This is a genomic window from Acinetobacter sp. Ac8 (assembly GCF_055392545.1).
Genome location: NZ_AP043689.1, coordinates 2475383 through 2531067, shown reverse-complemented (window position 1 = coordinate 2531067; position 55685 = coordinate 2475383). Strand labels below are relative to the sequence as shown.

Here is a 55685-nt window from a genome sequence, read left to right as displayed (position 1 = left end):
ACCACTTATTCGTATCAATCGTCTTATTACAGGTGGCGCAACAGTCTTAGCAAAAATTGAAAGTCGTAATCCTGCGTTTTCTGTTAAAGATCGAATTGGCGCTGCACTTATTGCAGATGCAGAAGCGAAGGGGCTTTTGAAAAAAGGCATGCATATTGTAGAACCAACCAGCGGAAATACTGGTATTGCATTGGCATTTGTAGCAGCGGCAAAAGGTTATGCCATCACTTTAACCATGCCAGCAAGTATGAGTATAGAGCGCCGTAAAGTATTAAAAGCGTTGGGTGCAAATTTAATTTTAACTGAGCCCGCAAAAGGTATGAAAGGCGCAGTTGATGAGGCAGTACGTTTAGCAACAGAACAACCTGAAACATATTATTTACCGCAACAATTTGAAAACCCAGCCAATCCTAAAATACATGAGACAACAACTGGTCCTGAAATTTGGGCTGCAACAGGCGGTAAAGTCGATATTCTTGTTGCTGGTGTCGGAACTGGCGGTACTATTTCAGGTATTTCAAGTTATTTTGAAAAGGTCAAGCAGCAAGCGATTTACTCCGTTGCTGTAGAACCCGCAGATTCACCAATTATTGGACAAACCAAACGTGGTGAAACTTTAACGCCTGGGCCACATAAGATCCAAGGGATTGGTGCAAACTTTATTCCGAAAAACTTGGATTTAGACTTAGTTGATGAAGTTATTGCTATCGACAACCAAGAAGCGATTGATTTTGCCCGTCAAAGTGCCACTCAAGAAGGTATTTTTGTCGGTATCTCTAGTGGTGCGGCGTTAGCTGCTGCTGCACAATTAGCTGCTCGTCCTGAAAATGCAGGCAAAACCATTGTGGTGATTCTTCCAGATGCGGGTGAACGTTATTTGTCTTCCGTTTTGTTTGAAGATATTTCAGCAGATTAAGCTTGAATTAAATCGTTTATGTCTATGTTGTGTATTGTTGTTATAGACTAGAAAATAAACCCGCTCAAGTATCAGCAAGAGTGGGTTTATTTTATTGATATTCAATTTCTATTCTTAAATTTTATAATGAAGACTTTAACTGCTTTTCATGTTGTTTGACTTGTTTCGCGTATCGTTTACCTTGGCGTTTCATTTTTCGATTTGTTTGGTAATTTGTGGGTCCAACATTGTAGTAGGCTAAGGCCTTTTTCCAGCTTCCTGCACTTTGATTATATTTTGCCAAGATCATGGTGCCACAGCGTACATTGGTATATTCATCAAACAAATCACCAGGGCAGGCTTGTTGCCAATAACGCGGCATGATTTGGGTAAGCCCAACAGCACCAGATGGAGAGGTGACATAACTACGGTAGCTCGATTCTTGACGGATGGTCGCTGCGATCAGTAAAGGATCTACATCATATTGATCTGCGCTTTGTACAATCATTGGGGATACACGATTGGCAACATCGGGAGAGACAGAATAGGCTTTTTGGATTCCAGTAGATAGTTTAGCAGCACGTTTTTGCACAGAGCCGCCACCCAAAGACGAACATGCTGTGATCGCAAGTGTTAAGCCCACTGTAGAAATTATTTTTAACTGATACTGAAAATTCAAAATAAAACCAATGTTATGTATCCAAGATTGCCCTGATGTTAAGTAGCTGATTTAAACCTGTCAATCTATGAAAATTGGTAGATTTATTCGTGATTTGTATCTTAAGCTTCTGGTTGCTTGCTATTTAGGCGTTATTTCGTCATTTTTGCTTGTTTTTTCTGTAACATTATTGCCAACATTAAATGCAATGGATTCTGAGCAGTATATTGAACTTCAAATTGTTGATTTCCATTGTGTTGGTACAGAGCATAAATTACTGGAATATTTAATTTATTTCCTTCAATCACATTTGAGTCTTTATCTAAAAGTTCTTTGGTCATATCTGCAAGTACATTGGAGCTAATCTCTTGTTGAATTACACCTTGGCAAATATATTGTGCACCTTCAAAGCGATCAGTAATCAAATCGATTAGATTTTGTGAATCCTGATTGTCTTTATCAGCCTGTAATTTTTCCAGATTTAATCGCTTTATTTTATTTAAAGTGATTCCTTCTATAGAAGGGATGATTTTTGTTGTTGTGTTTGCATTTGGATTAAATTGTTGAGTAAGTTGATTTAATTTTGATCCAAAACTGATATTTACCTGACTTGAGTAGAGTTTTTTTACATGATCAGTCACTTGTTGATTATTACATTCAGACTGATTAAATAAACTACAGGCTTGTAGACCAAAACCTACACAGAGCATTGTAAATATTATTTTGTAATTCATCTCTATTTCTCACAATCATGTTTATTCACTAACTCCACCAATATCTTAAAATATGAAAGAAGATGGGTGCAGAAAAGCAGATAGAATCAATCCGATCTAACATTCCACCATGACCATGAATCAACTGCCCCCAATCTTTGACACCACGGTCACGTTTGATGGCTGACATCACCAAACCACCGAAAAAGCCAAAGATACACACAACCAGTCCTATCAATGCAGCTTGTAGATAGCTAAATGGAGTAAGCCATGCCATAGCAACACCTAAAGCTGTGGCTAAAACAATCCCACCCACTAAGCCTTCAACTGTTTTTGATGGTGATAAGACCGGCGCAACCTTGTGCTTTCCAAAAAGCTTACCACAGACATATTGCAAAACATCGGATGCTTGAACGACCATAATCAGCCAGATTGCTAACCAAATCGGTTCACCTTTAAAACCATTTAGTTTTAAATTGAGTAATGCAGGGACATGGGAAATACAGAAAACACAGACCATGAGTCCCCATTGAATTTTAGAACTACGTTCAAGGAAGTGTTTGGTATCTTCTTGTTTTAGACTGGCTATTGGAATCAGTAAAAATACATAAAGTGGAATAAAAATTGAATATAAGCCGTACCAGTCGATATAGATCAAATAATATTGATAGGGAATAACAAAATAAAAGGCGATAAGTAAAGGGAAATAATCACCACGCCGTGTTGGCAATAGACTGGTAAATTCTCGTAGAGCAAACAGGGAAATAATCCCAAATAAGATAATAAATGCAGTTTGACCCAATAGGATGGCTGCACCAATGACGATCAACATCACCCACCAAGCATTGATCCGTGCGTTTAAATTATCAATCACTGATGAGGGTTTTTGCCCAGCTTTTTGTTTGAGAATAAAGCCCACGCTAGATGCAAAAACTAAAATTCCCGCAAAAATACCAAATAAAAGATAGGTTTTATTCAGATTATCTAAAATCATTGATTCTCAACCTCTTTTAATTGTAATAGCTGCTTCTGTGCATAATTTATAAATGTGGCTTTATCCATTTCTAAATGTTGTTCTAAAGGAAAGCCAAAGCATACGGTAGACAGTAAAGGTAAAGGAACAAAAGAACCTTTTGGCATGACACGTCTTAGATTTGAAATCCAAACAGGGACAATCTCAATCTCAGGAAATTGTTTATGTAAGTTATAGAGGCCACTTTTAAAAGGTAATAGCTCAAGATCATCATCGAGATTTCGAGTACCTTCAGGAAAGAAAATAATGGAATAACCCTGAGCAAGAGCGTCTTTCACAGGTTGTAAAGGGTCTGCATTATCTTCGCGATTACGTTGAATCGTGACACCATTAAAGGTGTCTTTAATTAAAAATTGTCTAAAACCATCTTTCAGCCAATAATCTGAAGCAGCAACAGGTTTAGTTTTACGACGCATCAGTTTGGGAAGTGAAGACCACAATAAGATAAAGTCGATATGACTATTGTGATTGGCATAGTAAATACGTTGTTTCATCTCAGGCTGACAACCAACCCACAAGCTACGAGCACCAGTTAAGAGTCGTGCGCCACGGCGTGTCAAAAATGCGATAAAGCGAGCAATAGAGTGTGATGCTAAATTTCCATTAGATGAATCTAAGTGTTGAGTCTTTTGCTCTAAAGACGGTTTATTGTATGACTCTTTATCTTGTTCGGAACGTTGTTCAGGTAGTTGATTCATTCTCTAAGCCGACTGATATTGAAGCATTTTATTGTGGGGCAAGCTGTATAATAAGATGATTAAAGTATAAAATTCTACTTTTTAAGTGATTAAAATAAAAATATAACCAAACTTAGTTTTGAATAAAAAGTAAAAAGCTTGGTCTCCTTTTACAAATTTATCATTTCTATTTTTTGAATCATAGAAGAATTTTATAGCATTTCAAGATCTTCACTGCTGAGAAGCTGAGAATTTTCTTGATTTAAGATGATTAAAACCATCATACGATAACAATTGATATATCAGCTAAAACTGTATCAGTTGAGGTTAAAATCGCTTTAAATAATTCTAGAAATCAAAATCATTAAAACCAGATATTGTATCAATAATAAAGCAATTTGAAGTTTTAAAAGTTTAAAACATCCTGCAAAACGCTGTGACCAATCACGACCTGCTTTGGATGCGGGCATCAATTTCATACTCATTAGGGTTTGATCAAATTGCAGGGTTAAGTTTTCAATAGATTCAGTTTGGGATTCTCGTGCAATCATTTTAATGAGTTGAGCATCAAACTTAACTCTAAATGAGAGGTAGTGATGAAGCCCAGATAATAACAATGTAATGACAATGAACGTCCAAAACTCAAAGGATTGCCAGCCTTTGAACAGGATGGCAAAAATAGATAAGGCAAAAGCCAAATAACCTGAAAGTAATATAGCTGTGGTTGCAGACAACAGTTGCGCAACCACATAAAAATTCATTTTCATGGCGCTAAACCTTTCAGTTTTAGATGGTAAATTTCTAATTCTTCAAGTTGAGCTTGTTTTAATACCACCCAAGGGCGAGCTTTACGAATAATGTTTACCATTTCATCAATATTGGCATCTTGGTTTTGTTGAATCAGCCAAGCGGTGAGTAGAGCGCTACTTCTTGAATAACCTAAGGCACAAAAAATCAGAATATTTTGGGTAGAGCTTGCTTCAAGCTTTGACATCAAATCATTTAATCGTGCTACGGCTAACTCAAGCTGATTGGCTTGTAATGGAATCAGATCTAGACTGAGATATTGCTGATATGCAGTTGCTTGATTTAAGGGTAACTCAGCAACACAATCAAATATTGCATTGTATTGGTGGTGATCTTGTTGTGTTGGAATTCTTCCAATATAGATTTTTTTAAGTTCATGTTGAATGATGAAAGAATCTTCGGGATGCTTTTTGGTCCAAACACGACTATTAAGCCAAGCAAAGATTAAATAAGGTGCAAGCAGTATTTGTGCTGCAACCGTCATTTTGCCATTTTCTTGTTTTTGAAAAAAATGTGGACGTACAAAACTATAGCTATGTGCAACGATAAACAGGCTCACAGCAGGGTAAATTAACCACAGTCCCCATGATCTAAACTCATAAGCTAAGATAAAGAAAATTACTGAACCACATAGGTAATAACTGCCAAGCTTTAAATGTTTTGCTGTTAACAGTTGCAGTCCATCTTTTCTGAATGGGGATTTTACTGAAATTGGAAATAACCATAAGCATAAAGCACCAACCAGTATTCCTGTAGGAAGGTCAATAAAATGATGCTGCCATGTGGTGAGTACAGAGATTCCAATCAGCACACACCAAAAATCGACCAAATATTTCCACGTACCTTGTACATGGCGACGATAGAAATCCCAAAGGATAATCAGCAGAACAATATGTAATGAGGGCGCTTGGTTAAAGGGTTTATCGAAGCCCATGAGGACATCAAACCATAGACCGAAAAAACCATCTAAAGGTGGGCGTTCAAAACTAAACTTTAAAGGAAACAGTAAGAAGCAACTAATCGAAATAACTTGCGCTAAAAATAGCCTAAGCGCTTGTTGTTTAAGCTCAAACTTATTCCAACAAAGCAATAAGGAGAGACCATAAAACAAGTCAATTGACCAATATGGCACAATCGTCCAAGCCCAAAGTGGAATATGCTTTTCCCAAGCAAAGACAATACTTGGAACATTACTCAGACCTGATGCATGTTGATTTGCAAAGCCATAAGTGAGGAAAAAGAAAGGTGCAAGAAAAACTAAGCAAAGTACGCCCCATTTCCATGTCCCAGTTTCTTTGATGAGTGTTTGCATAAAACATCCGTAGATTTTTATTCTATTTAAATTAAAAAATTGGTGACTTAGATTGATTTATATCAAGTCACCAACTGTGATAGCAGAAATTTTATAGCTTTTGTGCGACTGAGACGGTAAATATTCCAAACTCATCAATACATTGGTCAACCTTTTTAAAGCCAGCAGCTTCAACAAGTGCATCCATTTCCGCTTGAGAGCGTAAACGCATTACCCATGCATCACCTTCACGATGTGAGGTTAGTGCACGCGCAATAAATTCTTGTTGTGGGTGCCAAATTTGACCGGTATAAATCAAATAACCATCTTTAAGGATTGCTTTACTTAAGCCTTCAAGTGATTGACGGAGCAAATCATTGTCTGCAAATAATTCATATAAACCCGAAACCACAGCAAGTGATGGTTTTGGTTTAACAGAGGCCAAAGACTGCGTATCAAATGCATCTGCTTGAACAAATTCAGCAATGTCATTGAGTCCACGTGCTGCAATCATTTGCTGACCAGCTTGTACATTGATATCACTATAATCACGCAATAAAATCGAATCTGGTCGTTTTGGTAGTTGAACCACAGCATCTAAAATATAACGCCCATGACCAGATGCAATATCCATAATTCTCAATGGCTTGCGTTTTTTAATCAGAATATCCGCATATTTCTGAACCAAATGTTCAATGTTCTGTTTGCGGACACGGATCCCACGCCAACCAATCGCATTTAAATACTGGCGGTCAATGATTTTGCCAATAGGATTGGAACTTTCAGATTGATTACGATAGACAAAATCTAAAGTACTTCCAGAGTCATAGCCTGTGTCTTCACCAATTTTTAAGCCTTTAGATAAATGGCTACCAATTTTTAGATTCTTTTTGGTGATTTCCCAAAATGCATTCTTCATTGATTTAGCGGGTAATGGTGAACTGAGATCTTCAGCAATAGCACAGCTTGGACCAATTTTGTCCGCATTTAAAACGTCTGGTGCTTGATATTCAACCGCAAAACATTGCTGGATAAATCGGCGTATTTTCTCTGTTGCTATATGGCGATCTTTTTCACCTAAAGTATCGTGAAAGAAGCCATCTAAAATATGTAATTCTTTTTTAGGATGCGGAAGCTTTTGGTAAAACTCACGTTGCGGTTTTTGAAAAACCACAAAATCTGAACCTGAGCATAACACTTGAGTCGGTACAAAGATGTTTTGTGAATCTGCAACAATACGCTTAGAGGCATCATAAAGTCCAAGCAACATTCTCACCGAAATGGCTTTAGCAATTTTAGGATCGGTATCATAGCTTTGAGCACGTTCTTCATCATGGGTCAGCATTTTGGCTTTAACATAACTTTGGATGAAAAAATTACCGCGAATTTTTTCCATGACTCTTAAGCTAGGTTCAGCAAATGGCACATAAAGTTTAATGTCAAAAGCAGGGGACGCAAGGCACAAGGCGCGAATTTTAGGCGCATAATCATGTACCCATGTAGCGGCCAATACCGCACCTACACTTTGTGCAACCACAGCAATATTTTTGGCATCGATAGCATAGTTTTCTTCAATATGTTGGACAAAATATTGAATATCTTTTACACATGCTGAGAAGCTAGGTGCATCACCACGTTCACCAGGGGAATCGCCGTGACCGCGGGCATCCCATGCAAAGAAATCAAAATCACTTAAATTGAGTTCCTTGACCAAATGCGCCATACGTCCTGAATGTTCATGTCCACGATGAAACAGAAGAATGGCTTTTTTTGTTTCGCTCGGTGAGTTGGTTGCCCAATGTTGATAAAACAATTCTGTTCCATCATGACTCTTAAAGGTGTGATGACTGTTGTTATACATACGAATTTACCCTAAATATGAAACTGTTTTATAAAGCTGTTTTTAAGCTATTTTTAATTCGGTTATAGACGGTTAAACTAAGCAGCAGACCAATTAAAATGAGTATGCCATTACAGATTAAGCCGAGAAGTTGTAAATTTGTAGTGAAGAATGGCAAGGCGACAATCACGACTGTAATTAGACTAAACCAAAATGCACGGTCACTTTTTCCCATTGGACCATCATAACGACGTTCTTGCCCAATCAGTGGCGCCATTACACCAGTGTATTCACTTAGAATTGCAAGGAAAGCAATCAATAACAGTAATTTTGCATTGATAAAGCCAAAAGCAATCAAGCATAGATAGAGTGCTGTGTCCGAAATAACATCACACAACTCATTGTAAAACGCACCTAAGTTGGATTGTTGTTTAAATTCACGGGCAAGCATTCCATCGATGGCGTTGAAAGCCATTCTTAGCAACATCCACAAGGGGAAGAGCAATAACCACCCATTTACAGCATGATTCAGATAATACTGGTATAGAAAAAAGCTTAAACCAAGCGATATAAACATCGCTAATAATGTGACTTGATTTGCCGTGATTCCGATATTAAAAAGCTTTTGAACAAAAGGGCGCAGTAAGTTTTGAAATGCTGGTTTTAATTGATAGATTGATGGCATTGTTCTAGTAATATAAGGTATATGACAGGATTTTAATCAAGTTTTCCATGATTTTACAAGTATTAATTTTCATCATTTAAATTTGTATTGTTATTTTAAAGTTTACATAAATAGTCCTATAATTCAAATGTCTTCTTAATTTTGATCTTGTTTATTCTATGACTCCTGCTTGCAAAGTTTTAAAATCAAATAAAATTGAATTTTCAATTCATGAATATGAACATGATGTAAATGCAAAAAGTTTTGGCTTAGAGGCTGCTGAAAAATTAGGTTTAAATGTTGAAGAAGTGTTTAAAACTTTGATGGTGACAGATGATAAAAACTATTTTGTTGCCATCCTTCCAGTGAACCATCAATTAAATTTAAAGAAAGTGGCGAGTACTTTTGCTTGTAAAAAACTACATATGGCTGATCCTAAAGATGCAGAGCGTTTAACTGGATATTTAGTCGGTGGAATTAGTCCTGTAGGTCAAAAAAAGCGTTTAAAAACGGTGATTTGTGAAAGTGCGAAGCAGTTAAGTAAAATGTATGTCAGTGGTGGGAAAAGGGGCTTAGATATTGGGGTTAATCCACTAGATTTAGCTAAGGTTTTGGGTGCGAATTTTGCTGATATTGTTGATGTTTAATCCATCCTTTTATTGATGAATTTTAATTAAAAATAATAATGTTACTCACTATGTTACTCACAAAAATATTTGCTCAAAAATAAAGCCACTTAAGTGGCTTTATTTTTTGAATCTATATCTAATATTACAGACTGGACATATGAACTGAACCAATAACTCTTCCGACCATCCTTAAATGGCTTCGTGTAGCGTCCTTCTCTAATTCTGGCGTCTAGAGTTTCGGGTTCTATATTCAGCAAGTGAGCAAATTCGGCTCGCCCAATTCTTCGTTCCTCTTTTTGGTTAACAAGCTTCTCAACAAGGCTTGTTAAATGTTTAAGAGATTCAGATTCAATTTTTAATGCACCCATTACTAGTTGTCCTTTATTGTAATTAAGCCCTTAAGCCTGATTTTGCCAATTGTTCAATTTCTGCTTTAACTGCATTTAATTGGTTTGTTTCAATTTGAGTAAGTGCATCAATTCCCAAATGTTCGCAAATCGATTTAACATCAAAGCCTCGTTCATCAATAAAGTTTTGAAGAGCATCACGTTGTTCATCATTAATGCCCTTAAACTCTGGTGGGTTGAACCAGCGCTTCTTCTCCTTATCAAACGAGCATTTTAAGGCGTCAGCTCTAAGCAGCATTGTCTGGCGCATGTTTTGGTAATACATGTGTTCTTTATCAAGCGATTCAGTCAATTGATTTAGATCGCCAGCGTGTTCAGCTTCAGCACAACTTTGCTTCCAGTTTTCAAAATCTTGTTGAGCTTTAATTGTTGCTATTTGCGCTGGTGTTAACGTATTAATATGGCTTTTAGCTTGGCTAATTATGTCAGCCAAAAAAGTTGGATTGGTTTTAAGATCTGGTACCCATACTTCTCCGGTTTCACCTCCAAGTGCTCCAGCATTTTTGGCATGATGTGTATCAGATGGACTAAAACTTATAACTCTTGCAGATTTACCTTCTTGCGTTCTAACTGTTGTTAAATACCCCATAACGTCAGCTATACGGTAAAGTTCGTTTCGATTCTTACCACCTAGATCTGGTCGATTAATTCTCTGATCGCCATTTTCACTCTCTACAGCATGGGCAATAAAAACTACATCCTTACCCATAGCTATAAGCATATGGATATAGCTTTTAAACATATTGTTCGCAGATCCTTGTGCCTTTAATTTCAAGGTTCCATCTTTTTGTCTATTTTCAGGAATATTTAACAAATGAGATTTGATGCATTCAAGCATTGCCCCAACTGTATCGATCACGACAGTATTAAAGGGTGATAGGTCTTGAACAGTTAGATTTGTGATATCAGTCCATTTTTCCACTGGTACAACAGCACCACGACGTAATTCACCAGTACGATGAGAACCTTTATCAAAGTCAAAAGAAATAGCTTTATCAGCTGTAAAGCCCATAGATGTTTTACCTAAACCCGGATCAGCATAGATATAGGTAATAATTGCGCTAACACTCAATGGTTGATCAGCAGTAATAATATTTAAAGCCATTGGTTAACTCCTTAATTATATTTCGTATTGTTATAAGCAATGCGTTGATTCGATGAGTAGGGCGTGCGCTTAAAGCAAGGTTGGTTGAATAATTCAGCTTTAGCTTTACGCTTTTGGAATTTGCGCTCACGTTCAAAATTTATAAGAATCCAAGGCTTCTCTAAATGTTCTGCGAAATCGATAAGGTACAAATAGCCTGATTTACTAACCCGGTAAATTTCGCCATTTTTCTGTAAATATTCAGATGAATAAATACGCATGCGAAATTCGCCGTTTTCATCGCTTATAAATTCTGATTTCTTGGGTGTAGATGTATTCATTAAACAGCCTCCACCAAACGGTTACGCTCGATATAACCGATAATTATCTGATTGATATTTCGGTGATCGTTGTAATCTGTGAAGTCGTTATATTCCTTGCCGTTGATGTCTTGGATTTCATCAATTGCTAAGTTGGTGATATCAACTGAAGTAAATTCAGAACCAGGAACACCGTAGTTATCAAGATGAGATTCAAAATCAAAGCTAACTTTAAGTAAGAAGCTATCAAGTTTAACAACGGCCATACCAGATGAATTAGAAGTGACTTTTAGTGCTTGTATGCTATATGAAGAAGGGGCAGTGTTAGGAACAGCTACTGCAGGTTTGTATTCAGTGGCTTTTTGATCATATGTAAGACCGATAACGCCTACTGTGAATAAACCACTAATTGCAGCTACTTTAATAAAGCTGGATGGCTGTACACGATGTGTAACAATGGGATTGATTGAATTTGGTTTTGTGTTCATAATTCACCTGTTGTAAGGAAAAGCACATTTGATTTCGAGGTCGGATGTGCTTTTTTGTTATTTGATGAAATTAAGTTTAGTAAACTAAACAAAATTGGTCAATAGTTTTGTTTATAAAAATAAACTTTTATTATTTATGTTTATACTTCTGTACTTTATAGACAAAAGAAAACCCACACAGGGTGGGTTTTCTTTTTTTAGAATTTTGTATTAGCAATCAATATTGTATCTAGCTTTATATGAATCTATTGTTTTTTGAAGATCCGTACTTGTATTGAGATCTTTTGGATCAGCCAGCTTTAAATAAATTGGAAGGTATTCTTGTTCGTAGGTAACAGGGAAATCCTCGCAAATAACTTTTTTGCGTTCTTCTAATGGGGTAGAGGGACCTGCTAGCGTTGCAAGATACATAGTCATTTTTAAATCAACTTCTTGAAATTTTTCAATAAGGTGTTCGCGTTCAGGTGATATTTGTTCTGAATTATCGCAACCAAATATAGAAAGAGTTAACAAACATATAAATGATACAGTTTCCATAATGTTGATTCTTCTTAGGTTTTTGAGCAAAAGAAATCTCATGCTGAGTGGGAGGTGAAGTTTACTAAAGTGGTTGAATCTTATTTTTTGATCATGCGTTTATTTTCATACATTTTTTCATCAGCTTCTTGAACCGCTTCTAATAAACTAAAAGAAGGATTTCGAATTGCGAAGCCAACAGCGATGCTGATATTAGCATTTGCAAAAATTTCTTGAATTCTATCAAATAAAAGTTCTGCTCCCTCTTTTGTATTTTCAATGCTGAGGATTGCAAATTCATCACCACCTATCCGAGCCACAATATCATTATTACGGACGCAAATTTTTAATAGATTTGCTGTCTTTTTTATTAATTCATCTCCAATAAAATGTCCAAATTGATCATTTACAATTTTTAAATTATTTAGATCAATCATAAAAATAGCAGCAGGATGACCGTAACTTTTACATCTGGCTTCTTCTTGTGCGAGAAGTTGATCCCATCCTCTACGATTAAATAATCCCGTTAAAGAATCACTTAAAGCTACGGCTTCAAAAAACTCTTTTTGACGTTTCTGTTCATTTTCCCGTAATTCAACTTGCAAAATATAACTTAGAATTTTACCAAAAAGATTAATTAATTCTTCTTCCTGTAGTAGTGATTCGGATTGAGGATTGGGATCAATAGCACAAAGAGTACCAAATAAAGTTCCATCTTCTTTTATAAGTGGTTGACCTATATAAGCTTTAATATCAATTTTTTTAGCTATTGGTGCATTTAAGTATAAGGGGATTTTTTCTGAATGAGGAGCTATTTTAGGAGCTTTTCCTAAAACCATATGAGAGCAAAATGAATCCGCCCATGAGAAAACTTGTCCTGGTGTAACATTATAGCCTTTATCTTCACATTGAAGGACGATCCAATTATCTCCTTCTGTACGAGTGATCATCCATAAATTGAATCCAAATTTTTGAGATAAAAATTTTAAAACAGTTTGTCCAGCCTCTTCAAAGTTTTTAAATATTATATCTTTCATATTGTGGGCCTATTTCATTGTTTAAATTAAAAATTATTATAGTACTTAATCGTTTGAATATTTTTCCAAAAACTCATCTATCCATCCTTGTGCTAATTCAAGATTGGTTATATCGGTTAATTTTAAATTAGTTTCTTCAGCCTCGTTAAACCCTTGAATAATGGCTTCAAAGATATTTGCTTCACTAATGATCTCATTTGCAATTTCAGAAGAATCGTAGCTTTGTTTGGCTTTTTTAAAAGAAGCTATTTGTTTATCAATTCCAGTACCAACTTTAGCTAAAGCTAATTTAAATTCTTGACGATTTATTGTTAGCGCAGTTTTAGACTTATTAAGTGTTGCTATCATAATACTTTCTCTCTTAACTATTTTAGTTGTATTTATGGTTTTACCAGAGCTAGCTCTAGACGCCCAACAAAGTTGATCTCATTCAACTGTTCATTTGTAATAAACTCATCGGGATATCTATTTTTATCAGGATTATCACTTGTCAGCTTAACTGTTTTTGAACCTGCATAACTTACAAAAATTCGTTTCATGCGTAATTCATGATTATGAGTGAAAACGTAAACACTTCCATTTTTTAATGCATCATGATCTTTATCAGAAATATCAACAAATAAAGGGCTATCAGGTGCAATGGTTGGATACATACTATATTCAGCTGAATAAATAATACGCAAATTAACAGGGTTGGTCTGAATACCCATTAGTTTTAATATCTGCGGATCTATTTCAAGGTACTCACTAGCATCCTCTAAAAAGTTTTGAATTCCTGTGCCGCACGAAGCTTTAACATCTTTGTATATTGGAATACGTACGTTCGTTAGGCGACCTTTTGTATTTGCACTTATAAATTCAACTGGTGCGAAATGAATACTTTCTGAGTCTCTAATCTCAGTGGAAGTGCCATTTAACAACCACTCAGATGTAGTCCCTAAAACTTGAGCTAACTGAACTAATCGGTTTCCGGTTGGATTATTCACCCCACTAATCCAATTGGTAACAGTTCCCTTGCTTGCTCCAGTCGCAGCAACTAAATCTTTATGCTGTAGACCAAGTTGGCGCATTCGTAACGAAATTCTATCAGACGTGGTTTGCATAATTGATAAACCTAATATTTGTTTAAAATACTAAACAATAAAATTGACATGTTCCTAAACTTATAGTTCAATTAAATGAACAAATTGTTCTGGAAACTAAACATGACTGTTGATGATCTTAAAAATCACTTTCAGGCTAAAAACGATGCTGAACTTGCTCGAATCCTTAATAAAGATAGATCCGTAATAAGTTATTGGCGAAAAAAAATCCCTCTTAAAACTCAAGCTGTATTTGAAATTCAAACCAATGGAGAGTTGATTGCTGATCGCAAAGGATTAAATAGCATTAGCTCTTAATAAGCCTAATTTCTTACTAAAGTACGAAAAGGTAAACGTGAATAAAAACAGGGATTCACATATGGAAATTAATTTAAGCCGAGAAGCCCAAAACGCAATTTGGCAGATGATAAGTAATACACCGGGATTTACGCCTAAAGATATTGCGCAGGTACTTGGAGATTCACATAACACTATTTGCAATTACGCAAATATCAATATGCCGAACCATTTACCCAGTATTAAAAAGTTAGAAGCAATTCTCTATTACACCCAAAACCCAGCGCTGTTAAAAATTTGGGCGCATGAACTTGGTTTTGCTTTAGTTCCAGTGACATGTGACCGCAGTAAGCATCATGAATTGTCGATTTTTGAGGCAATGATGCAGCACAACATTAAGTCAGGAAAGACTAACAAAGCTGTCTATGAAGCGTATGAGGATGGTGTAGTAACACCACAAGAATATGAAGAGATCCATCAATTGACATTGCATCTAATTGAATTGGCGACAGCTGTAGATCAAGCAGCATTAAAACAAATGAAAAGATATACATCAGGCCCTGAAAAAGAAAAAGCCTGAGGCTCATATCCCAGGCTTTCCTATATCCATAACGAGGTGGAATGAATATGAGTTCAAATTTAGCACAAATTTCACTCATTTTAAAGAAGAAGCCTGACGTATCAGATCAGGCTTCCCGTAATTCACCGCGTACCCAATACACCCTAAACGACTTTTCGGAGTATCGAATGGACATCAATCTAGCACAAGAAAAAGAGCTAGGCAAATACATGAATGGCGATGTGGTTGTGTATATGAATCACATCAAAATAAAAGACTTACAAACGGTAGAAGCGTATCAACCGAACAATCATTACTGGTTAGAAAGCGGTAAGTTGGTAAAGGAAGCTGATATACGTGCAGCCACTTTGCCAGAGCTATTTCATAAACGCCGTTTAGATGAAATCGAGCAATCGATTGCGGAGGTTCCATGAATAGCCATTTTCAAATTAAACCTGAGCATAAGCAGACTCAGGAAATCCAATCATTTTATGAACCAACTTTGCTTTTGCTGAACCATATTCATGACATCAAAAAAGGCAATCTAAGTATGCGTGGTTACAACGAAGAGAATGCAGCTGTAACCAAAGAAGAATTGGCCCAAAAGATGGCTTATCGATTCAAGATCACAATTTGGTTATCACATCAGGTTATTACGAGCTTGATCAAAGCTGAACAGGTCATTTCATTTGGTGGGTACGTAAAGCCTAAGGTCGGTGAATTATGAGCCTTGACGCAACCGTATGGGCTTGGAAAACAACTGTAGATGGTGCTAGTCAAAAGCTAGTACTTCTATCACTTGCTGATCGAGCTGGTGACGACCATAAGTGCTTTCCAAGTTTAAAACGGTTAGAGAAAGACACCACTTTAAATCGAAAAACGATTATCAAAGTTTTAGACGAACTTGAGATTAAAAAGTTGATTAAATTCACAGGTGAAATTAAAGGGAATGGCGTAAAAGTCTATCAATTAATTGGTGTATTTGGACGTGAAGATAGTTCAGATACCAATACCAAAAAGGGGACTAGTACCAAAAATGACACTGGTGTTGATTTAGGCACTGGTTCCAAAAACGGTACTAGTACCAATAATGGAACTGGAACCAGTACCGATTTTGGTACCGAGACCAGTACCAATTTTGGGACACAGAACCTCCCAAGGAATCTCCCATTAGAATCTAAAAATAAAAAAGACTGGCTTTGCTTGAAAAAACTTCGTTCTGAATTAGATCAAGCCGAACCCACGGTAGTACCAAAATCGATTATCGAAGCAGGTTGGTTTGAACGCGAGAAAAAAGCATTCGAGCTTTTTAATGCTGGAAATAATCTTTGTGATGATCTCTTGATTTACCACTTCGCTGACACACTTTTGAAAAACCGTCACAAATACGACAAAGCGCAAAATGGCAAATCAAGCAGTGAATCTGATTTAGTATTTTTCTCATCACCTCAACAGATTTACGTGTTTGCCAACAAACTCGCTCAACTTCCTGATGTCATCGATGAATTCAGTATGCCTGGTGAATCCTTTGAAAAACTAGCAAGCCGCATTGCCGCAAAACTCTCAGATCCGAATGAACTCCAAAACTGGAAATCACATCTGCAGGCAGTTGGATTTAAACCTAAGAGTAGAGGTGCTGCGTAAGTGGAAAGCATCTCAATTGCTGAATATCAAAAACTTTATGGTACGAGAACCAGGAAGAAATCAAAGCTAAATAGCAGTACTCGAGTTAAAACTCAAAGAATTGAAAGTATCGGTGAATCAACGTTGGCCAACCAGCTACGAGTTTTAAAAATTAGCTTTGAACAGGAATATAAATTCCATCCTAAACGTAAGTGGCGTGCTGATTTTCACATTATGGGCAAGAAGATATTGGTTGAGGTTGAGGGCGGTATTTGGAGTAATGGACGTCACACTCGAGGTAAGGGATATATCGGTGACATGGAGAAATACAACGCTGCAGTGGTGATGGGATTTCAGGTTTTACAGTTCAGCACTGAGCAAGTGAAGTCAGGTTTAGCGGTACAACAGATAGAGACAATGGTGGGGGAGTAAAATGACAGCCACAGCAAACTTTGAAAAACATAGAGATATGACAATCGTTCATGATTTACGTCGTTTGCTATTTAAGCCTAGTACATCACGAGTTGATTTTACTCTTCTTGATTTAGCACAAAAAACGATGGATGGCTTTAAAGATGGAGTGGGGGGACCATCAGTTTATGGAAGTAAAGTAAACAGCGCTGCTTTAATGATGCAAAATATGGCTACAGAAGAATATGCACTAATATGGGCTTTAGTGCGATCGATCAGTCCAACAGATCGCCACTTTGCTTTATTGCAAAACCTACTAACTAGTGAGATCCGTTTAAAGTTTCAAGCTGATGGTTTTCAAACAAAAAAAATAACTACAAAAGAGGCGGCAAAAGGAGTAGCACGTACTGCATTAGTTCAATTTTTATTTAAACGTGGAGTGTGCACTAAATGTAATGGTAAAGGTTTTATATTTTCTAAAGTTGAAAAGAAACACATCGAATGCAGCAAATGTGAAGGTAGAAAGGAGAACTCATACAATCAGTCTGAGCGTTATAGAATTTCAGGTATGAATATAGATCGTAAAGCGTACATTAGAACCTATGATAAATATGAGAAATATGCATTAGAGATATTAGGAGAGTGGCGAATTAATCTAGATAGCCATTTAAGAGGGTACTTTTTCAAAGTTGCAGAAGAATTTGATTTGTGAGAGAACAGATGTAAAAATAGGAATTCATTTATTAGAATCTGGTCGTATTAGGATTATCCAAGACCAATTTGTTCATTAAAAGAGTTTATTCATGATTTATATTAGTACTTTAAAAGAAGAAGATGGAAGTTTCAGTTTTTATCATATGCCAATACCAGCTGATATTCTTAAATTTGAGTCTATGAGTGGCATGGTTTCATTGCAATTAAATAAAGGTGAGGAAATTTTTACAGTTTATCACTATGATTATTTAAGTCCTGACGATGTAAAACAATTGGTAAATGATTGGGGGAATTGTGATGTACAAAGCCTTTCTATGGTTTTAATTGATGGATTAGATTAAATTAATTAATATTGTCTATTTTATTAGCTCATCGAAAGGTGAGCTTTTTTTATTTAAAACAATTCTGTAAGGTTTAGGTGCTAAGATACCATTGAAGAATAGGAAAACACATGAACATTTGTATTGGTGGTCCTTGGCATGGAAGTAAGTTGCTGGGGAATGTTAGTCATGAGAAGTTTTTCAAAATTAAAGGTTCTACATCAAATTCAATTACAACATATTTAAAAAAAATAGTTAAGTTTAAGAACGAAAAGTATGTATTTTGGGTGTCTGATGAATTATTAGATATGCAAGCTGATGAAATAATTAGAGGTTATTTAGTTAAAAAATTTCATACAAGCATCTGAAATTCTAGAAGATATAAAACGGGCTAATTTATTTTAATAACAATTTTATAGTGGAACATGATCACAAAATATTCTAATTTTGTACTTTAAAAGGAGTTGATTATGAAAAATATCTTAATCGTAGTTATGATGTTTAGTGGCTTAAGTCTTACGGCTTGCGCTGTACATACTCCTGAAGGAAGCATCGTTGTAGATCCTGATGGGCGTTACAATGGTGGACATGGAAATGGTAAATTCTGTCCTCCTGGTCAAGCGAAGAAAAACAATTGCTAGAACATTTAAATATATTATAAAAATAAAAGATGCTTTAGGGCGTCTTTTATAAGTTTTAATACATGCATAAGTTAAAATGTATTAATTTGCTCAAATTAATACTTAAATGTGTTTAGTGTCACAATTTAAGGATGCTAAGTATGCAATATAAAAATAAACTGTTTATTGTTGATAACGATGGCAATGAACATGATATTTCTAAATTTGAAATAGGGAGCAATGGCGAAATATTAGTGAAAGATCCAGGTGTAATTATTGAAAAAGGCTTTAAGATAATTACAAAAAAGAAGGGAGTTTGTTCTCAAATATTTTTAGTCAATCAAGTGACTAAAATTTATAATGAATTAATCTTAATTAATGTTAAAGAGTTTTAGGTAAAAATATTAAATCAATAAATTTATATTGCATTACAAAAATAATGAGCGTATATTTTTTTGCATACACATAGTAAAACCAATTCAATTTCCAAACCCATATTTCTAATCATATGGGTTTTTTTTATTTAGTAAAATATATTAATTCAATAACTTGTGGAAAAACATCTAAATTCTAAAATAAGCTCTATTGCATTTTAAAAATAATTTTACATAAGAAAAAAAACTAATAAATTTCATATGTTGTACAAATTTTAAGAACTTTAATTTTGTTACACCCACTTACAGCATATACAAAAAGTAGCTAAAGTGCTTTAGAAGACAACAAAATTGAATGGTATCTTAAAAATTATCATATATACATATTAGAGGTGAGTTATGAAAATATTAACCTTATTAAGTATAGGGATAATTAGTAGTTGTTTTTACAAAACCTTTAAAGCTAAAAGCTTAAAATCCACAGAGTTGGATTTTGATAAATACGTTGAAAATATTATTCTTAAAGGTTTTTAGATTATTAAATTTGTACGAGTGTGGGTAAAAATAAAGTTTTATATTTTATTTTTCTCATTAATTTTATGATCTTACAATGCTGTTACATCTTTTAGGAATATTCCATCTGGAGTATGGATTTATAAAAAATCATGGATATCTATAAGCTTATCAAAAGATATGCTTTTTAGTGAGTATATGGATGTGATTCAATACATTAAATGTTTCATTGGCTTACACAGAGTATTTGATACTCACTATTGTAAAGATGGTGAATTAACAGTTTGTCGTCATTGCCTTAAAGTTGTTAGTAACTAGTCTGACAAGTTCTAAAATAAAGCTAATTTTTTAAAATACTTAAAATTATTAGCCTTATTTTAGACTACTTAAAATTACTCAAATGAGAACATGTAATGTTAAATACAGCTATAGAAGAATCGAAAAATATTTCTAAAGAAACCCGATATAGCTCAATAGAGCAACTTAAAATTTTCTTGAAATCACAAGTTGTCAAAAAAGCGGATTTGGGTGAAATTTCAGTGAGTGAAAATATTTCTAAAGAGATCAATCAACATCAAATCAAAGTATTAAGTGAAGAATTTAAGCAATCAGGATACAAAGTTAAAATTTCATCAACTAGTGATGAGACGATATTTTCTATTTTTTGGGATTAATATTGATAGTTCAGCTCCCTTGATATAATTAAGGTTGCATAGTCCCAAAATTAAATGTATATTTTTCATAGTGGTCATATTACATTTATCTGACACCTAACAAATTTACCTTTTAATATACCCATTGAGTCTAATCATTGGGTATTTTTTTATCTTAAATTTATGTATTGTAATGAAACTCATTATCATTTATTGTATTTAATCTCAATCTAAGCTATGTAGATTGTGAATTTGTTGACAGCCCGGAAAGACGGGCACTTATTAAAATTTAACCCAGACCCCTTAATCATTTTTAATTTTTCTTCAATAACTTAAGTAAGTGTAATTAGGATAAATGTTGCTTCTCGTGTATAATGTGTAAACAATTATTAGATAAGGTAGTAAAGTTATGTACTACTCTATGAATGCAATGTTTTTCTTCGCTATATTTCTTATTCTTACATTATTGATGTATCTATTTGGTGGTTTAAACTCAGGTTTAGTATTCTATAGATAGCGTTTGTAACCTAAATTAAAGCTCACTTTTCGGTGAGCTTTTTGCATTATAGAACTACCAATAAAAACATGTATCATAAGGCTGTGAAAAAAACGAAAATGCATGAGTGAAACATGAATTCACTAACTTAAAGCTGATATTTTATAAGCAATTTAAAACAATATACTTAACTTTTATTTTTTAAAAAACATCGTAATTTCAATTGTATAGAATCATATTTTCTCATTTATATTTACTTAAATACAAATGGGTATTGAAATTTTTCTATGTTGCTTATACTTTTAAAACTAGAAAAGTAAATAATTATTTGATTTATATGCAATTAAAATATTTTTAAAATTGAAGTATTTACATATATTCTTGTTAATTATTTATTCAAGACGAGACAAGATCAAAATTATTAAAAGGTAAAAAGATGAAAAGTATATTAAGTGGCTTACTGTTAGCATTTATGTCTAATCAGATTTATGCGGCTGTAACATGTGGTACGTCAACATCAACACTTCCCAATTTAAATAGTATTTATAAATCAGGCGAGTTTAGAATTTTCTACTCATCAAATTCAAGTAATGCTGATTACATACCAAATCAAACTGATCTTAATAATAATGATATTCCTGACTATGTTGAAAATGTAGCAATACAAGCTAATGCGACAACGGAAGCTTTAACGAGTCTTGGATTTGTTCATCCTTTAAATAGTGATCGATACGCTGGTGCTGCAGAATACATTGATATTCATTTAACAGCTCTATCAGGCAATGGAATAGCTTATGAAAATCCTTCTATATTCGTAAATAAGCAAACCAAGGAAGGTAAATGTGCTTTAAATATATACATTCGAAATAATATCGAGAGTTTCCCAGGAAATTATTGGACTACAGTAACACATGAAATTTTTCATCTTTACCAGTATGGATATAATCAATTTAAAGGTAGTTGGTATCTTGAGGGAATGACAAATTGGGCTGAAAGAGTTTTACGTTTGGGTACACAAGGGGGAGATGGTTTGACCCAATTGCCTGATGATCAAGATTCTCTAACAGCAAATGTTTATAATTTGGCTTATAATCAAATGTGGCACAGATTAGCTGTGCTTTCAGATAAAACTAATGGTCAACTAAATCTCTCACCGAATCTGGTAAATAGAACTTACATAGATGGAACTAAGGTGTTTAAGGATGACAAGTTAAAAGGTTATTTGTTTATTAAGAAAACATTGGAAAATTTAAAAATTAAATCGGATCAGATTTCTATTCAAAATGGTTGGAATCCTCATAATTGGAATGAGAATGATCAGTCTAATCTTTCTAATCGACCATACATGCTAAAAGCGATTCAAGATTCAATGTTGCAATTTGGGATGAATCAAACAACAGAAGAACAAAAATTTTTACTTTTGCAGTAAAAATAGGATTTTCAAAATTTTTCACATTTAAAACTCACTTTTTTGTGAGTTTTTTTTATGTTTTAGATCAGTCAATAAAAAATGGTGTTTGACTCCTGATGCTCTTGCCCAAGCTGAGAAGCTGGCAAGGCAGGTTTGAAATAAAGGGCGCGTAGGCGTCTTTTTAACTTCTAAATTTTAAAAGTGGTTGTGACGTGGACAAGTCGCTTGCAGATTCTGTATTGAAAGGGAATGAGGGAAAGTGATTAGTGACACATAAATTTAACAAATAGTAAATTTTAGCTAAATTGTTCTACAAAGTATTAAACAAAAATTTGAATAAATGTTAAAAAATAATATAGGTTGATTGTTGTGTTCCTGATTCCCTCTGAACAAGAATATGTTGATTAATCTTAAAGCCCCTTCCTAGGGGCTTTTTAATGATCACTGAAAACTGTAGATGCAAAACCAAAATAAAATTCAAACACTTCCGTGAACTTTGTAAAAAGAAAACATTTTTTTAGTTGAGAATATTCAGACTAAAATATAAAGTAAAAAAGAATTTTTTTAATAATACGTGACAAAACTATGAAATTTATAATTTTATTAACGAGTATTGCTTTTTTCGTCTCAGCTTGTGTTGGCACCCCATCAGGAACTTTACCTGGTAGTAGTAATAGAGTAGCCACGATTAGCGATAAAATGAGTAAAAGAGTAGGGCAATCGGAAATCACTTTAGTGAGTGAATTAGGTCCACCTGATTACAACTATACTGCTTCTAATGGTTCAAAAATTATTTCTTATGAGGTGGATTGGGGAATTGGGGCAAATTCACCACTTTGTGTAATGAAGTATCTAATTGAAAATGGTGTTGTAACTAAATGGGGCCATAAAGGATGCCCTAATCGTTTTACCCGTAAAAACCAGGAGCTTATTCCTAACTCTATACCCGTTCCAAAACCAACACTAAATTAAATTTATTGACCTCCTCCGGGAGGTTTTTTATTGGAGATTCCTTTATGGAAATTAACCAATACACCACTCTTACCCCAAAGAAGCCTATTAAAACAAAACCAAGAACAAGACCATTGCCAAAGGCAAAAGAAGCATACTTAGAGGTATTTATAGACTTTGAGCAATCACTGAATGTATTCCAAATTAAGTATGAGAAATTATTCCAATTTGAATCAACAAAACATTGGCGTTTCGATTTCCATCTTATTGAGCACAGAATTTTAGTTGAGATCTCAGGTGGGCCATGGTCAGGTGGACGAAAAGGTAAACTTTAAAACACGGGGTGGGGTATGGATCGATATGATCATGCAAAGGAGATGGGGCATAACGTAATAAGAATAGAATCAGCCAATAGATATAAGATTGATGAACTTGGTCCATTGCAAATTGAAACTACTCTTACTTCTCAGTGGCTTACGAATCTAAAGAGACACAGATTAAATTGAGAAAAGCATGATTTTTTAAAAGATATATGTCAATTTTTAAAAAATTATATAATGTTACGTATTTCATTAAGATAGAATTTATTGAGCATTGTATATTTAGATATTTAAAGGATAATTATGTTTTCTTCCATGGTTTTTACATGCCAATCGTTAATGTTAAAAAGCTTGATAATATTCTTAGTAAATTGATTGAAACTAAAAGAATTCCAAAAATAATTTTAATTGGTTATAAATCATATAGTGAGCTTATGAAAGACCGTAAATTTTTTGAAGATGTAGTCGGTTCATCAATGAAACCCAGCAAAAGAACTTATAAAAATATCAAAATAAAAGTCACCCAAGATGACAATCAACTTGAAGTTAGATGTTTTTCTTGAATTTTTGAAAACTCTATTAACATAAAATTAAAATGGGTTTGCTTATTTTCAAATTGAGAGCAATAATAGATCAAAATATTGTATTAGTATCGTACTCTAATGAATAAGAATAAATTGTTAGTGGTTCTGATTGCTGTATTAATCGTTAGTATCTTTTTACTAGGTTTTACTGTTTTTAAGATTTCTCAAGAAAAAAATAAAAATAACCTTTTAAAACTTGTTAGTGATGCTAAAAATTCTTTAGTCGATATAGTTAAATAGAGTTACTATGTTTATATGTATTTAAATAATGAAAAAACCATATAAATGGTTTTTTCAAAATTATTAAGCTATTTAGTGATTAAATCTTTTTTTTCTTGATTTGGTTTTTGTTCCTGTGGCTCTTTATTAGGAGCCTTTTCATCATCTTTAGCTGGATTTTGAGGCTGATCACTTGAGTTTGAATTAAATTTGCTTCCATTAGCAAAGGTAGAGTACTGATTGAAAGAAGATTTTTTAGCAGAGTTTCTATTTACTAACATGATTTTCTCGATTTCTCATGCCGAATATTCGACTTAACTAGATTGACATATAATAGATAGTTACATTGATGCTATATCAGAGTGTCTATGTAGATAAGTGTGAAGTTTAGATTTATTTATCTCATTTATGTTTCACGAATTTTTTTAGATATTTTTATAGTTTGATGAAATATAAGATTAATTTAAGTATCTTTTTAAAAATTTAAAATATATGTTGTATTTTTATGTTATTTTTTATTGATGGTTTTAATTTTGTATTACATTTAAGAATAATTATTTGGTTAAAATAATAGTACTGAATTTTCAGTAGATGAATAAAGAGTACGAAATGAAAAATGGCATTTATTCGTTAATTTTTAAGAGTGAAGGGAAAGATTTTGGAAACGGAATTTTAGTTGTTGAGGATGAGCGTGCTTTAGGAGGGGATTTAATATATGTATATAAAGGTGAAGTTGAAGGAAATACATTAGTTTTAGAATTAACTCAACACAATCAACATGCTCATTCAATTTTTGGAAACTTAAACGCATTAAAAGTAAACTTAAATTTATATTCAGAATCAAATGGTTATATTCTTAAAGGAAATGTTGAAAATTTACAGACTGTACCATTGATTGTTGATGCTAAGTTTATTGGGGATTTAAGTTAATTATTATTATGTTACTGATATAACTAAAATTATTGTTTCTTTATGTTAGGTGCGGAATGCTGAAACAAAATACACAGAATGAAGGAATTTCGTTCTGTGTATTAAATAGCTCAATAGTAATTAAGGATAATTTCAAAAATATCATGGTTTTATCTTCGAGTTTGTGAGGTCGGTTTTCCATTGTTTATCGTACTATGTCTTGGAAAGGGTGTGTTTAGATTAGGTTGATCAAAATGATCTCTATCATCAACAGAAGATTCTACTATTGGCGAATCTTTATTGTGAGGAGTGGGATCAAAATTTGTTCTATTAATCTCCTGATCAGTTGGTTTTTTTGGACCTCTGAAATTGTTACTTGATTTTAACATTTTATTCACGCTAATTTTAATAGTGAATAATAATTGTATTCTTGTTTTATCGTTACATTGATATATTTTTAAGACTATTTAGTTGGTTTGTGTTTTCTTTATTTTGGTTAGTTTTATAGTTTATTTTATTAAAATAATTTTAGTTTTTAATTTCTTCAATAATACATTTTAAATAACATTATTTTTATTTAGGAAATTCAATGGAGCAGATCAGACCATTTCCACCAACTGAGCTAATTGATCAAGCAGATGAAGAAGAAGCAATACGATTATCACCTGCAGCAGATCTTAAAGAATGGGTGGTAAACAACTTTCTAACGCTTGGTGGTGCATTATATAACCCTGACCATGATCACATAGCAGAGCTATTACACGACGATGAAACCTTTTTAGCTTTAGCTTGGGCGTCATCTGCCGCCGTTGCTAAAAAGAGAATGGTATTAGGTCAATGTGAAAAAGTTATGTTTAACCAAGGTGGATGGCGCAAAGCTCGGCAAGAGCAGCAAATGCGCGACTGGTTTGGATTTGTTCCTGTTTATCTCATCACTATTGATGCAAGCTTTTGTGAACGTGCGAACGATCGTGAATTCTGTGCTTTGATTGAGCATGAGCTTTACCATATCGGTGTAGAACGTGATGAGGATGGAGAAATACTCTATAGCGATCATACAGGCTTACCTAAGCACTATTTAGCTGGCCATGATGTAGAGGAATTTATCGGGGTGGTCAAACGCTGGGGAGCAAGCGAGAACGTCAAGCGATTGGTTGAGGTAGCTCAAAACCCGCCGTTTGTATCAGATTTTAATGTATCTGCGTGTTGTGGAACTTGTGTGATCAATTGAGCCTCTTGGCTCTTTTTTTTGCCTATTTACCCTTACGTAGTCTTACGAAGGGGTGGTTATGGCAACACTTAAAGAGCCTGTGAAAATATTTATAGTTCAGTCTCTTGCTTGCTTTGAAACCCCTCAACAAGTTGTAGATGCTGTAAGAGAAGAATTTGGTATTGAAATTGAACGGCAGCAAGTTGCCTCATATGATCCAACAAAAGCAACATGTAGAGGAATGAGTAAAAAGCTTAAGACACTTTTTGAACATACCCGCGAACATTTCAAGAAAAATATATATGACATTCCATTAGCCAATAAAGCGGTAAGTCTTTACTTATGTACTTTTTACGATTCTCGAAGTAAAACGGACCTACTGTAATCTTTGATTCACAACTGATGATTACGCAGCTGATGCAGAAAGATTGGGGGGAGCATGGCCCTCTGAGTGAGGGTCATAATTTTTAACAACACTAAATTAAACAGAAATTTTTAAAAATCTATTTTAAAAAAAACAACATCCATATTCATGAAGTTAGATTTAAATGTTTTACTAAATCCTAGTTTTTTGAGCAAATTGTGAGCTGGTGTATTATCTTCTTCAGAAAATGCGATAACATGCTTAAAATTTCTATTTTTCATATCTTCGATTAAGACAGATGCTGCTTCAATTACATAGCCTTTACCACGTTCACTTTTTATTAATCTAAATCCTAATTCTGCTTCATCTTTCCCATCAAAATTACATATCTCAAAACCACAATATCCAACAATTTTATTTGTGGCTTTTGAAATTATTGCAAACTTACCAAATCCATTTTTTTCGTAATGCTCTAGGATCTCAAAAAATCTTTTAGAAGCATCTTCAGTATTTAAAGTTCCATTGGGCGAAAAAGCCATGAAATCTTTATCTTGAAATAGTGAAATAGCATCGTTTAAATTCTCTTTAATAAAGGGCTTTACTATTAAATTTTTAGTTTCAATCTCTGTCACTCTTTAAATTTCCTCAAATAAAAATCAAATAAATTTCACGAACTACATGAAATTTATCATGTATTATTTAAAATCTTAGAATATATTACTAATTCTCAACGAGAATAGACTAAATACTGAAAAGCATCTATGCAGAGCGAATTGATAAAGAAAAATTAAATGAAGCATGGCCCTCTGAGTGAGGACTACTTAGTTTTAGAAAGAAGAGCTAAGCACAACGAAATAAAAATCATGCCAATCCAACCAATTGTTGCCAATTTTTCTCCAACTAGAGCAATAGCTAATACTGCTGCAACTAATGGCTCGAATAACGTTAAGGTAATGGCTTTACTTGCTGGCACAGTTTTTAATCCATATCCAAATAATACATAACCTAAAAACATTGGAATGAGCATCATATAACCTACAACATAAATATTTATATTTTCATCAAACAAATTTCCACCGGTAAAAAATAAAGTAGGCAATAAAAATAGAGATCCAATACCAAATATTAGGCCCATTGATGCTTTTGAATCTATACCTCTGTCAATCAGTTTTTTTGCAATCCAAGAATATAAAGCATAGGTAAGTCCTGCCAGTGCTCCTAAAAATATTCCTAGAATTTGACCCTCATTTTTGATCTGTCCTGACGAAATTGATGAATGACTCTCTCCAAGTGATAATAAAATTACACCACTAATACCCAATACAAAACAAATAAACCATTTAATCGAAAGCTTTTTATGATCAAAGAATCTTTCTAAAAGGGTTGTAAATAGGGGTGCTGTGCCAATCGAGACTACTGTCCCGATTGTAATTCCCGCCAAATGCATTGAAGAATAAAATGCTAATGGATAAATGAAAACAGAAATGACACCTATAGCAAGGATGACTAAATTGGAATTTATCTGAGCTATGTTATTTTTAATGCTTTTTCGAGCTAAAATTGCCTGTAAAAGACCACCACCGCCCATTGCTGCTGCGCCAATCGCAAGAGGACTGAGATTTGGGGCAAATGTAGCTATTGTACCTGTAGTTCCCCAAAGAAATGCCGCTAAAAGAACAGCAATAAAACCATAACTAGAAGGATTGGAAATTGAATGACTCATGGAGAGAGCTCTTGTTCTAGAATGCTAATTACAATGTTTTTGGCTGCTATTATTTTTTGACTAGATCCTTCTAAACCAGCTCTAGCAATAGAACCCTCTAAAATAAAAGAAAACATTAATGCTATTTCATGAGCTTTTTCATGGTCTGAAATAAGCAGTGAGAGTTGATTTAAAATAATATTTTCAATTTCATCTTTATGTAATTTTATGGCCCATCTCTCATCACTATTAGCAGGAAATTCAGCAGCTGCATTTAATAATCCACATCCTCTAAAACCTTTTTCATAAGCAAACTCAGCATGATCTTGATATGCATCAAAAACAGCTAAAATGCTTTCAAGAGGTGATTTAGCTTGAGCATTCCTTTTTTCATATAGATCAAGCCATTCCTGATGTCTAGTTTGAATGTATGACGAGATTAGAGCGGATTTAGTTGGGAAGTTGTTGTACAGTGACATTTTCGCAACACCAGCCCTATCAGTAATTGTATTTATTCCTGTATTAGCAATCCCATCGTTATAAAACAATGTAGATGCTGCATCTAAGATTTTTTGTTTAGCAGATTTAGTTTTCATAGGATAGAAATTAGATAGACCGATATACCTAATATAAACTTATCACAATTAATTTCAACTTTTTTATTTTGGGGTATGACTTGTAGAGCAGAGCGAAGAATTTTTTAATGCAGACTTGTAATGAATTATTAAAACTTGATTCCGAACAATTTAAAGATATTACATTCTTGATACTGTTGCTAAATACAATGAGTGTAGAGTTTCTAGTGATACGAAGAATAAGGTTCTCAATTGAGGGCTTTACAATGATTCTTTAAATTTTATAGGTTGTACAATGTAAAGAGTAATTACAACTAAAATACTATTGAAACAAGAAATCAATAATAAATATGAGTTTATCCTATAAGATTAAATATTAAATAAATTTTTTGATAGGATAGAAGTATGAGCCATAGTAAGCAACTCACCATATTTGATGTCTTAAAATTTAGTCATGAAAAGCAAAGAAAATTATCTGATAAATTAATTGAAACCACTGGCAACTCAGAAGAAAGAAAGCATTATTTCTCATTATTGAAAAATGAATTATTTGCACATGCAGTGGCTGAAGACAGATATTTTTACATACCTCTTATGATGACAGATGCAGGTTTGAATATTACAAGGCATGCTCTGTCTGAGCATCACGAAATAGATGAGCTACTTGAACAACTCACTGACAAAGAATTCAACAATCCAAGTTGGTTACGTATAGCAAATCAGCTACGAAAGCTTGTACATCATCATTTAGATGAAGAAGAGCATAAATTTTTCCAGCAATCTGGCAAAATTTTAAAAGATGATGAAAAACTAAGCTTAGCTAAAAAGTATCAACATGAATATGATAAATATATTGATAAAGACAAAACGAGTTTAGTTAATTAATGATTTAAAATTTTTTAAATTTAGTTAGATAAGGCAGATTTGAAAACTGATGATTTGAGGACAAGAATGCCAATCAAATTAATTGGCATTCTTGAAATATCAAATTACTTTAGGTAAAAGCTATAATGTTTGCCACTCATTTCTTGCTTCTTCTGAATTTTTATTCAAAATTACGTTTCCATCTTTAATTTCACTCACCCAATTTAATGGAATCAGATGATGTTCATTATGTTCATCATCACTTCGAGTCAGTTTAATTGAATCTTGTCCCTCAAGATGATCGACCTTACCGATCTGTGTACCACATGAAGCAATTACTGAAGCATGTTCTTTAATATCGTTTACATTAACGTTACTCATAATGTTTGCTCATCTATTGTTCAAGTTGAAATATCAGTCTAAGACATTTAAAAATTAGTGATGTAAGTATTTTTAAGCTTTAAGTTTTGTTGAGTTAATAATGTAAGATTTATAGATTTATTTAATTTATAAATGTCTTTTTTGAATGAATACATAAAATTGATAATAATGTGACTTTGTTCTCAATTGATTAATTTTTTCATGTTTGATTCATTTGTTTTTTGTGAATTAATTATAATTTTAAAACTTTATTGAGATTCTGTTTGTTATTTGATTTATTCTTTGTTTTAATCTGTTTTTTTAAATTTATTTATATAAGTTAATGTTTTTTAGTAATTTATTCTTAAATGTTAATCGTGATTTTTTAATGTGTTCTATTGTAATCTAATGTTTTTATTTATAAATTTCTAAAACGATAATACTCAATAGGGCTGGGGTTTTGAGCTGAGTTTATTTTAATTTAGTTGATTTTATTTTGTACAAACTCTTCTTGAAACTATAACAAATAGTAATATTAAATAAAAATATTTAATTTAGGATTATTATCGTTGATTGATTAATTGAATTAATAACTTTTATCAAAATAGAGGATTAAATATGTCAAATTCTAATATAGATAACGAAGTAGTTAAGAATCTCAGTAAAGAACAACGTGACCAATTGAATGCGGATCCAATTTCCGGTGAGCCAGGAGCACACCCAATCGGGACAGGTGTTGGAGCCGCAGGCGGTGCAGTAAGTGGTGCAGCTATTGGAGCTGTTGGCGGGCCTGTAGGTGCTGCAGTCGGTGGAGTAGTAGGTGCAGTTGTTGGGGGATTAGCTGGAAAAAGCATTTCTGAAGCTGTAAATCCAACTGATGAAGATGTTTATTGGCGTGAAACCTACAACACTCGTCCTTATTATAAAGACACGATTAACTTATATGATAATGTAGATTACGATCGTGATTATCGTGATGCATATCAGCTAGGGTACACTTCTAGAAGCAATTACCCTTATGAAACAAAGTTTGAAGAAGTTGAAGCAGATCTTAAGCTTCAATGGGAAAAAACCAAAAGAGAGTCTCGTTTAAAATGGGAAGAAGCAAAGCATGCAGTAAAAGATGCTTGGGATCGAGTAACTCGTTAACAGATACTCAAAAAAATAGCCCTTCAATGTAAGGGCTTTTTTGTTGCTGTATAAATTATATCTTTAAATTTATTTAACTTTAATTAATCCATTTCTAGTGAAATAATTTTTGGAAAGCATATCTCGACTCATTGACCACTTACGATCTTTGAAATAGCAGGGACCTACAGAAATCTTAGCTTTGCCAAATTTATTTTGAATATCTTCATAGGCCTGCATCAAATTTTCATTCTGTATTCGTTGTTCATAATCTGAAAGCAAGTCGGGGATATGATTTGATTTTTGAATTAGCTCTGAATAAAACACACCGCATTTCTTATATTTGATGTCTGGTTTATAAATTCTTTCCAATAGTAAGTAAGCAACTTCAACTAAATCTAAAACGCAATCAGTTGGCTCAGCGAACTTATAAGTCTGTGCTTTGCTATAGTATGGAACAGATGCATCAAAAGGCTTAGATTGAACAAAAGCAGTAATAACACCACATAGAAGTTTTTCTTTTCTCAAACGCCCAACTGCATCTTGTACATACTTCGACATTGCTTCTTTTAAATCTTGTAGCTCTGTAATTTTCACACCAAAAGAACGACTGGCCACAATTTGTTGTTTAGGCTTTGGCTGATCATCGATTGGCATACATGAGATGCCTTGAAGCTCAAGTACAGTTCTTTGCATGCAGACAGTGAACATTTTCCCCATTATGGGTGGATTAGCTTTCGATAGATCTAAAACAGTTTTAATCCCCATTTCATTAAGTTTCTTGTTCTGCTTTCTGCCCACGCCCCAAACTTCGCCCACCTCAACCAGTGACCAAAAATAGTCACGGTGCCTTGGGTTCATAGTTGCCAGATCACACACTCCATTAAAGCGTTTACCTTTCTTAGCCATATGGTTGCCGATTTTAGCCTCGGTTTTACTGCGGCCAATTCCAATTGAGACTGGTAAGCCAATCCATTCCTGAATGCGAGAGCGCATTCCCTGGCAATACTCCACAAGATCATAGTTATTCTTAAAGCTTGTGAGATCGAGAAAACATTCATCAATTGAATAGATTTCTTGTTCGTGTGGTGCGACGTACCCGGCTAAGATTGAGTGAAATCGACGCGACATTTCAGCATATATTGCGTAATTGCTTGAAAGTACTTGAACATGATTTTTTTGAACGACATCTTTAATCTGGAATAATGGAACACCCATTTTAATTCCCATTGCTTTTGCTTCATTACTTCGAGCAACTGCACACCCATCGTTATTTGATAAAACTATGACAGGAACATTGTTTAGCTTGGGGTTAAAGAAACGTTCACACGATACATAGCAATTATTGATATCAATAAGAGCAAATATCTTTTCTTCATGTTTCATTTGAAGTTCTTAATAACTTTTGTGACAACACCCCAGATTACAAGCTCTTGCTCATTTCGTGGGAGTATAGGTTGGTATTCTATATTTTCAGGCTTAAGCCAAACTGCTGGAAGATTTCTAAGATCATTTTCATTATGAAAAATATCGAACAATTCATCATGAGACATTCGCTGTGTAATCATCATTCTTTTCACAGTGAAATCATTGTCAATGAATGCGATAACAATATCTTGATGCTGTGAGCGGATACTTCTATCAACGATTAAGTAGTCGTTAACTTCAATCCCTACATCTTTCATTGATAAAGACTCAACTTGGACAATGAAAGTTGCTTCTTTATTTGAGATCAGAAGATCATTCATATCGACAGTTTTGTCTATATAGTCCTCTGCAGGAGATGGAAAACCTGCAGCAATTTTATTGAGAACAAGTGGAATAGAATACTTTGTGATTGATTGGAATGACGATATTCTTGATATATCAGATAGACATCGCGATTTAGAAGGATGTGCTCTGATATTGATAACTTTAGAGTCTTTCAAGTGGGCTAGACTTGCATCATTTAGCTTTAACAACTTAGCTTTTGATGAGCTGTCATCTAATTTAATATCCATAAAAACACCACTTGATTACGTTACATATTCAAGAGTTTAGTTTGTATGTTTTAAAATTTCAAATTTAAAAGCTGTGGATAATCATACTTGATCTAAAATAGATCACTTTGTTTTGTCTCATCCGATGAATGGTCTCGCGGGAAAGTGACAAATTCATCACGCATTTCAAAGAAATATTCATGGGCGTTTTCACGGTCCACATTTAACCAGTCGTTCCTATATTCTTGTGGTATGACTATGATCGATCTTTTTTCATCATTTGGTGCGTGAAATTGCTTCATGAAAGGATGGTTGTCAGAATTGATTGTAAGCATTGAAAATGATCTTATTCTTTTTCCATCGATTACTGCATCATCATAGATTGCAGCAACGGTGAATGGTTGGCCATCCTCACGTTTAATTCCGTACCAATGGCTTTTACCGTCGATGTACTTGGGTTCATAGAATTCTTGCACTGGCACAAGGCAAAACTTACTATAAATCCATGCATGTCGAAAGCTAGGCTTTTCAGCTACAGTTTCAGTTCTTGCATTGTAGGTATGTGTCCCAAACTTTGTATCTTTAGCCCATTTGGGAATTAATCCAAATTTCCCAAAATCCAGATCAAACTCTTTCACAATAATTGGAGCCGGGTATAGTGGATAAACGTGTGACTTTAAATCATGATCCGATGCATTAAATTCTATTCCTAATTGAACAAATGCTGTTTTTTTTGGAATTTTATAGTTTGAGCACATGGATAAAATCCTTAATGAATTGATATAACTAAATTACCGAAAGCTTGAACAGTCAACAGTACTAAATATTTAACTAATCATAATTAAATGCAATATATTCAATACTACATGCTTGCCTATTTTTTAAATAGGCTAAATTTTCGGTCTGTGTTTAATAGAAGTAAGTTTAAACTTAAGCTATTCAATAGCACTTTTCGATGAACTTGAAAATAACGTTTATGTGTATAATACTTTATTGTTATGAAATAATAGTTTAATAAATTTTTCATTTTAAAATTAATAGTTTATTGATGTTTTTGTATAAGGGGTTTTTATTTGGCTAAAGATTTAAATATTACAAGGTTGTTGGTATATTTTTCTTGTAGCTACTTATCTTATATTAATATAAGTGAATATTAATATATTAATTTCATATAAAACAATATTTTTGGGGTTTTTAAAAATTTAAATATATGCCGATACATATAAGTTGTATCTATTATTTAAATAAGGGTACATGCTGATCTTGTCATTAATGTTAATGATAAAAAAAGGATAATTATTATGTCTAATTCTACAAATCAACCAGGTTCAGATCAAAATAACCAATCATCTAAGCAACCTGATAGCGATAAAGGTAATCAATCTCAAAAACAGCAACAAGGTAATCAAGATCAGCAAAATGCTGGTGTTAAACCTAAACAAGATAATAATGCAAAAGAGCATCAGCAAGCTCCCAACTCAAAATGATATTTTTAAAAGCATGATCTTGTAATCAAAGGGGTTTATACCCCTTTGATTCATAAGGAGTTATAAAATGAGCATGAAAAAAGTTACAGTACATAAAATGTTTGAAGAGTTTCATCAATATCCTATCGTCCAATACATAGGGGAATATGATGAGCGATCTAACTTGATTAATGTATATAATTCATTCAATCAAAAGTTGAGCCGAATCTTTGGTACTTATCAATGGGCTCAAATTGGAACAGATGACATTTTCTTCATTGAAGAAGATCCAATGTATAGAAGTTTTTTGGACTGAAGCTAAATTTTTTAAAGGAGATAATTATGAGAATTAGTGTATTCCCAAGATTAAGAAATCAATCGTTCAATGACTTTTTGTTGGCTGACATTAAACAAAATAAGAATGATTATTTACACCGAATTAGATATGAAAAGTTTGATTATCAATTTATGAATACTGATGAAATTAGAAAAGAGTATTGTAGAAATTATATAACCTTAAAGAATTAAGGATTACATATTTCAAAATTTTTTTTTAAGACTTGAATTGATAACACATGTAAGATTTTTATAATTATAAAACAGTTTATTACCGTTAATAAAGTATCAGAAAAATCATTATGAATTACATTGGTTGTCAGAATTGATATAAATAAGACCAAAACTAAAACATAGAAATTTCTATTAATATATTGATTTGTCATAAAGAACTCATTTTGTAATTGTTATATTATAACATTTTTCTGCGTAAATTTATATCTAGGAATGTTATTAAATGAAATGAATTATTTCTCGAAATCAAAAAATAGATGTAAGATCAAGTTTATTAATGAGTTTTTAGATTAATTTTTCTTGTAAATTAGAATTTATAATTGATTTTTATAAATAAAATAAATATATATATAAGAAAACTTGATTAATTTAATTTTAGGTATACAATGAACATAACTAGAAAAAATCATGTTTGGTAAATCTTCTCTAAGTACCGCAGTATTAGTCATAATCCTTCGTTTTTTTCAGATTTAAGCTCCATTCTTTATTATTTCGATGTTACACATAGTCTATAAACTGACTAAAATTTTTAAAAAATAGGATTTATTATGTCTAATTCAAATATCATTAAAGGGACTGTTAAGTGGTTTAACGAAGCTAAAGGTTTCGGTTTTATTCAACCAGAATCAGGTCCAGATGTCTTTGCTCATTTTAGTGAAATCGCTAGCTCAGGTTTCAAAACGCTTGCTGAAGGGCAACCTGTTGAATTCAGTATTGCACAAGGTCAAAAAGGCCCAAATGCTATAAATATTGTTGCTGTATAAGTAATTATAGATAGTAATAAATAAGAGCACTAAATAGTGCTTTTTATTTTCTCTTAAAATTAATTTTAAGATTGTCGATAAGTTTAAAATTAGGATGTAAATTGTTAAAAATAAGTGATTTAATTGCAAAATCTAAAAATGGTACAGAAATTATTGTGTCTTTAATTCCTCTAAATAAAATACAAAGTACACGTGAAGGTTTCAAAACAGTTGAAGTTGGTAAAAGGGTTCTGCTTTCTACTGGAATCGAAGTTGATTTAAATTTAGATGGACGTACCTTCTATACATCTATAAATCAACTATTTAAATTAAATGATAGAGTTATTTAAATAAAACTCAATTAGCTATTGGATACTTAGGTAGATCCATTATTTCTACCATAATTTTATTAGGATATCGTAATGCTTAAACAAAATATCAGTGTTAAAGACCAGTTTGGAATAAAATATCTCATCCAAGCAACAGTAGATAACTATTTCGCCAATACCCAATGTTTTTCAAATTTAAAATACATTACAGTTGAAGGTGAAGACATACGACCTAGCTTCGAAATGTTTTTCCAAAGTACATTAAGTGGTAAAATTTATAAGATTGACAAAATCTCTTAGTTCTCTTTAGCCATATCCCTGATAAATCCTGTTAATGTATTACAGACTTGCGCTTAATAAATATTCTAAATTTAGGCAAGTAACTAACAGGATTTATTTAAAGATTTTGTATTTTTCGCAAGAATCAAATGAGTTTATTGTTTTGAAAAATGCGAAAATGATATAGCTAATAATTTTAATACAATATTCTAAAAAATTATAAGAATCATTCAACTTTTGTGTAAGGCTCTTCCGCTGGATAATCACGATGTGAAGGAGCTGAATAACATACCTCTGCATCTGGGTATTCTTCACATGAAACTGCTTCAATACATCTATCTTTGTCTTCACACTGCAGTGGGGATGCTGAACTGATAGTATTCTCTATACCATCTTCTGGTTCACTAACTATAGTTCCTACAACTACTTTAGGTTGAAAAGACTTTTGACTACAAGCAGTCAGAAATAAAAAAGAAAGTGTACTTAAAATCAAAAATTTACCCATCATTCAACCTTTTTTTTTAAATATTTATATATTATTATAATATATAAAGTACTAAGATTTAGCTCAATAAAAATATTTAGTCTATCATCTTGGAAATTTGTGTATCACTATGTAGATAGTTAATTTGAGTTTCTTTCATTTCATTTTTTAACCAATCTAAAAAAATGATCTTTCTTGGATCTTCTGTAATATTTGTATGAGACAGCAAATAATAAGAGGAATTATCTTTAATTATTGGAGTTATTTTTTGAAGTGCTCCTCTGTCTAACTCTTTTTCAATCATATATATAGAAATAATAGTAGCTCCTAATCCTGCTAAACATCCTTCTAGACACAAATAAAAATGTTCCAATTCAATTTGGGGCGATTGATGTAGGAACTCTTTAAATTCAGTAATTCTAATTAAATTTTTCGAAAAATTTGGACGTGATAAAGAAACTAATAATTCATTTGTATGTACTTGATGAGAAGCTTGAACCATCACCATGTACTCATCGGAAATCTTTTCACTAAAAATGTGTTCTCCCCAATTGAAATCATTTCTCCGGATAGCTAAATCAATATTGTTTTTTTCAAAATCAACTGTACCTCCACCAGTAAGTAAGACAACATTAAAGTCATGTCCAAGATCTTTAAACTTAGATAATCGGGGAATTAACCATTTCATAGAAATTGTGGGTTCACAAGAAAGAACTAATTGTTTTTTATCAAATTTATCATTTTTTAATTCTGTTAGACATTCATCCAATTGGATGAAAATTCTTTGGCAGCATTTAAAGAGTAATTCTCCTTCTTGAGTTATAACTAAAGATTTATTGCGTCGCACGAACAATTGAATATTTAAAGATTCTTCAATATTATAAATTTGTTTACTTACAGCACTTTGAGTAACAAATAATTTTTTTGAAGCTTTAGTAATACTATTATATTTGGCAACAAAATAAAAAAATTTTAGCGAATTCAAAGATATTCTTTCAATCATTTCAAAAACTCATATAGAACTAATACTTTAAATCTCAAAACAACTCTAACCGTCATTAGCATTCATACTTTGATTAGGAATATTACAACACTTATCATAAAATTTAAGGGTTATTAATGTCTTTCCAACTATCTACAATATCAGCCCATTGTTGCATCATATTACTACGCTGCTCCATATACTTTGCATGATTATATGATGCCCTTGTTTTGTTTTGATCTGCATGAGCTAACTGTTTTTCAATCCAATTTTCATCAAAATCTTTTTCATTCAAAATTGTTGATGCTGTAGCCCTAAAGTCGTGTGCAGTTACTGTCTTTAGTCCCATATTTTTTAATGCAACATTAAGAGTGGAGTTCCCAATAGTATTAGAGTTATTGCCATATACACTAGGGAACACGAACTCTTTATTACCAGACTCAATATACTGAGATTTTAATAAACTAAATAACTGATTTGACATAGGAACTAAGTGTATTCTATTTTTCTTTGTTGTACGTTCTTGATTGTTACTTCTAGTTGAGATAGGGAAATTAATAATTTTTGACTCAAAGTCAACATATCGCCACTTCATACGTCTAATTTCGATTGAACGAAGCATCGTATAAGACATAGTTAAAAGGGCATTTCTGACAGTTAAGGAACCTTTAAAGTTATCTAATCCTCTTCTGAAAAGTGCTTGCTCTTCTCTTGTTAGAGGACGTGCATGTTCAATTTCGGGGCGCATAAGTACACCACGTACTGCATAAGTTGGATCTATTTCAGCTCTCAATGTTGCAATAGAATATCTCATCACAGCTCCTATAATCTTTTGATTATTCATTGCTGTAACTTCTCCTGTGCCATGCTTCCCATTGCTTCTAATACGATTAACTGTCGATTTAATAATATATAAGACATCTGCCGAGTTTATATCTTTTACATTTTTTTCACCTATTACTGGTAAAATATCAATCTCTAATGATTTCCTAAATTTATTAATATAGCCATCGGAACGACTAGACAACATTTCAGATATGTATTCATTCGCAATATGCTTAAAAGTATTTAGATTATTTATTTGAGCTTCAAATTTTTCTTGTCTACGAATCTGTATGGGATTTATGCCATCATCGAGGAGTAATCTTGCTTGATCTTTAGCTTTGCGTGCATCAGCTAGACCGATAAGAGGGTATTCTCCTAGGCTTAACATAGAAGCCTTGCCATTATACCTATATCTATAACGCCATAATTTTGTTCCAGTTGATCGAACTTCAATGCAAAGCCCATTGTTATCGGCTATTCTATACGTCTTATCACGTGGTTTAAGACTTTTTATCTTGGTATCTGTAAGCATAGTGAGTAACTTATAATAATTGTGAGGACAATAAAAGTTACTCACAATTTTACTCACATAACTAGATTTTGTATAGTTTGGTTATGTTTCTATATATTTTATAAATTATTAATATTTATAACTTATATTGTGGTTCTGATTTCCTTAGATTTGTAATGATTTCAATAATAATGCTTTCAGATGATAAAAACTATTTTGTTGCCATCCTTCCAGTGAACCATCAATTAAATTTAAAGAAAGTGGCGAGTACTTTTGCTTGTAAAAAACTACATATGGCTGATCCTAAAGATGCAGAGCGTTTAACTGGATATTTAGTCGGTGGAATCAGTCCTGTAGGTCAAAAAAAGCGTTTAAAAACGGTGATTTGTGAAAGTGCTCAGCAGTTAAGTAAAATGTATGTTAGTGGTGGGAAAAGGGGCTTGGATATTGGGGTTAATCCACAAGATTTAGCTAAGGTTTTGGGTGCGAATTTTGCTGATATTATTGATGAATAAGCATTGTTTTTAGAGTTAAATTTAAAAAAGCTGTTATTCACTATATTAGTCACAAAAATATTGACTCCACTAAGGCAATAGAACTGAAAATTAAAGACCAAGATTACAGTCATTCATTCAAGATATGAACCACCTTTGCGGTGGTTTTTATTGTATAGATGAAAGTGGAACTAAATTAAGTAAGCAAAATTAAGTAAGCAAAACAGGTGGTAGTTTTAAAACCTAAATAATCTTTTCCATATTCATACGATTTTGGATGAACAAGCCAAACTCTCACATTTCTAGCTAGCGACTACACACGTTATTTCAGTGTTATGCCCGATTGCTGGGTGGTCGCTGTGCGAATAACATCATCAGATTGATCATAGCGAGATTGGCACACCTGAATGGTGTCCATATTCTCGACAGTCCAGTCGTAGAGCGCGTTAAAAGGCAATTTGAGTGATTGACCAAGTGGCGTCAAGGCATATTCCACGCCTAGAGTTTTCCCATCTATAACGGTGCGTGTCACCATACCATTGCGTTCTAACTTGCGAAGCGTCTGTGTCAATACACGTTGGGTAATACCATCAAGACGCCGTTTGATGGCGTTGAAGCGACGTGGTTCATGTAACACCATCAAAACCAGCATTGACCATTTATCTGCGATTTGATCGAGAATGGCACGGCTTGGGCAGTCGGCACGGTAGATTGGATCGTGATCAGGGTTCATAGGTATGCTCCAAGATACTTAGGATGCTTAAGGTGCGTAATTGACACTAAGTATACATAAGATACCATGATTGCACATAGCTAAAATCAAGGGTATATGATGACCATTCCAACTTATTCCACACTTCACATTGAGTATGATCGAGGCGTGGCGACTGTCAGTATTAACAATCCACCAGTTAATGTATTGGATGTTGCATTGATGAGTGATATTCGAGCTTTTCTTACTCAGGTACGTGATGACCCACAAACACGTGTAATCGTGTTCCAAAGCGCCGATCCTGAGTTTTTCATCGCTCATGTAGACATGACCTTAATTGATGAGCCAAATGCTTTTGACCAGTTCGCAAAAGATGTACCTAATGGATTGAATCCATTTCAGGCTTTAGGAGAGATGATTCAGGCACAGCCGCAAGTGACGATTGTTAAGCTCGAAGGCTTGGCGCGTGGTGGCGGTGCTGAATTTGTAGCAGCAGTGGATATGGCATTTGCTGCTATTGGGCGTGCTGGCCTCGCCCAATGTGAGGCATTGATGGGGATTATTCCTGGTGGTGGTGGTACTCAATATCTTTCACAGCGTATGACACGGGGGCGTGCATTAGAGGTAATTCTTGGTGCTGAGCTGATTGACGCTTTGCTAGCCGAACGATATGGCTGGGTAAATCGTGCGCTTCCGGCAAATGAGTTAGACGCTTTTGTTCATCGCATCGCCACAAATATTGCAGCTTTACCTGAAGGAGTCATCGCCGCTGCAAAGAAAGCAATCCCACCAGCGGATTTAAGCGAAGGCTTCCTTCGAGAGCACAAAGCATGGGCTGGTCTGTTTGCGCGTCCTGCTGCTGAAAAACTCATTCGTGGCGGCTTGCAGGCAGGTGCTCAAACAAAAGTAGGCGAACAGGATTTAGAGCAGCTACTCCGCGATTTATCTGCATCCTGAGGTCTTGCTGCTGTCTAATATTCTGCTCTAGCTTATTCCTGAGGTTTGCGGTCGAGAAATACTGCCCCCACTTTTTAAGACTAATACAGTTTATGCAATTGAGAGACGATGACAATAGTTTGAAGTATTGACCATCTATAGGGAATAAGCCATATTTTTGCTACAGTGAACCAAATTAAGATTATCTATTTACTAGGCCTCGCATTTGCGGGGTTTTTAATGCTGAATAAAAGGAAAACTTGATGGAATTGCCCAATATTATTCAACAATTTATTGGAAACAGTGTTTTAGAGCCAAATAAAATTGGTCAGTCACCATCGGATGTTTATTCTTTTAATCGAAATAATGAAACTTTTTTTCTTAAGCGATCTAGCACTTTATATACAGAGACCACATACAGTGTCTCTCGCGAAGCGAAAATGTTGAGTTGGCTCTCTGAGAAATTAAAGGTGCCTGAACTCATCATGACTTTTCAGGATGAGCAGTTTGAATTCATGATCACTAAAGCGATCAATGCAAAACCAATTTCAGCGCTTTTTTTAACAGACCAAGAATTACTTGCTATCTATAAGGAGGCACTCAATCTGTTAAATTCAATTGCTATTATTGATTGTCCATTTATTTCAAACATTGATCATCGGTTAAAAGAGTCAAAATTTTTTATTGATAACCAACTCCTTGACGATATAGATCAAGATGATTTTGACGCTGAATTATGGGGAGAGCATAAAACTTACCTAAGTCTATGGAATGAGTTAACTGAGACTCGTGTTGAAGAAAGATTGGTTTTTTCTCATGGCGATATCACGGATAGTAATATTTTTATAGATAAATTCAATGAAATTTATTTTTTAGATCTTGGCCGTGCTGGGTTAGCAGATGAATTTGTAGATATATCCTTTGTTGAACGTTGCCTAAGAGAGGATGCATCGGAGGAAACTGCTAAAATATTTTTACAGCATTTAAAAAATGATAGACCTGACAAAAGGAATTATTTTTTAAAACTTGATGAATTGAATTGATTCCAAGCATTATCTAAAAATACTTAATTGTCTTTTTACGTCGCTAAATTTTAAATAAATAAGTGAAGAGCGTTAGTGGAGCCATTGATTTAAAGTTTTATATCACCAATAAATCTAAATTTTGGTTTTTAAAATGAGCTTATTTAAAATAACTAAAACTGTTTATTAGTTTAACTTGTGATTTAAGTTTTTTTGAATATAAAAGTGTTAATTTATGAGCTTTACAAGTTTATTTAAATTTCATCGTGCAACATTTTTAACCAATTTTATTATCGATGGTATTTTTTTGTCTGCTTTTCTTTTCTTAGTCTTTTATCTATCTGTCAGCCATATAGTATTTTATTAAATTCTTATGGGAAATGACGAATGTTAAATTATCTTAAGAGCTTTAATAATATCAATACTTATTTGATTTTATCGATAATTCTGCTGTTAATCATAATATCTCTAGATTATTTCTAAACTGAATGAATGTTTATAATGAGTGATTCATATTGCTATTGAAATCGCCTTCTCACTTTGAAAGAAGGCGAGGATGAGGGGCTTTTATGTTGATTTATCGTTTTAAAAATATCTTATAAAAGAAGCCTAATGTGTTTTCTTATATAGGTTTAAACATAATTGTTGTATATATTAAATCTAATTGATCTTATAATTTTCCTTTATTTTTTTGTATTGTTTTGCAGGTTTAAAAGTGAAAATTTCTAAAGGATTATTGAGTCTCATCAGCTATGCTTGTTTAATCATCAGTTTTCCAGTGATTGCTAAAACCAACACAAGTTTAGTTTCACCTAAAAAAGGTGTGATTTGTGATCAATATATTTGTGTAAATAACAAAGGTGTATCAAAATCACTTACAGCTCAATATTTAGGAACCCAAAAAGCGAATAAAGTTTTCTCACAAGGCGATTTTGATCACTCTGCATTTACTTTCTCAAATGGGGTGTTCTGCGATACAAATACAAAACGATGTCATGTAGATCGATATTTTGACAATGGACATCGAAGTAAAGTTAATCAAAAGATAACAGATCAGCTTTTTAATAATAAGTAATTCTTTGCCATAAATCGGCTAAAGAGCTCACCCGCAGATGGGCTTTTTGATTGATCTTCAAATTTTTAGAATGCTGTGTTCTATTAAATAAGATTGTATAAATCTATATACATGTTAATAATTACCAATAGATTTATTAAATCATTCCTTCTTCCCCCTCTGAATTGGAATTTTAATTTGTCTAACAAACCCTTCAATCGAAGGGTTTGTTTTATAAAAATTATGAATTTAGTCATTTCATCAATTACTTATGCTTTTTGTAAAATAATTCATGTTTTTGTTTGAAAGTGTGACTTGTTTTGCTAAATTTCGCTTGGATTTATTGAACAGAAAAGTAATGAACATGAATAAATATTTTGCAGAATTTATTGGAACATTTTGGCTGGTCTTTGGAGGGTGTGGTAGTGCAGTACTTGCTGCAGCATTTCCAGAATTGGGTATCGGTTTTGTCGGTGTTGCACTCGCGTTTGGTCTCACTGTACTGACTGGTGCTTACGCATTAGGTCATATTTCAGGTGGACATTTCAATCCCGCAGTAAGTATAGGTTTATGGGTTGGTGGTCGTTTTAATGCAAAAGACTTAGCACCATACATCATTGCTCAAGTCGTAGGTGGTATCTTCGCTGCATTTATATTGTATTTGATTGTACAAGGTCAAGCAGGATTTACTGGTACGGGTGGATTTGCAACAAATGGTTTTGGTGATTTATCGCCAGGAAAATATTCTTTGCTTTCTGCATTATTAATTGAGATTGTCTTAACTGCCGTTTTCTTAATTGTAATTCTCGGTTCTACAGATAAACGTGCACCAGCTGGTTTTGCACCTATTGCTATTGGTTTGGCATTAACTTTGATTCATTTAATCAGTATTCCTGTCACCAATACTTCGGTCAATCCTGCACGTAGTACAGCAGTGGCTTTGTTTGCTGAAACGGCTGCGCTGAGTCAATTATGGCTTTTCTGGGTTGCACCAATTGTTGGCGCTGTGATTGGCGCTTTAATTTATAAGTGTTTTGAGCAAAAAAATATCCAATAGCATTAAAGATCTTTCATAAATCAAAAAATGATCATGTGGAGTGAATCATATTGGTATTGAAAATTCTTTCTCCCTTTGGGAGAAGGCTAGGATGAGGGTGCTTTTATGTTGATTAATGGTTTTAAAAAGGACTTATGAAAGAAGTCTATTATCAATACGCCTAACTCTAGACAACATCATAAAAACCTCCCTCGGGAGGTTTTTTTCATGACTGAGATTAGGTTTAAATAAGTGGTACTTCAGCTAATATTTTTTGAGCTGTTTCATCGCCATTTAAATATGCGCCATGAACCGTACCCGCATATTTCAAGCTACAATGTTCGCCAGCAAAGAAGATTTTTTCTTGAATTGGTTGATGCAACACTTTAACAATATCCTCACTGTGCTTTAGTGAGGGAAAACTAAAAGAACCATAGCTATAAGGGTCGGCGCCCCAACGTGTAACGATGAGTTTTTTAGGTGTATGGGGAATATTGTTAAATTGTTTCTGCAAGTTACTAAAAATAAACTTTGATATTTCATGATCCGCTGAATTATCAATAAACTCAGATTGCTTTCCTCCAAACAGCATTAAATAAATGGGTTTTTTATAAACTCCAGATAAGTCTAGAATATTAAAACAACCAAGCTCATTCCAATAGAAATCACTTATCTTGTCTATCGGCATTTTGGATCTAAAAGAAAGTGGTTGTTCTAATTCAAAAAATACTTTATTAAAGGATCCAAATCCAATATCTTGAATAGATTGAGTATAGTGATGAGGTAATGGAGGATAAAACGCGATATGATTTTTCTTTAAAATTCCTAGTGGGACAGTAACCACTACACGGGAACCTATATAAAAATTATCATTGGAATCAATAATTTTGACATAATCATTTTCACAGATGATTTTTTTTACATCAACATTGAATTGAATGTCGATTTTTTTTGAAAGCACGTCTATAACTTGGGCATAACCATTGGGAAAAATAACTTCATCACCATCAAAATAACCTTCGTAATTTTTGTAATTTGATGAAAGTAGCTCAAGATTTGTCGCAAATGGGTCATTTGCTATTCGATTGAAAAAGTTAAATAATAATTGTTTAAGATAATCTTCTGAAAATGTATTACCTGAATAATGTAGAGAAGAAATTATTTCTTCAGTCGCCTTGAGGGCAGATTGCGTTTGTGTTTGAGAAAGTTGCTTTTCTATTTCTTCTACATAAGATTCAAACTCTTGAACTTCTTTGTCAGAAAATAACAACCCATTTTCATGAAAATATTGTGATTTGTCATAGTTAAATACAGTTGTTGCTATATGGTTCTCTTGGGTAATTTCCCAGATAGGATTACCTTCAACGCCATGAATCCATGATGCACCTAAATCAAAAACATCAGCATCAGATTGCAATGAATCTATGCGCCCACCTGTGCGAGATCTCGCTTCGAGTATGGTAACTTTTTTACCATTTTCTTGTAATTTTTTAGCGCATGCGATTCCTGCTATCCCAGCGCCAATAATAATAATCGGTAAATTAATATCGCTATGTTCCAACATAAAAATCTATAGCTCAGTTTTGTATCTAAAATTAAGATAATACACCTTATACTTCTCAGATAAAATTATTTGATTTTTATTTTAAAAAAAACAATAAATTATATTTTATCACATTGATTACAGGTTCTTTAGAATGGCTGAGGCTGTTGAATAATAATCTTTTAATATGAGCTTTTTTTGTTTTCGATAAAAGCACCAAGTAGAATGAAATTAAAGTCATGCTTATGCGACCAATGCGTACTCGCAATGGCTGCTATTTAAAAATAAATATTATATAATTTATTGAATTTAAATGTTTTTTATGGGTGTTTATCGTTTTTAATATTATTTCCCTCTAGCTAAATATATTCATAACTTTGCAATTTTGTTACTGATCAATATTTAAAATATTTTTATAGGAATATGCGCTGAGGAGATGGCGTAATCAAACAGGAATGAGTTTTTTTAATTTATCTAAAAAGTATGATTGAAAACTACACTTGATTCTACTAAAATAAAAAAACTTCATTGGGGAGTAGCCGCTTTTTACCTCAGGTAAAAAGGTGATGGTCAACATAATTGCTTAAACTGGCATGGTCATCATAGCAAAGAACCAAATGATCCTCCGATCATAGATTTCTTTTTGTTGGCAAGACCTTTGATTTATGACTCTGCTATGGCTAGCAAGAGTAATAAATCATTGGTAATTATTGCTAGCCAGAGAAATTATTATGATATCTGCTTTCCTAATCTCTCTTGCTGTAGTTGCTTTATCTGAAATGGGAGATAAGACCCAATTACTGGCACTACTGCTTTCTGCACGATTCCGAAAACCTATTCCTATTCTAATCGCTATATTTCTTGCGACACTGGTAAATCATGGTGTTTCTGCCGTACTCGGGCAGTGGATTACGACTGTTCTTAGTCCGACTGTCTTATTGTGGATTGTTTCTCTAGGATTTATTGGGATGGCCGTATGGATGTTAATCCCAGATAAGCTAGATGATGAATCTGGAAGTATCGATAAGTGGCAAAAATACGGTGTCTTTGGCGCAACCTTTGTGCTTTTCTTTTTGGCAGAAATTGGTGATAAAACTCAAATAGCGACTGTGGCATTAGCTGCTCGTTTTGACAGTATCGGCTGGGTAACTGTAGGTACCACCTTAGGAATAATGTTGGTGAATGCTCCAGCCGTATTTATTGGTAATAAGCTTGCAGAAAAGCTTCCAATTTCACTCATTCATAAAATTGGCGCACTTGTCTTTTTAATTATTGGTGTTGCTGCACTTATTCAACATTACATTTTCTAATGACAATGAAGCGATTTAACCGAATACCAGTAAGCTGGCAACGCATGTTTTTTATACCGTATCTACTTGTACTACCACTGATCACTTTACTGTTATTAGGTTTAGCTGGGAGTTGGTCGGATAGTGTTCGTTTGGCATTTTTATCACTACCAGGGTGTTGGTTGTGTTTTCAAGCCACAAAAAAATCAAATTTATTTTGGAAATTATTTTCAATCATTTGGTGGTTTATTTTTATATTTCATACCAGCTTACTCTCAGTAAGTTGGTTGTTGTTCAATAGTGACGCTGAAGCATATTCAATTATTGAATCTATCGCGAATACAACATTGAATGAAAGTTTAGAATTTTTTCAACTGCATCTTGGCTTTTTTATCCTATTTGTTGGCTTGATTTTAAGCGCTTTGATTTTATATTTTTTTATTTTATTTAAATATTTTAATACGCGTGAGTTCCATGATCAGAAAGTACATCGATTAGGACGTTATGCTATAGGTTTGTTATTTCTACTGTGTACTGTCAGCTATGCGATTAAGCCTTCAATTGCTTTACATCCATTGCCATTTTGGTATGGATACTATGGCAAAATTCAAGATTTCAAACAGCGTATTCTACAGCATGATCAGATACATAAAGAATGGACATTGAATGCAGAACAGCGCTTAGATTTTAGTGGTCAATTGAATAAAAGGCAGACACATACCATAGTTTTAACTGACAGCATTACCAGTTTTAATTTTGGATTATGTGGCTATCCACGAAATACAACACCTGAGTTAACTCAACGGAGTGAACTATTCAAAGTCTTTTGTCGTGGATACTCACCAGCATCTTCTACTATTCAATCTTTACGTTATTTGTTTAATGATGGTACGCGAAATGCAATGGATGATCATGCCCCTGAAAATATTATGGCATACGCTAAGGCTGCTGGTTTTAAAGTTTATTGGATTAGTAACCAAGATGATGTTTATATCTCTTCACTTTTTGCCTCATTTGCAGATGAAGCTGTTTTTATCAATAAAAAGTCAGGTCGTAGTAGCACGTCATTAGATGAAAATATTCTGCCCGCTTATAAAATTGCATTGGATGACCCAGATCCTCGTAAGTTGATTATTCTGCATCTCATTGGTTCACATCCAAATTATAAGTTGCGCTACCCAGAACAATTTTCTAAGTTTAATGATTCTAGCAATGATGAGGTTGAAGAAAAGCTTGAACGAAATGAGATCAATCACTTAATTCAGTTAAAACGCAATGAATACGATAACAGCATACTTTACCAAGACTGGGTTGTTGCAAAGTTATTCGATCTTTTAATTTCCACACAATCTGATTTTAGATCTTTTACCTTTTTATCGGATCATGGTAATGAAGTCGGGCATGCTAAAAACTATGCTGGGCATAGTGCAAATACTGAAGCTGGCTACCGTATTCCAATTATTATTTGGTATGATCATATGCCGACTAAAGGAATAGTCAGTGAAAAACCAATTGATGCCAGTGACCTAGATCGATATGTATTACACCTCATGGGTGCTCATGATCGATTGGATCGTAAAGAAAAATTGTGTTGGTTAGATCAAACTTGTAATTTTGTACCTCAGTTACTTTGGCATTCACCAAAATAAACAAGCGATATTATATTAGCTTTGGACAAAATTTTTGCTAAACCGTATCGCTCTGGTTGATTGGGTCAGATTGGCTTCGACAAGATCTAGATGAAATAGCATTTTAAAGAAGCGACACAATTCACGGATATCGTTAAATCTACTTTTTATTTTTCCATTAGAAATATCACAATAAATCAATAAATAAGCCTTAGATTAAAATCTGCTAGTGAAGTTATAGATCAATAAAACTTGCTAAATAATCTCTTAAAATGAAAATTTCGATGAAATTTCTCAATTCTAAATGAGAATATTATCATTTATTACAATTGAAAATTTTAAAATATAAACCATAAGAAAAAGACCAATTCATCATAAATCTTTACAGAATCATAGTGTTAAACCTGTATAGACAAGCAGGGTATAACATTTCATTCTCAAATGAGAATGATTATCATTATTTTGTGTTAAGCAGAGCTACACGATCCAAGAAAACATAAATCAAATTTCTAGATCTTTTTAGTGCAGTAAAAAGTCTTGTACAGAGGATATGGTCAGATGAAAGAGCTTGCCAGCCGATTGGCGATGCAGCACCTAATCAATGCATACTCACAAGAAACAGGAAGTAGAATTTTACTGGAGAAATATCAGCAAAACTCTACACAACTTGCGTTTAGCCAAGGCTTGACCTTGTTAATGATTCCATTGGAATCCATCCAATCCCAATTATATGTACCGCTTTCGTATAGAAGTCTTCTAGGGCGGCATCGAATAGATAAACTGCCGCAGATTTTTAATAAAGGACAAGCGCAAAGGTTTAGTCCAATTGCGATGGTGTGCTTACTTCTAGAAGAGCTGCTACGAAATTCTGTTGAATCCTTAGATTCAGCATCATTGGTTGAAAAATGGATCCAAAGCCGAGATGCTTTAGCTGAGTTTTTAAAGCAGCGTCAATATGATTTTGACCAATTGATTCAAGCAAAACAAGATTTTATCCAGACAGAACAAGCCTTGATTCTTGGGCATAGTATGCATCCAGCGCCAAAGAGTCGCACAGGTTTTGTTCATGAAGATTGGTTAAAGTTCTCACCAGAACATAAAGGTCAAACACAACTGTATTACTGGTTAGTTGCACCAGAATATCTGGCAGAAAGTACGACATCAGATCAGCCAATCACGACTCAACTCATCAAGCATATGCAATGGTATTTGAGCGAAGCAGAATTAGATTTAATTCATACACATTCAAGCTATAAATTATTGACACTGCATCCATGGCAAGCACGTTATTTACAGAGCAAAGATTGGTATAAAGAGTTAAAAGCCAAAAAAAAACTAATTGATTTTGGTGAAAAGGCTTGGCATTTTTCCGCAACAACATCCGTCAGAACATTGGTCAGCTATTCAGAGCCGTGGATGGTGAAACTTTCACTATCCGTGATGATTACCAACTCTATCCGAGTCAATTTGGCCAAAGAATGTCATCGTGGAGAAATAACGCGTCAACTTTGGCAGGGGTCAATGGGTCAATCGATTTTAAAATCTTGTCCTACTTTGAAAGCAATTCATGACCCCGCATGGACTGCGTTAATCATTGACGGAACAATTGTCAATGAAACGATTTGTATTTTTAGAGATCAACCCTTTGATCGACAGCAGCAAGTGACATGTATTGCCTCCTTATGCCAAGATCATCCAGCAAAAAAATTAAATCGCTTTGATCATTTATTTGAACAAATTGCCCAGGTAGAACCGCAGCTAAGTATAGAAAAAATTGCTTTAAATTGGTTTGAGCGATTTTTAGAGATCAGCTTAGTTCCCTTGATGTATTTGTATCATCACTATGGGATGGCATTTGAGTCACATCAGCAGAATGTACTGGTCGAATTGGAAAATGCGTATCCTCAAAATTTATGGTTAAGGGACAATCAGGGTTTTTATTACATCAAAGAATACGCCACTGAAATATTAAAAGAATACCCAGAACTTGATGGAAAAGCGCAGGCTGTTGGGCCAAAAACTTTGGTTGATGAAAGGTTTAGCTATTATTTTTTTGCTAATACTTTATTTGGCATGATCAACGCAATTGGAGCAACAGGGAGTGTTTCAGAACAGCAACTTATTGATCTATTGCAAGATAAATTGATGGAATTATATCAACAGTATCCTGACAGTAGTTTATTACAAGGCTTATTATATCAACCAACCTTGCCATATAAAGGGAATTTACTCACGCGTTTATATGAGCTGGATGAACTGATTGCACCTGTAGAACAGCAATCAATTTATATTCAGTTGCCAAATCCTTTATGTCTAAAACAAAAGGATGCAATTTATGCTTGATTTTATTGCTGTGGGTTTAGGACCGTTTAATTTGAGTTTAGCCAGCTTGTTACAACAAAAATCAAAGCTAAAATATCTGTTTTTTGAAAAACAAGCTCAGTTTGATTGGCATGCAGGAATGCAGCTTCCAAACACAATGTTGCAAGTGCCTTTTATGGCTGATTTGGTCTCTATGGTAGATCCGACCAGCCCATTTAGTTTTCTTAATTATTTAAAAGCGCAACAGCGACTCTATAAGTTCTATTTTTTGGAACAACCACATATCCCTCGTAAAGAATATAATCATTATTGCCAATGGGTTGCAGATCAAATTGAACATATTCAATATTCATCTGTAGTCACAGAAATTGTACCCAAATCCTATGGCTTTGAAGTTCTCGTTTTTCAAGCGGGGATTTATCAGCGCTATCGCTGTCGAAACATTGTATTAGGGGCGGGAAATGTGCCTTATATTCCACAATGTATGCAGACATTGATTCAAAGCTATCCTGAGCGATGTAAACATTCAGCACATTATCTAGAGCATCAGCCAAAAAATTTACAAGGCAATGTTGTGGTACTGGGATCAGGGCAATCTGCGGCAGAAATCTTTTTAGATTTATTCGATCGTCAATATCAATTTGATCAGGTTTCTCAAGCGAAATTCAATCTCAATTGGCTGACCCGAGCCAATGGCTTTTTCCCTATGGAATATACCCCATTAGCTTTAGAACATTTTAGTCCAGATTATAGCCAACATTTTCATCGCTTTGATGACCTCAATAAAGATTTACAACTGAGTAAACAGTCACTTTTATATAAAGGAATCAGTGCGCAAACCATTCGTGAAATATATAAGAAACTTTACCATCGACATCTTGCTGGAAATGGTTTAGCGACGCATTTGCATAGTCAGTCCAACCTAATTGATGCTGTTTTAACGGAACAGGGGAAAATTAGACTGATTTTTCAAGATCGAGTGACTTTAAAGCAGTTCAGTCTAGACAGTGACTATGTGATCTGTGCTACAGGCTATCGCCGTCCTGAATTTCAATTTCTCAAGCAACTGAAGCCCTTGATTAAAACCAATCCACAAGGACAATGGAATATTTCAGTAAATTATGCTGCTGAATATGCTGGCATTGGCAAAATTTTTGTTCAGAACATGGATATGCATAGTCATGGCGTTGGCACACCTGATTTGGGTTTAGGCGCTTATCGTGCGGCGACAATTGCCAATCAGCTAGTGGGTTATGCGCTATATGACTTAGTAACAGCTCCCCAATGTTTCCAACATTTTGATCCTTTGCAGAACCCGCAAGTCCAAGTGATCTCGAAAAATATCACAACACAGCATCATGTGCATGCTCAGCATGTTGAAGATTTGGTTAAAAATGTCAATTTTCAATCTCAAATCCCGAGTACACAACATTCTCAGCATCAACAAAACCATCAACGATATTCGAATATTGAGAACAGCATATGAGTTTTGCACAGTTACAAATTAATCAGCAACAATGGCGAAGTGCAGGCCAGCGCTTAATTGAAATGGCAATCGCTGAGTTTTTATATGAAGAAATTATTCAGGCGGAAAGTCTGGGTGATGATGTATTTCAATTGAGATTGGATGACCGAATTTATCAGTTTAATGCCCAACAGTACTTGTTGGGACATTGGAAGATTCAAGAGGGTTCAGTACGTGATTTAACTTTGGATACGAAAAGGTCTGCTTGGAATTTGCATCAATTTATTGCTGCTTTTTCCAATCAGGTTAAGGTTAAACCCTTTACCAAAGCCTATTTGATTAAAGAGATGAACAATACGTGGTTGGCCGAAGCTCATGTACTGGATGAAAATCGACTAACAAGCGCAGCAGCATTGACTGCACCGCATTACCAAATTGAAGCAATGTTGCGCGGTCATCCTTGGTTAATTATGAGTAAAGGACGAATGGGCTTTGGTTATGATGATTATCTGAACTCAGCGCCTGAGATTTTACCCAGAGTCAAAGTGTTATGGCTGGCTGTGCATCGTGATTTGGCAGAGTTTCGTTCTACACCTGAATGGTATGCAGGACAGTTATATTGCCATGAGTTTGACCAGCAGGAATTGCGACAATTCCGTGAAAAAATGCAAAGTCTTGCTTTAAACTCAGAGGATTATTATCTCATTCCTGCACATGCTTGGCAGTGGCATCAATGGATTGTGCCAACTTATGCCAATGAAATTGTAGATCAAAAAATTGTCGAACTTGAAATTGGTCAAGATGATTATGCACCAATGCAGTCAATACGCACTTTATATAATACATCATATGCACAACGTCATTACATTAAACTACCATTGAGTATTCTAAATACCGCCGTTTATCGAGGATTGCCTGCTCAACGCAACTTAGCAGCACCTGCTGTTACAGCATGGTTAAAAAATATTTTAAAACAAGATGTGGATTTACAAAAAACGGGGGTGGTGTTTTTAGGTGAGATTGCAACCTTGACCATTCGGCAGCCTTGTTATGACCACATTGCAGGCGCGCCTTATCAATTTAAAGAATTATTTGGCTGTTTATGGCGTGAGAGTGTAGATCCATTTGTTGAATATCATCAGCAGGTCTTATCACAAGCTGCTTTATTACACCGTGATATTCAAGGGCTTTCCATTTTAACGGTGCTTATCCAAGCTTCAGGATTAGCCCCATTGGATTGGCTAAAGCAATTTATTAGCGTCAGTATTCAGCCGCTTCTGATTTGCCTTTATAAATACGGACTTGCATTTTCCCCCATGGTGAAAATACCATGTTAATTCATGAAAATGGTGTACCTAAAGCCATGGTGCTTAAAGACTTTATCGATGATGTCAATCTTGTCGATGAAGATTTTCCTGAATTGGCGGATCTTCCTGACGAAGCTAAAATTTTACTGAGACATTCTGCACAAGACCTCAGTCACTTTATTTTTACAGGTTTGTTTATGGTGCATTACCGCTATATCTGTAATGTATTTCTACAGGATTTCCCACAACATCATGAAATTGAATTCTGGCAAACCGTATCCTATGTAATTGATGAATTTCATCAACAGCATCCAGAATATTCAGCAAGAATTGAAAAGTTTGCAATGTTTAGAAATCAATACCATAAGGTTTGCTTAAACCGTGTTCGTCTATTTACCACCAGTTATCACGATGAAGCACAACGCCCCGTACCTGTAATTCTAGATTTGATTGCAAACCCTGTAAGCCCAGAAACCTTAAACAGTTGGATAGCACAATTTTCGCCTGCGCCAGCATGATAAACCGTGCTCGCGCAGACTAGCTATGTGTCTGTATAGCACTTTGATTCAATACAAATTGAAAGCACGATAATCTAATAAATACAACAAAGGTGACCGTGATGAAAACGTTATCACAGCAATTGCCAGACTTTTATGAATACTATGAAAACAGCAACACGTTTTATTTACGTCAAGTGAAATACCCTGATGATATGGCTTTATTACACAAATGGATGCATGAACCACATGTGATTCCGCAGTGGCAACTGAATAAATCAGAAACAGATCTGAAGGTCTATTTTGAAAAACAATTGGCTGATGATCATCATCGTTTATTTATCGTTGGAGTTGATGGACAGGATGTGGGCTATGCAGAAATCTATGAAGCTAAACGAGATCGATTAAGTCGTTATTATATTGCGCATGAACTGGACTTGGGCTGGCATTTGCTGTTTGGTGAAAAATCGGCTTTTGGTAAAGGCTATCTTAGAACAGTAGCGCGCTTATTAAACTTTTATATTTTTGAGCATGCGAACTCGCTGAAAATTGTAGGTGAAGCTGACTCGACAGTTAAACCCTATGCAGCAGTTGTAGAAGAAATGTGCTACGAAACTCAGGGTATTCTTAGGATGCCAGAGAAAGATGCAATGTTATATTATTGTTTTAGAGATACTTTTTACCAAAAATTTGGTGAATACCTAGTCCAATCTCAGCAATATTTAGCACAAAAAAAACAATATAAAATCCAATAAGTTGAATTTGCCTTATGAGTTATCATTCTATACATATTCAGATCAAAGAGATGATTTTTTGCAAAGATGTCTCAATCGTTGAATTTCAGTTCTGGTTGGCTGAAATTGAAACATTTCTATGTCAGCAACAAAATTTTGT

At 33.9% G+C, this 55685-nt stretch carries 65 protein-coding genes, 4 pseudogenes and 1 riboswitch (2 of these 70 running past the window's edge); of the genes and pseudogenes, 40 read left to right on the top strand and 29 right to left on the bottom strand.

The window, feature by feature from the left end; all coding sequences use genetic code 11:
• Positions 1-916, top strand: partial view of a cysteine synthase A gene (cysK, locus tag ACZ5QH_RS11990; RefSeq protein WP_154130056.1) — the 3' portion only. 83 nt of this gene lie to the left of the window's left edge; the window shows 916 of its 999 coding nt (coding positions 84-999); its start codon lies beyond the left edge, outside the window; the stop codon is at positions 914-916.
• A 121-nt stretch (positions 917-1037) separates the two neighbouring features.
• On the opposite strand, the gene ACZ5QH_RS11985 is transcribed toward cysK, so the two are convergent.
• The 8 genes from ACZ5QH_RS11985 to ACZ5QH_RS11950 all read right to left on the bottom strand — a co-directional run bounded on the left by ACZ5QH_RS11985 (position 1038) and on the right by ACZ5QH_RS11950 (position 8599).
• Positions 1038-1574, bottom strand: coding sequence for a lytic transglycosylase domain-containing protein (locus ACZ5QH_RS11985; RefSeq protein WP_016539727.1), 537 nt, complete (start codon positions 1572-1574; stop codon positions 1038-1040).
• 131 nt (positions 1575-1705) lie between these two features.
• Positions 1706-2287, bottom strand: coding sequence for a hypothetical protein (locus tag ACZ5QH_RS11980; RefSeq protein WP_303576901.1), 582 nt, complete (start codon positions 2285-2287; stop codon positions 1706-1708).
• 28 nt (positions 2288-2315) lie between these two features.
• Positions 2316-3260 (bottom strand): phosphatidate cytidylyltransferase, encoded by a 945-nt coding sequence (locus tag ACZ5QH_RS11975; protein WP_004719987.1) that lies wholly within the window; start codon positions 3258-3260, stop codon positions 2316-2318.
• Positions 3257-3997, bottom strand: coding sequence for a lysophospholipid acyltransferase family protein (locus ACZ5QH_RS11970; RefSeq protein WP_303576902.1), 741 nt, complete (start codon positions 3995-3997; stop codon positions 3257-3259). Before ACZ5QH_RS11970 ends, ACZ5QH_RS11975 begins: the two co-directional genes overlap by 4 nt.
• A 317-nt stretch (positions 3998-4314) precedes the next feature.
• Positions 4315-4743, bottom strand: a complete 429-nt coding sequence (locus tag ACZ5QH_RS11965; protein ID WP_056511452.1) for a hypothetical protein — start codon at positions 4741-4743, stop codon at positions 4315-4317.
• Positions 4740-6095: a phosphatase PAP2/dual specificity phosphatase family protein gene (locus ACZ5QH_RS11960; protein WP_303576903.1), complete on the bottom strand. Its 1356-nt coding sequence runs from the start codon at positions 6093-6095 to the stop codon at positions 4740-4742. Before ACZ5QH_RS11960 ends, ACZ5QH_RS11965 begins: the two co-directional genes overlap by 4 nt.
• A 91-nt stretch (positions 6096-6186) precedes the next feature.
• Positions 6187-7935, bottom strand: coding sequence for a bifunctional alpha/beta hydrolase/class I SAM-dependent methyltransferase (locus tag ACZ5QH_RS11955; protein WP_303576904.1), 1749 nt, complete (start codon positions 7933-7935; stop codon positions 6187-6189).
• A gap of 28 nt (positions 7936-7963) precedes the next feature.
• Positions 7964-8599, bottom strand: a complete 636-nt coding sequence (locus ACZ5QH_RS11950; RefSeq protein ID WP_303576905.1) for a CDP-alcohol phosphatidyltransferase family protein — start codon at positions 8597-8599, stop codon at positions 7964-7966.
• A gap of 158 nt (positions 8600-8757) precedes the next feature.
• On the opposite strand from ACZ5QH_RS11950, the gene ybaK reads away from it, so the two are divergent.
• Positions 8758-9225 carry a Cys-tRNA(Pro) deacylase gene (gene ybaK, locus ACZ5QH_RS11945; protein ID WP_303576907.1) on the top strand — a complete coding sequence of 156 codons (468 nt, stop codon included), beginning with the start codon at positions 8758-8760 and terminating at the stop codon, positions 9223-9225.
• Between the two features lie 89 nt (positions 9226-9314).
• Here ybaK and ACZ5QH_RS11940 read toward each other — a convergent pair whose 3' ends face one another.
• The 8 genes from ACZ5QH_RS11940 to ACZ5QH_RS11905 all read right to left on the bottom strand — a co-directional run bounded on the left by ACZ5QH_RS11940 (position 9315) and on the right by ACZ5QH_RS11905 (position 14162).
• The gene (locus tag ACZ5QH_RS11940) at positions 9315-9575 is read right to left on the bottom strand and encodes a hypothetical protein (RefSeq protein ID WP_303576908.1); all 261 of its coding nucleotides are present in this window, start codon (positions 9573-9575) and stop codon (positions 9315-9317) included.
• A gap of 22 nt (positions 9576-9597) precedes the next feature.
• Positions 9598-10719 (bottom strand): ATP-binding protein, encoded by a 1122-nt coding sequence (locus tag ACZ5QH_RS11935; RefSeq protein ID WP_209827033.1) that lies wholly within the window; start codon positions 10717-10719, stop codon positions 9598-9600.
• An 11-nt stretch (positions 10720-10730) separates the two neighbouring features.
• Positions 10731-11039 carry a hypothetical protein gene (locus ACZ5QH_RS11930; RefSeq protein WP_209827032.1) on the bottom strand — a complete coding sequence of 103 codons (309 nt, stop codon included), beginning with the start codon at positions 11037-11039 and terminating at the stop codon, positions 10731-10733.
• On the bottom strand, positions 11039-11506 hold the full coding sequence (locus ACZ5QH_RS11925) for a hypothetical protein (RefSeq protein ID WP_303576909.1): 468 nt from the start codon (positions 11504-11506) through the stop codon (positions 11039-11041). The genes ACZ5QH_RS11930 and ACZ5QH_RS11925 overlap by 1 nt, the downstream gene beginning before the upstream one ends.
• A 210-nt stretch (positions 11507-11716) precedes the next feature.
• Positions 11717-12043: a hypothetical protein gene (locus tag ACZ5QH_RS11920; RefSeq protein ID WP_303576910.1), complete on the bottom strand. Its 327-nt coding sequence runs from the start codon at positions 12041-12043 to the stop codon at positions 11717-11719.
• A gap of 80 nt (positions 12044-12123) precedes the next feature.
• Positions 12124-13059: a sensor domain-containing diguanylate cyclase gene (locus tag ACZ5QH_RS11915; RefSeq protein ID WP_303576911.1), complete on the bottom strand. Its 936-nt coding sequence runs from the start codon at positions 13057-13059 to the stop codon at positions 12124-12126.
• A 45-nt stretch (positions 13060-13104) separates the two neighbouring features.
• Entirely contained in the window at positions 13105-13407 is a 303-nt protein-coding gene (locus ACZ5QH_RS11910) for a hypothetical protein (RefSeq protein WP_154130047.1), read from the bottom strand.
• A 32-nt stretch (positions 13408-13439) separates the two neighbouring features.
• A complete protein-coding gene (locus tag ACZ5QH_RS11905) occupies positions 13440-14162 on the bottom strand; it encodes a S24 family peptidase (RefSeq protein ID WP_303576912.1) in 723 nt (240 codons plus the stop codon).
• 102 nt (positions 14163-14264) lie between these two features.
• Here ACZ5QH_RS11905 and ACZ5QH_RS11900 point away from each other — a divergent pair, with 102 nt between their 5' ends.
• The 16 genes and pseudogenes from ACZ5QH_RS11900 to ACZ5QH_RS11825 all read left to right on the top strand — a co-directional run bounded on the left by ACZ5QH_RS11900 (position 14265) and on the right by ACZ5QH_RS11825 (position 23966).
• Positions 14265-14459, top strand: a complete 195-nt coding sequence (locus tag ACZ5QH_RS11900; protein WP_154130045.1) for a hypothetical protein — start codon at positions 14265-14267, stop codon at positions 14457-14459.
• A 61-nt stretch (positions 14460-14520) separates the two neighbouring features.
• Positions 14521-15018, top strand: a complete 498-nt coding sequence (locus tag ACZ5QH_RS11895; RefSeq protein ID WP_016539718.1) for a phage regulatory CII family protein — start codon at positions 14521-14523, stop codon at positions 15016-15018.
• A gap of 167 nt (positions 15019-15185) precedes the next feature.
• On the top strand, positions 15186-15431 hold the full coding sequence (locus ACZ5QH_RS11890) for a hypothetical protein (protein ID WP_303576913.1): 246 nt from the start codon (positions 15186-15188) through the stop codon (positions 15429-15431).
• Positions 15428-15724 carry a hypothetical protein gene (locus ACZ5QH_RS11885; protein WP_303576914.1) on the top strand — a complete coding sequence of 99 codons (297 nt, stop codon included), beginning with the start codon at positions 15428-15430 and terminating at the stop codon, positions 15722-15724. Before ACZ5QH_RS11890 ends, ACZ5QH_RS11885 begins: the two co-directional genes overlap by 4 nt.
• Positions 15721-16641, top strand: a complete 921-nt coding sequence (locus ACZ5QH_RS11880; RefSeq protein ID WP_303576915.1) for a helix-turn-helix domain-containing protein — start codon at positions 15721-15723, stop codon at positions 16639-16641. Before ACZ5QH_RS11885 ends, ACZ5QH_RS11880 begins: the two co-directional genes overlap by 4 nt.
• Entirely contained in the window at positions 16642-17052 is a 411-nt protein-coding gene (locus ACZ5QH_RS11875; protein WP_464016702.1) for a hypothetical protein, read from the top strand.
• 1 nt (position 17053) lies between these two features.
• Positions 17054-17743, top strand: coding sequence for a DnaJ-like cysteine-rich domain-containing protein (locus ACZ5QH_RS11870; RefSeq protein ID WP_303576917.1), 690 nt, complete (start codon positions 17054-17056; stop codon positions 17741-17743).
• A 91-nt stretch (positions 17744-17834) separates the two neighbouring features.
• Positions 17835-18086 (top strand): hypothetical protein, encoded by a 252-nt coding sequence (locus ACZ5QH_RS11865; RefSeq protein ID WP_303576918.1) that lies wholly within the window; start codon positions 17835-17837, stop codon positions 18084-18086.
• Positions 18087-18196: 110 nt separating this feature from the next.
• A complete protein-coding gene (locus ACZ5QH_RS11860; protein ID WP_303576919.1) occupies positions 18197-18433 on the top strand; it encodes a hypothetical protein in 237 nt (78 codons plus the stop codon).
• Positions 18434-18535: 102 nt separating this feature from the next.
• Positions 18536-18706: a YlxR family protein gene (locus tag ACZ5QH_RS11855; RefSeq protein WP_004720038.1), complete on the top strand. Its 171-nt coding sequence runs from the start codon at positions 18536-18538 to the stop codon at positions 18704-18706.
• A 140-nt stretch (positions 18707-18846) separates the two neighbouring features.
• A complete protein-coding gene (locus ACZ5QH_RS11850) occupies positions 18847-19080 on the top strand; it encodes a hypothetical protein (RefSeq protein ID WP_209827019.1) in 234 nt (77 codons plus the stop codon).
• A 905-nt stretch (positions 19081-19985) separates the two neighbouring features.
• On the top strand, positions 19986-20246 hold the full coding sequence (locus tag ACZ5QH_RS11845) for a hypothetical protein (protein WP_209827018.1): 261 nt from the start codon (positions 19986-19988) through the stop codon (positions 20244-20246).
• 911 nt (positions 20247-21157) lie between these two features.
• Complete coding sequence (locus ACZ5QH_RS11840; RefSeq protein WP_303576920.1) at positions 21158-22150, top strand: hypothetical protein; 993 nt, start codon at positions 21158-21160, stop codon at positions 22148-22150.
• A gap of 567 nt (positions 22151-22717) precedes the next feature.
• The gene (locus ACZ5QH_RS11835) at positions 22718-23104 is read left to right on the top strand and encodes a hypothetical protein (RefSeq protein ID WP_154130808.1); all 387 of its coding nucleotides are present in this window, start codon (positions 22718-22720) and stop codon (positions 23102-23104) included.
• Positions 23105-23148: 44 nt separating this feature from the next.
• Positions 23149-23589, top strand: a pseudogene (locus ACZ5QH_RS11830) (hypothetical protein).
• Between the two features lie 140 nt (positions 23590-23729).
• Complete coding sequence (locus ACZ5QH_RS11825) at positions 23730-23966, top strand: hypothetical protein (protein WP_004720058.1); 237 nt, start codon at positions 23730-23732, stop codon at positions 23964-23966.
• A gap of 329 nt (positions 23967-24295) precedes the next feature.
• Here the strand turns inward: ACZ5QH_RS11825 and ACZ5QH_RS11820 are convergent, their stop codons facing one another.
• A complete protein-coding gene (locus ACZ5QH_RS11820) occupies positions 24296-24487 on the bottom strand; it encodes a hypothetical protein (protein WP_303576921.1) in 192 nt (63 codons plus the stop codon).
• 328 nt (positions 24488-24815) lie between these two features.
• Between ACZ5QH_RS11820 and ACZ5QH_RS11815 the strand changes: the two genes are divergently transcribed.
• The 3 genes and pseudogenes from ACZ5QH_RS11815 to ACZ5QH_RS11805 all read left to right on the top strand — a co-directional run.
• Positions 24816-25136: a GrlR family regulatory protein gene (locus tag ACZ5QH_RS11815; protein ID WP_004720061.1), complete on the top strand. Its 321-nt coding sequence runs from the start codon at positions 24816-24818 to the stop codon at positions 25134-25136.
• A gap of 568 nt (positions 25137-25704) precedes the next feature.
• Positions 25705-26346 (top strand): putative metallopeptidase, encoded by a 642-nt coding sequence (locus tag ACZ5QH_RS11810; RefSeq protein WP_004720062.1) that lies wholly within the window; start codon positions 25705-25707, stop codon positions 26344-26346.
• Positions 26347-26404: 58 nt separating this feature from the next.
• Positions 26405-26662 (top strand): annotated as a pseudogene (locus tag ACZ5QH_RS11805) (DUF2280 domain-containing protein); the annotation flags it as partial.
• A gap of 158 nt (positions 26663-26820) precedes the next feature.
• Here the strand turns inward: ACZ5QH_RS11805 and ACZ5QH_RS11800 are convergent.
• From ACZ5QH_RS11800 to ACZ5QH_RS11790, 3 genes are all read right to left on the bottom strand, one after another.
• Positions 26821-27321 (bottom strand): GNAT family N-acetyltransferase, encoded by a 501-nt coding sequence (locus ACZ5QH_RS11800; RefSeq protein WP_303576922.1) that lies wholly within the window; start codon positions 27319-27321, stop codon positions 26821-26823.
• 185 nt (positions 27322-27506) lie between these two features.
• Entirely contained in the window at positions 27507-28412 is a 906-nt protein-coding gene (locus tag ACZ5QH_RS11795; protein WP_303576923.1) for a DMT family transporter, read from the bottom strand.
• Positions 28409-28987 (bottom strand): TetR/AcrR family transcriptional regulator, encoded by a 579-nt coding sequence (locus tag ACZ5QH_RS11790; RefSeq protein ID WP_303576924.1) that lies wholly within the window; start codon positions 28985-28987, stop codon positions 28409-28411. The genes ACZ5QH_RS11795 and ACZ5QH_RS11790 overlap by 4 nt, the downstream gene beginning before the upstream one ends.
• Before the next feature lie 384 nt (positions 28988-29371).
• On the opposite strand from ACZ5QH_RS11790, the gene ACZ5QH_RS11785 reads away from it, so the two are divergent.
• Positions 29372-29851, top strand: coding sequence for a hemerythrin domain-containing protein (locus ACZ5QH_RS11785; protein ID WP_303576925.1), 480 nt, complete (start codon positions 29372-29374; stop codon positions 29849-29851).
• Between the two features lie 120 nt (positions 29852-29971).
• Here the strand turns inward: ACZ5QH_RS11785 and ACZ5QH_RS11780 are convergent, their stop codons facing one another.
• Entirely contained in the window at positions 29972-30211 is a 240-nt protein-coding gene (locus tag ACZ5QH_RS11780; protein ID WP_303576926.1) for a DUF2171 domain-containing protein, read from the bottom strand.
• 597 nt (positions 30212-30808) lie between these two features.
• On the opposite strand from ACZ5QH_RS11780, the gene ACZ5QH_RS11775 reads away from it, so the two are divergent.
• Positions 30809-31339 carry a hypothetical protein gene (locus ACZ5QH_RS11775; RefSeq protein WP_004720129.1) on the top strand — a complete coding sequence of 177 codons (531 nt, stop codon included), beginning with the start codon at positions 30809-30811 and terminating at the stop codon, positions 31337-31339.
• Positions 31340-31408: 69 nt separating this feature from the next.
• Here ACZ5QH_RS11775 and ACZ5QH_RS11770 read toward each other — a convergent pair whose 3' ends face one another.
• The 3 genes from ACZ5QH_RS11770 to ACZ5QH_RS11760 form a co-directional block, all read right to left on the bottom strand.
• On the bottom strand, positions 31409-32704 hold the full coding sequence (locus ACZ5QH_RS11770) for a Y-family DNA polymerase (RefSeq protein WP_303576927.1): 1296 nt from the start codon (positions 32702-32704) through the stop codon (positions 31409-31411).
• Complete coding sequence (locus ACZ5QH_RS11765) at positions 32701-33318, bottom strand: LexA family protein (RefSeq protein WP_004720133.1); 618 nt, start codon at positions 33316-33318, stop codon at positions 32701-32703. Before ACZ5QH_RS11765 ends, ACZ5QH_RS11770 begins: the two co-directional genes overlap by 4 nt.
• Before the next feature lie 92 nt (positions 33319-33410).
• On the bottom strand, positions 33411-34055 hold the full coding sequence (locus ACZ5QH_RS11760; RefSeq protein WP_303576015.1) for an SOS response-associated peptidase: 645 nt from the start codon (positions 34053-34055) through the stop codon (positions 33411-33413).
• Positions 34056-34598: 543 nt separating this feature from the next.
• On the opposite strand from ACZ5QH_RS11760, the gene ACZ5QH_RS11755 reads away from it, so the two are divergent.
• The 5 genes from ACZ5QH_RS11755 to ACZ5QH_RS11735 all read left to right on the top strand — a co-directional run bounded on the left by ACZ5QH_RS11755 (position 34599) and on the right by ACZ5QH_RS11735 (position 36705).
• Positions 34599-34784 (top strand): hypothetical protein, encoded by a 186-nt coding sequence (locus tag ACZ5QH_RS11755; RefSeq protein WP_303576016.1) that lies wholly within the window; start codon positions 34599-34601, stop codon positions 34782-34784.
• Positions 34785-34851: 67 nt separating this feature from the next.
• Positions 34852-35079 (top strand): hypothetical protein, encoded by a 228-nt coding sequence (locus ACZ5QH_RS11750; protein WP_004720139.1) that lies wholly within the window; start codon positions 34852-34854, stop codon positions 35077-35079.
• Between the two features lie 802 nt (positions 35080-35881).
• On the top strand, positions 35882-36097 hold the full coding sequence (locus tag ACZ5QH_RS11745; protein ID WP_004720143.1) for a cold-shock protein: 216 nt from the start codon (positions 35882-35884) through the stop codon (positions 36095-36097).
• Positions 36098-36198: 101 nt separating this feature from the next.
• Positions 36199-36426: a hypothetical protein gene (locus tag ACZ5QH_RS11740; RefSeq protein WP_004720147.1), complete on the top strand. Its 228-nt coding sequence runs from the start codon at positions 36199-36201 to the stop codon at positions 36424-36426.
• A 72-nt stretch (positions 36427-36498) separates the two neighbouring features.
• Positions 36499-36705 carry a hypothetical protein gene (locus ACZ5QH_RS11735; RefSeq protein WP_004720149.1) on the top strand — a complete coding sequence of 69 codons (207 nt, stop codon included), beginning with the start codon at positions 36499-36501 and terminating at the stop codon, positions 36703-36705.
• A gap of 205 nt (positions 36706-36910) precedes the next feature.
• On the opposite strand, the gene ACZ5QH_RS11730 is transcribed toward ACZ5QH_RS11735, so the two are convergent.
• The 3 genes from ACZ5QH_RS11730 to ACZ5QH_RS11720 all read right to left on the bottom strand — a co-directional run bounded on the left by ACZ5QH_RS11730 (position 36911) and on the right by ACZ5QH_RS11720 (position 39507).
• Entirely contained in the window at positions 36911-37189 is a 279-nt protein-coding gene (locus ACZ5QH_RS11730) for a hypothetical protein (protein ID WP_139422801.1), read from the bottom strand.
• A 76-nt stretch (positions 37190-37265) separates the two neighbouring features.
• A complete protein-coding gene (locus ACZ5QH_RS11725; protein ID WP_303576017.1) occupies positions 37266-38171 on the bottom strand; it encodes a LysR family transcriptional regulator in 906 nt (301 codons plus the stop codon).
• Between the two features lie 103 nt (positions 38172-38274).
• Positions 38275-39507, bottom strand: a complete 1233-nt coding sequence (locus ACZ5QH_RS11720; protein WP_035372282.1) for a tyrosine-type recombinase/integrase — start codon at positions 39505-39507, stop codon at positions 38275-38277.
• Between the two features lie 167 nt (positions 39508-39674).
• On the opposite strand from ACZ5QH_RS11720, the pseudogene ACZ5QH_RS11715 reads away from it, so the two are divergent.
• Positions 39675-40001: pseudogene (locus ACZ5QH_RS11715) on the top strand (aminoacyl-tRNA deacylase); the annotation flags it as partial.
• Between the two features lie 301 nt (positions 40002-40302).
• Here ACZ5QH_RS11715 and ACZ5QH_RS11710 read toward each other — a convergent pair.
• Positions 40303-40713: a winged helix-turn-helix transcriptional regulator gene (locus ACZ5QH_RS11710; protein WP_303576018.1), complete on the bottom strand. Its 411-nt coding sequence runs from the start codon at positions 40711-40713 to the stop codon at positions 40303-40305.
• A gap of 99 nt (positions 40714-40812) precedes the next feature.
• Here ACZ5QH_RS11710 and ACZ5QH_RS11705 point away from each other — a divergent pair, with 99 nt between their 5' ends.
• The 4 genes from ACZ5QH_RS11705 to aqpZ all read left to right on the top strand — a co-directional run bounded on the left by ACZ5QH_RS11705 (position 40813) and on the right by aqpZ (position 44761).
• On the top strand, positions 40813-41649 hold the full coding sequence (locus tag ACZ5QH_RS11705) for an enoyl-CoA hydratase/isomerase family protein (RefSeq protein WP_303576019.1): 837 nt from the start codon (positions 40813-40815) through the stop codon (positions 41647-41649).
• Between the two features lie 242 nt (positions 41650-41891).
• A complete protein-coding gene (locus ACZ5QH_RS11700) occupies positions 41892-42671 on the top strand; it encodes an APH(3')-VI family aminoglycoside O-phosphotransferase (RefSeq protein WP_084852397.1) in 780 nt (259 codons plus the stop codon).
• A gap of 724 nt (positions 42672-43395) precedes the next feature.
• On the top strand, positions 43396-43725 hold the full coding sequence (locus ACZ5QH_RS11695; protein WP_390883228.1) for a YcgJ family protein: 330 nt from the start codon (positions 43396-43398) through the stop codon (positions 43723-43725).
• Between the two features lie 343 nt (positions 43726-44068).
• Positions 44069-44761, top strand: coding sequence for an aquaporin Z (aqpZ, locus tag ACZ5QH_RS11690; RefSeq protein WP_303576020.1), 693 nt, complete (start codon positions 44069-44071; stop codon positions 44759-44761).
• A 223-nt stretch (positions 44762-44984) separates the two neighbouring features.
• Here the strand turns inward: aqpZ and ACZ5QH_RS11685 are convergent, their stop codons facing one another.
• Positions 44985-46304: an NAD(P)/FAD-dependent oxidoreductase gene (locus tag ACZ5QH_RS11685; protein ID WP_303576021.1), complete on the bottom strand. Its 1320-nt coding sequence runs from the start codon at positions 46302-46304 to the stop codon at positions 44985-44987.
• 497 nt (positions 46305-46801) lie between these two features.
• Positions 46802-46947: riboswitch (yybP-ykoY riboswitch) on the top strand.
• Between the two features lie 70 nt (positions 46948-47017).
• Here ACZ5QH_RS11685 and ACZ5QH_RS11680 point away from each other — a divergent pair.
• The 7 genes and pseudogenes from ACZ5QH_RS11680 to ACZ5QH_RS11650 form a co-directional block, all read left to right on the top strand.
• Positions 47018-47593, top strand: coding sequence for a TMEM165/GDT1 family protein (locus ACZ5QH_RS11680; protein ID WP_171077802.1), 576 nt, complete (start codon positions 47018-47020; stop codon positions 47591-47593).
• Positions 47594-47598: 5 nt separating this feature from the next.
• Positions 47599-49221, top strand: a complete 1623-nt coding sequence (locus ACZ5QH_RS11675) for a phosphoethanolamine transferase (protein WP_336622611.1) — start codon at positions 47599-47601, stop codon at positions 49219-49221.
• Between the two features lie 537 nt (positions 49222-49758).
• The gene (locus ACZ5QH_RS11670) at positions 49759-51543 is read left to right on the top strand and encodes an IucA/IucC family protein (protein WP_303576023.1); all 1785 of its coding nucleotides are present in this window, start codon (positions 49759-49761) and stop codon (positions 51541-51543) included.
• Positions 51536-53008: a lysine N(6)-hydroxylase/L-ornithine N(5)-oxygenase family protein gene (locus tag ACZ5QH_RS11665; RefSeq protein ID WP_303576024.1), complete on the top strand. Its 1473-nt coding sequence runs from the start codon at positions 51536-51538 to the stop codon at positions 53006-53008. Before ACZ5QH_RS11670 ends, ACZ5QH_RS11665 begins: the two co-directional genes overlap by 8 nt.
• Positions 53005-54812 (top strand): annotated as a pseudogene (locus tag ACZ5QH_RS11660) (IucA/IucC family protein). Before ACZ5QH_RS11665 ends, ACZ5QH_RS11660 begins: the two are co-directional and overlap by 4 nt.
• Before the next feature lie 101 nt (positions 54813-54913).
• Entirely contained in the window at positions 54914-55546 is a 633-nt protein-coding gene (locus tag ACZ5QH_RS11655) for a GNAT family N-acetyltransferase (protein ID WP_303576025.1), read from the top strand.
• Between the two features lie 14 nt (positions 55547-55560).
• Positions 55561-55685 carry the start of a hypothetical protein gene (locus ACZ5QH_RS11650; protein WP_303576026.1) on the top strand. It continues 259 nt past the right edge of the window, so only the first 125 of its 384 coding nucleotides appear in the window; it begins with the start codon at positions 55561-55563; its stop codon lies off the right edge, out of view.

Excerpts from the sequence above, each read along its gene's own strand:
- ACZ5QH_RS11775 (WP_004720129.1), top strand. The coding sequence starts at position 30,809 with ATGTCAAATTCTAATATAGATAACGAAGTAGTTAAGAATCTCAGTAAA.
- ACZ5QH_RS11865 (WP_303576918.1), top strand. The coding sequence starts at position 17,835 with ATGATTTATATTAGTACTTTAAAAGAAGAAGATGGAAGTTTCAGTTTT.
- ACZ5QH_RS11665 (WP_303576024.1), top strand. The coding sequence starts at position 51,536 with ATGCTTGATTTTATTGCTGTGGGTTTAGGACCGTTTAATTTGAGTTTA.
- ACZ5QH_RS11770 (WP_303576927.1), bottom strand. The coding sequence starts at position 32,704 with ATGAAACATGAAGAAAAGATATTTGCTCTTATTGATATCAATAATTGC.
- ACZ5QH_RS11670 (WP_303576023.1), top strand. The coding sequence starts at position 49,759 with ATGAAAGAGCTTGCCAGCCGATTGGCGATGCAGCACCTAATCAATGCA.
- ACZ5QH_RS11750 (WP_004720139.1), top strand. The coding sequence starts at position 34,852 with ATGAGCATGAAAAAAGTTACAGTACATAAAATGTTTGAAGAGTTTCAT.
- ACZ5QH_RS11720 (WP_035372282.1), bottom strand. The coding sequence starts at position 39,507 with ATGCTTACAGATACCAAGATAAAAAGTCTTAAACCACGTGATAAGACG.
- aqpZ (WP_303576020.1), top strand. The coding sequence starts at position 44,069 with ATGAATAAATATTTTGCAGAATTTATTGGAACATTTTGGCTGGTCTTT.
- ACZ5QH_RS11870 (WP_303576917.1), top strand. The coding sequence starts at position 17,054 with ATGACAGCCACAGCAAACTTTGAAAAACATAGAGATATGACAATCGTT.
- ACZ5QH_RS11780 (WP_303576926.1), bottom strand. The coding sequence starts at position 30,211 with ATGAGTAACGTTAATGTAAACGATATTAAAGAACATGCTTCAGTAATT.
- ACZ5QH_RS11765 (WP_004720133.1), bottom strand. The coding sequence starts at position 33,318 with ATGGATATTAAATTAGATGACAGCTCATCAAAAGCTAAGTTGTTAAAG.
- ACZ5QH_RS11920 (WP_303576910.1), bottom strand. The coding sequence starts at position 12,043 with ATGGAAACTGTATCATTTATATGTTTGTTAACTCTTTCTATATTTGGT.
- ACZ5QH_RS11735 (WP_004720149.1), top strand. The coding sequence starts at position 36,499 with ATGCTTAAACAAAATATCAGTGTTAAAGACCAGTTTGGAATAAAATAT.
- ACZ5QH_RS11855 (WP_004720038.1), top strand. The coding sequence starts at position 18,536 with ATGAAAAATATCTTAATCGTAGTTATGATGTTTAGTGGCTTAAGTCTT.
- ACZ5QH_RS11825 (WP_004720058.1), top strand. The coding sequence starts at position 23,730 with ATGCCAATCGTTAATGTTAAAAAGCTTGATAATATTCTTAGTAAATTG.
- ACZ5QH_RS11970 (WP_303576902.1), bottom strand. The coding sequence starts at position 3,997 with ATGAATCAACTACCTGAACAACGTTCCGAACAAGATAAAGAGTCATAC.
- ACZ5QH_RS11785 (WP_303576925.1), top strand. The coding sequence starts at position 29,372 with ATGAGCCATAGTAAGCAACTCACCATATTTGATGTCTTAAAATTTAGT.
- ACZ5QH_RS11940 (WP_303576908.1), bottom strand. The coding sequence starts at position 9,575 with ATGGGTGCATTAAAAATTGAATCTGAATCTCTTAAACATTTAACAAGC.
- ACZ5QH_RS11840 (WP_303576920.1), top strand. The coding sequence starts at position 21,158 with ATGAAAAGTATATTAAGTGGCTTACTGTTAGCATTTATGTCTAATCAG.
- ACZ5QH_RS11795 (WP_303576923.1), bottom strand. The coding sequence starts at position 28,412 with ATGAGTCATTCAATTTCCAATCCTTCTAGTTATGGTTTTATTGCTGTT.
- ACZ5QH_RS11975 (WP_004719987.1), bottom strand. The coding sequence starts at position 3,260 with ATGATTTTAGATAATCTGAATAAAACCTATCTTTTATTTGGTATTTTT.
- ACZ5QH_RS11655 (WP_303576025.1), top strand. The coding sequence starts at position 54,914 with ATGAAAACGTTATCACAGCAATTGCCAGACTTTTATGAATACTATGAA.
- ACZ5QH_RS11730 (WP_139422801.1), bottom strand. The coding sequence starts at position 37,189 with ATGGGTAAATTTTTGATTTTAAGTACACTTTCTTTTTTATTTCTGACT.
- ACZ5QH_RS11835 (WP_154130808.1), top strand. The coding sequence starts at position 22,718 with ATGAAATTTATAATTTTATTAACGAGTATTGCTTTTTTCGTCTCAGCT.
- ACZ5QH_RS11900 (WP_154130045.1), top strand. The coding sequence starts at position 14,265 with ATGACTGTTGATGATCTTAAAAATCACTTTCAGGCTAAAAACGATGCT.
- ACZ5QH_RS11820 (WP_303576921.1), bottom strand. The coding sequence starts at position 24,487 with ATGTTAGTAAATAGAAACTCTGCTAAAAAATCTTCTTTCAATCAGTAC.
- ACZ5QH_RS11700 (WP_084852397.1), top strand. The coding sequence starts at position 41,892 with ATGGAATTGCCCAATATTATTCAACAATTTATTGGAAACAGTGTTTTA.
- ACZ5QH_RS11955 (WP_303576904.1), bottom strand. The coding sequence starts at position 7,935 with ATGTATAACAACAGTCATCACACCTTTAAGAGTCATGATGGAACAGAA.
- ACZ5QH_RS11815 (WP_004720061.1), top strand. The coding sequence starts at position 24,816 with ATGAAAAATGGCATTTATTCGTTAATTTTTAAGAGTGAAGGGAAAGAT.
- ACZ5QH_RS11850 (WP_209827019.1), top strand. The coding sequence starts at position 18,847 with ATGCAATATAAAAATAAACTGTTTATTGTTGATAACGATGGCAATGAA.
- ACZ5QH_RS11905 (WP_303576912.1), bottom strand. The coding sequence starts at position 14,162 with ATGCAAACCACGTCTGATAGAATTTCGTTACGAATGCGCCAACTTGGT.
- ACZ5QH_RS11960 (WP_303576903.1), bottom strand. The coding sequence starts at position 6,095 with ATGCAAACACTCATCAAAGAAACTGGGACATGGAAATGGGGCGTACTT.
- ACZ5QH_RS11880 (WP_303576915.1), top strand. The coding sequence starts at position 15,721 with ATGAGCCTTGACGCAACCGTATGGGCTTGGAAAACAACTGTAGATGGT.
- ACZ5QH_RS11925 (WP_303576909.1), bottom strand. The coding sequence starts at position 11,506 with ATGAACACAAAACCAAATTCAATCAATCCCATTGTTACACATCGTGTA.
- ACZ5QH_RS11980 (WP_303576901.1), bottom strand. The coding sequence starts at position 2,287 with ATGAATTACAAAATAATATTTACAATGCTCTGTGTAGGTTTTGGTCTA.
- ACZ5QH_RS11915 (WP_303576911.1), bottom strand. The coding sequence starts at position 13,059 with ATGAAAGATATAATATTTAAAAACTTTGAAGAGGCTGGACAAACTGTT.
- ACZ5QH_RS11965 (WP_056511452.1), bottom strand. The coding sequence starts at position 4,743 with ATGAAAATGAATTTTTATGTGGTTGCGCAACTGTTGTCTGCAACCACA.
- ACZ5QH_RS11755 (WP_303576016.1), top strand. The coding sequence starts at position 34,599 with ATGTCTAATTCTACAAATCAACCAGGTTCAGATCAAAATAACCAATCA.
- ACZ5QH_RS11890 (WP_303576913.1), top strand. The coding sequence starts at position 15,186 with ATGGACATCAATCTAGCACAAGAAAAAGAGCTAGGCAAATACATGAAT.
- ACZ5QH_RS11860 (WP_303576919.1), top strand. The coding sequence starts at position 18,197 with ATGAACATTTGTATTGGTGGTCCTTGGCATGGAAGTAAGTTGCTGGGG.
- ACZ5QH_RS11745 (WP_004720143.1), top strand. The coding sequence starts at position 35,882 with ATGTCTAATTCAAATATCATTAAAGGGACTGTTAAGTGGTTTAACGAA.
- ACZ5QH_RS11685 (WP_303576021.1), bottom strand. The coding sequence starts at position 46,304 with ATGTTGGAACATAGCGATATTAATTTACCGATTATTATTATTGGCGCT.
- ACZ5QH_RS11725 (WP_303576017.1), bottom strand. The coding sequence starts at position 38,171 with ATGATTGAAAGAATATCTTTGAATTCGCTAAAATTTTTTTATTTTGTT.
- ACZ5QH_RS11760 (WP_303576015.1), bottom strand. The coding sequence starts at position 34,055 with ATGTGCTCAAACTATAAAATTCCAAAAAAAACAGCATTTGTTCAATTA.
- ACZ5QH_RS11675 (WP_336622611.1), top strand. The coding sequence starts at position 47,599 with ATGAAGCGATTTAACCGAATACCAGTAAGCTGGCAACGCATGTTTTTT.
- ACZ5QH_RS11935 (WP_209827033.1), bottom strand. The coding sequence starts at position 10,719 with ATGGCTTTAAATATTATTACTGCTGATCAACCATTGAGTGTTAGCGCA.
- ACZ5QH_RS11910 (WP_154130047.1), bottom strand. The coding sequence starts at position 13,407 with ATGATAGCAACACTTAATAAGTCTAAAACTGCGCTAACAATAAATCGT.
- ybaK (WP_303576907.1), top strand. The coding sequence starts at position 8,758 with ATGACTCCTGCTTGCAAAGTTTTAAAATCAAATAAAATTGAATTTTCA.
- ACZ5QH_RS11810 (WP_004720062.1), top strand. The coding sequence starts at position 25,705 with ATGGAGCAGATCAGACCATTTCCACCAACTGAGCTAATTGATCAAGCA.
- ACZ5QH_RS11895 (WP_016539718.1), top strand. The coding sequence starts at position 14,521 with ATGGAAATTAATTTAAGCCGAGAAGCCCAAAACGCAATTTGGCAGATG.
- ACZ5QH_RS11710 (WP_303576018.1), bottom strand. The coding sequence starts at position 40,713 with ATGAACCCTGATCACGATCCAATCTACCGTGCCGACTGCCCAAGCCGT.
- ACZ5QH_RS11845 (WP_209827018.1), top strand. The coding sequence starts at position 19,986 with ATGTTAAATACAGCTATAGAAGAATCGAAAAATATTTCTAAAGAAACC.
- ACZ5QH_RS11950 (WP_303576905.1), bottom strand. The coding sequence starts at position 8,599 with ATGCCATCAATCTATCAATTAAAACCAGCATTTCAAAACTTACTGCGC.
- ACZ5QH_RS11885 (WP_303576914.1), top strand. The coding sequence starts at position 15,428 with ATGAATAGCCATTTTCAAATTAAACCTGAGCATAAGCAGACTCAGGAA.
- ACZ5QH_RS11930 (WP_209827032.1), bottom strand. The coding sequence starts at position 11,039 with ATGAATACATCTACACCCAAGAAATCAGAATTTATAAGCGATGAAAAC.
- ACZ5QH_RS11790 (WP_303576924.1), bottom strand. The coding sequence starts at position 28,987 with ATGAAAACTAAATCTGCTAAACAAAAAATCTTAGATGCAGCATCTACA.
- ACZ5QH_RS11705 (WP_303576019.1), top strand. The coding sequence starts at position 40,813 with ATGACCATTCCAACTTATTCCACACTTCACATTGAGTATGATCGAGGC.